The sequence below is a fragment of the Sulfitobacter sp. AS59 genome (assembly GCF_038899995.1).
Classification (GTDB): domain Bacteria; phylum Pseudomonadota; class Alphaproteobacteria; order Rhodobacterales; family Rhodobacteraceae; genus Sulfitobacter.
The window spans coordinates 398,837-456,507 of record NZ_JBBMQK010000003.1; the positions used below are offsets into that span (position 1 = coordinate 398,837).

Genomic DNA, 57,671 nt, shown 5'->3' on the forward strand with positions numbered 1-57,671 from the left:
AACCGGCACCCATCACGGCACCGCAGGCAATTGCGACCACATTCTTTAACGCACCGCCCAGTTCAGCGCCGATTGTATCGGTGGTTCGATACAGGCGCAGGTTTTCTGTTGTCAGCGCGGATTGCAGCGTTTTGCCCACGTCGGCGTTTTCACATGCCAGCGTTAGTGCCGTCGGCAAGCCGCGTGCGATATCCGCGCCAAAGCTGGGACCGGTCAGAATGGCGGGCACCGCATCCGCCAGCGTTTCGCGGATCACGGCGATGGGGCCAAGGCCGGTTTCCAGTTCGATCCCTTTGCAGCAGGCGACGATATTTTTGCCATCCAGAAAACCGGCGTTCTGGGTCAAAAACCCCCGCAGCTTTTGCATGGGCACGGCGACCAAAATAATGTCCGCCTTTGCGGCATCTGCGATGGATTCGGTCACAAACAGCTGGTCGGGAAACGGGCAGCCCGGCAATCGCTTCGTGTTTTCGCGCGTTTGCGCCATGCCGCCGCTGTCACGCGCCCACAGCGAAACAGGCCCTTTATGCGCCAGCGAAATGGCCAGCGCGGTGCCGAATGCGCCAGCGCCAAGAACCGCGATGCTCATGCCTTGGCCCCTTTTTTGCCGCTGCCCAACATTGAGGGTTGATTGATATCCAGCGGCCAACGGGGGCGGGCAGAAAGCGTCAGATCGTCGGGGTCACGCAGGCTGCTTTGCTCTGCCGCGGCATAGGCGATCATGGCAGCGTTATCCGTACACAGCGCAAGGGGCGGCGCGATGAAACGCGCGTTGTTCTTAGCTGAAACAGTCTCTAACCCGTGGCGAATGGCTGTGTTCGCGGCAACACCGCCCGCGACGCACAGAGCGGGGTCAGCGGGGGCGTGTTCCATATAAATCGCCATGGCGCGCCGTGTCTTTTCGGCCAATACATCCACAACGGCGGCTTGAAATCCGGCGGCAAGGTCGGCCTGATCCTGAACGGTCAGGCCTCCCTTTTCAGCAATCACCTTATCACGGGCGCGCAGCACGGCGGTTTTCAAGCCCGAGAACGACATGTCGCAATCGGGCCGATCCAGCAACGGGCGCGGCAGGGCAAAGCGTTTCGGATCGCCGTTCAAAGCGGCCTTTTCAATTGCGGGGCCACCGGGTTGGGGCAGGGAAATCAGGCGCGCGACCTTGTCGAATGCCTCTCCCGGGGCATCGTCGATGGTGCCGCCCAGCCGTTCAAACCTGTCAGCCCCATGCACCAGCAGAAATTGGCAATGCCCGCCCGACACCAAAAGCATGAGATAGGGATAGGGCACATTATCGGTCAGGCGCGGCGTAAGCGCGTGACCTGCCAGATGGTTAACGCCGTACAGCGGTTTGCCCGTCGCGGCCGACAGTCCCTTGGCGCACATGACGCCAGATAGTACTCCGCCGATCAGACCCGGCCCGGAGGTCACTGCGATCACATCGATTTCACCCAGTGTTAGAGCCGCATTCTCCAGCGCTTGTTCAACGCAAAGGTCCAGCTTTTCCGCGTGGGCGCGGGCGGCAATTTCAGGGACGACACCGCCAAAAGCTGCGTGCAGATCGGTTTGCCCGACCACAACGGACGATAAAACAACCCCATCTGCGCCGGGTTGATGGCGCACGATGGCGGCAGCGGTATCGTCGCAGCTGCTTTCTAATCCTAGAACAATCATGGCCGTTTCCGTTGCAAGGGTGACCTTGGCCAAGTAACACCTTGGGACAGACGGAACAATCCTTGGGGTGCTGCTGCCGAATGTCGCTGCCTGTGCTGATCATGACCCGACCTGCCCCGGATTCCGAGCGGTTCATTGACGGGATGAAGCCTGATGTGCGGGCAAAGCTGTCGGTTGTAGTCAGTCCGCTGCTGGAAATCGCGCCGACAGGGGCCGTGGTGGATATGGCGGGCTATCGCGGGGCGATCTTCACCTCGGCCAATGGTGTGGCATATGCCCCGCCGGGGGCGGGGCGCGTTGCCTATTGTGTGGGCGAACGCACGGCCCATGCCGCGCGGAAAAATGGCTGGAACGCCAGTGTTTCGGGACAAAATGCAGAAGAGTTGATTAAAGAGCTGGCGAATACGCCGCCCCAAGGCCCCTTGGTCCATATCAGCGGTGTGCATCAGCGTGGGGATATCGCGACGCGGCTGTCAGAGGCGGGCGTTCAGACTGATGCCATCGCGGTTTACGATCAACAGCTTTTGCCGCTATCCCCCGCCGCGCAACAGGCGATAACCGCGAAAGCGCCTTGCATTGTACCTATTTTCTCGCCCCGGACAGCGGCGCATTTCGCAACCTTTTGCACAAACGTTGAAAACCTCGTTATCATCGCGCTTAGCGATGCCGTTGCGAAACCTCTTGCATCTTGCGGCGCAAGGAAATTGATAGTGGCTGACGCGCCCAACAGCGCATCCATGTATGATGCACTTGAAACTGCTCTGGATTGGGCCACGTTATCTTGAAGACCAACCCAAATGCTGTCTAAGGTTGTGTAATACTGCCTGACAATTAACGAGAATCGGAAAGGTGCCAAGCGTGGCGAAAGCGAACACTCCGAGTACGGGCGGGGAGAAACCTGCGGAAAACCCAACTTCGCGCGCCTCCACCGCCGCAGCCAAGCCAAAAACCGCCGGTAAAACGACGGCGAAAACGGCCAAGCCGACGGTAAAGACCGACGCTGATAAAGCACCTGCACCATCGTCTAGCACGGCATCCACCCCCTCGACGGCAAAGGCTGCTTCGACGGGAGCGGCCAAGACGTCGACCGTGGCAAAACCTGCCGAAAAAGTTGATGCGCCCAAGGCGGACAGCCCGAAACCTGCGGAGCGCGAGCAAACGGTGATCAAGGCCGAAACAGCTACGACCGAGTCAAAGGCCGAGAAAACACCTGCGGCGGCAAAAGCTGCGGCACCTGCCACACCATCCAGCCCCGATGCGGTCAAAGCTGCGCCAGAAAAGCGGGCCAGCGTGTTTTTCCCATTGATGTTGGGCGGACTTGTTGCGGGCGGGATCGGTTTTGCCGCGGCAGAGATGGACCTGTTAGGATTGCGCGGTGAAACAGATACGCAAACCCCGCTGGTGCAGGACCTTGCCGCGCTAGAGGGGCGTATCGCAACGCTTGAGCAATCGACCGCCGAGCCAGCGCCCGATACCAGCGCCATTGATTCCGCGATTGCCGATCTGACTGCCCGTGTCGATGAAATCGCAAACCGCCCCGCACCTGTTGCGGGCGAGGCTTCGCAGCTTGATACCTCAGGGCTTGAGGCGGATTTGGCGGCGTTGAAAACATCCGTTGAAATCCAACGGGCAGAAATCCAGAAAATGCTGGAGGATGCCCTAAGCGTTGAAGAAGCCACGGAGCAAGCGGCGCAATCTGCGGCGGCGCAAACCGCCCTTGCACGGATCGTTGCAGCAGTAAGCACCGGCCAGCCCTTTGCCGCCGAGATTGCCGATTTGCAGGCCAATGGCGTTCAAGACGTCCCCCCAGCATTGACCGATGCCGCTGAAACCGGTGTTGTCACCATGACTAATTTGCAGGACCGGTTTCCAGATGCGGCGCGTGACGCATTAACTGCCGTGCGCGCAGATGCGCCCGCAGGTACCGGCGGTGGGTTGGGGCAATTCCTGAAAAACCAGCTTGGGGCGCGGTCTGTGACCCCACGTGCGGGCGATGACCCCGATGCGATCTTGTCACGGGTCGAAGACGCAATGCGCCGCGGTCAGCTGGCCGAGGCATTGACCGAGGTTGACGCATTACCCGATGGCGCAAAAGCACCCCTTGCCGACTGGATTGCGGATGCGCAAACCCGCCAAGCTGCGCAAGATGCCCTTGATACCCTGTCGCAGCGCCTGACGGCAAACTAAGGAACCTAATATGCTTTGGTCACTGATTAAGATCGTTCTGTTCGTTGTCGCGATTGCTGCGCTGGCATGGGGCGCTGGCTTTCTTATGGAAAGCACGGGCGGGTTGCAGGTCACTGTCATGGGCACCGAATACAGCTTTGGCCCGCTGCAATCTGTCATTGCGGTTATTTTGCTGGTGGTTGCGGTTTGGCTATTGCTCAAGATCATCGCGCTTTTGGTGGCGACCTGGCATTTCCTGAATGGTGATGAAACAGCGATGTCGCGCTATTTTGACCGCAACCGCGAAAGAAAAGGCTACGAGGCGCTGTCCCAAGGGTTGATGGCGTTGGCCAGCGGCGAAGGGCATGTCGCGCTCAGCAAGGCAGCCAAGGCCGAGAAATATCTGGAAAAGCCGGAACTGACCAACCTGTTGATCGCGCAGGCCGCCGAGATGGCTGGCGACCGCCGTCTGGCCGAAGAATCCTATCGCAAGATGGTGGAAAATGACGCGACACGTTTTGTCGGCGTGCGTGGCATCATGAAGCAAAAGCTGGCCGATGGGGATACGGATACGGCGCTTAAATTGGCGCAAAAGGCCTTTGCCCTAAAGCCCAAGCACGAAGAGACGGGCGATGTGTTGCTAAAGCTTCAGGCCGAAAAAGAAGATTGGAAGGGGGCCCGCGACACCCTGAACACCAAGCTGAAAAACGGGCAACTGCCCCGTGATGTGCACAAGCGTCGCGACGCGGTTCTGGCCCTGTCCGAGGCAAAAGACGTGTTCGCCCATGGCAACAGCATCGAAGCGCGCGAAGCCGCGATCGAGGCGAACCGCCTGTCGCCCGATCTGATCCCTGCCGCCGTGATGGCCGCGCATGGGTTTATCGACGAAGGCAAACCAAAATACGCCACGCGGCTGCTGAAAAAAGCATGGGCCGTTCACCCGCATCCCGATCTGGCCGCCGCCTTTGCCGCCATCGCACCGGACGAAAGCCCCAGCGAGCGGTTGAAGCGGTTCACCACCCTGACCAAGTTGCAGCCGGATCATCCGGAAACCAAGATGCTGCTGGCCGAGCTGAACATCGCAAACGAGGATTTCCCGCAAGCGCGGCGGTCCTTGGGCGATCTGGTGGAAACCGACCCCACCGCGCGGTCTGTCACACTGATGGCGGCGATTGAACGGGGCGAAGGCGCATCTGACACCATCGTCAAAGGCTGGCTGGCCCGGGCGCTGACCGTGTCGCGCGGCCCGCAATGGATTTGCGAGAATTGCCAGCATATTCACGCGGCATGGGCCCCGACCTGCGAAAATTGCCACAGCTTTGATACTTTGGCGTGGAAAACTCCGCCCCTATCCGAAGTCGCAATGCCCGGCGGGCTGCAAATGCTGCCGCTGATTGTGGGCGGTATAGAGGATAAGTCCGGCGCAGATGCCAAACCGCCTGTCGCGACCCGGTCTGACATTGAAGACGCCGAATTGATCGATGATCCTGATGACAGCAGGCCTGGCGATACGAAAGAACCTTGATCCGTCTTTGAGAAATATCGGTTCAGATCCAGTGAATAATACCGGCGTGGGCTAATCCGCTGACGCCGGTTTTTTATTGGGGTGTCCTCACGATGTGCGTTACCCACTGTTCAACTTTGTATCCGGCATCTTATATGGGTGTGGTACACCAGATTTAGGATGCACGTTATGGCGCTGGATCAAACACAAACCCTTTCGATCAATGGAATGACCTGCGGCGGCTGTGCCGCACGTGTTGAAAAGGCGTTGCGGTCGGTGCCCGGCGTGACCGAGGTCAGCGTTAATCTGGCGAGTGACACGGCGATGGTGACTTATCCGCAAGGTGCCTTGCAGATCGACGCGCTGACCAAAGCGACCAGCGACATTGGCTATCCCGCCACGGCGGCCACCAAAGACACCACCAAGAACCAAGCCGTAAAGCGGCGTGAAGAGGCAGCCGAAGGCGCGCGCGCCTTCTATTTCGCAGCCGCTTTGGCGCTGCCTGTGGTCGTGTTGGCCATGGGCGCGCATATGTTCCACGCGATGCATATGCTGATTGCCAGCACCATCGGGCAACAGGGCAGCTGGCTGATCCAGTTTGTGCTGACGGCGGTGCTGATCCTTGGGCCGGGACGCAAGTTTTATACGGTTGGCATCCCTGCGCTGTTGCGCGGTGCGCCTGATATGAACAGTCTCGTCGCCTTGGGCACTGGTGCGGCGTTTACCTATTCAACCGTCGCGCTGTTCCTGCCGCAACTTTTGCCCGCCATCGCCCGCGAGGTGTATTTTGAGGCCGCAGCCGCAATCATCGCGTTGATCCTGCTGGGCCGCTGGCTTGAGGCGCGGGCAAAGGGGCGCACGGGGGCGGCGATCCAGAAATTGATGGGGCTGCAACCCAACACCGCGCGGGTCAAACGCGGGGCTGACTGGGTCGACGTTGATATCGTGGATCTTGCCGTTGGGGATGAAATCCTGATCCGTCCGGGCGAACGGCTGCCAACCGACGCCACGATCATCAGCGGTGAATCCGGTATCGACGAAAGCATGATCACCGGCGAACCCATGCCGCTGCGCAAAACGGCGGGCGACCCGGTCACAGGCGGCACGGTTAATGGCACCGGCAGCCTGACCTGTCGGGTGACCTCGGTGGGCGACGATACGACCCTCGCGCAGATCATTCGGATGGTGCAGCAGGCCCAAGGCGCGCGGTTGCCTATCCAAGGGCTGGTGGACCGCGTGACGCTTTGGTTTGTGCCCGCTGTTCTGGTTGTGGCGCTGCTGACCGTGGCGGTTTGGGCAATATTCGGGCCGTCGCCGGTGCTGTCGCATGCGTTGGTCGCGGGCGTGTCCGTGCTGATCATCGCCTGCCCTTGCGCGATGGGTCTGGCGACGCCGACATCGATCATGGTGGGCACAGGCCGCGCCGCTGAACTGGGCGTGTTGTTCCGCAAAGGCGACGCTTTGCAGGGGCTTGGCAGTGTTGATATCGTGGCCTTTGATAAAACCGGCACGCTGACCCAAGGACGCCCGGCGCTGACCGCATTGATCCCCGCATCGGGCCGGTCGCGTGACAGCCTGTTGGCACAGGTCGCTGCCGTGGAAACGCAATCAGAACACCCGATTGCCAGCGCGATTACCGCTGCAGCCAAGAACATGACCCTACCGGAGGCCACGGGGTTTCAGGCCATCAATGGTCAAGGCGTCACCGCATCGGTGAACGGGCAGGAAATTCACATCGGCAATGCCCGGCTGATGGAGGGGTTAAAGGTTGATACATCCGAGTTCGCGAGCGAATTTGATACCCGCGCGGAACAGGGTGAAACGGTATTTTATGTCTCTATCGCGGGGAAAATGGCCGGTTTGATCGCAATATCTGACCCGATCAAACCTGACAGCAAAGCCGCGATAGAGGCATTGCATGATCGTGGGATCAAGGTTGCGATGATCACGGGCGATGATCCCAAAACAGCGCAAAGCGTCGCGGCGCGCTTGGGGATCGACCATGTGGTCGCAGGGGTTTTGCCCGATGGCAAAATCGCCGCGTTGGACCAGTTGCGCGGGCAGGATAGTCACATCGCTTTTGTCGGTGACGGGATCAATGATGCGCCTGCCTTGGCCCATGCTGATGTGGGGATTGCGATTGGCACCGGCACGGATGTGGCCATTGAATCGGCTGATGTGGTGCTGATGTCGGGCAGTTTGACAGGGGTGAACAGCGCCATTGCAGTGTCGCAGGAAACCCTGCGCAACATCCGTCAGAACCTATTCTGGGCCTTTGGATACAACGTGGCGCTGATCCCTGTTGCGGCGGGCGTGCTGTACCCGCTGTTCGGTATCTTATTGTCACCGATCCTTGCTGCGTCGGCGATGGCGTTTTCATCGGTTTTCGTGCTGACCAACGCCTTGCGGCTGCGGCGCATTAAAGTGCAGGTTTAATCCTTAATCAGATGACGCCGGCAAAATTGGGCGCTATCCCTTGGCCTAAACGGCTAAAAAGGATCCGCCCATGACCTCTGAGACTTACGCATTCGCCCCCCCGAAACAGGCAAGCCTGGCGATCAAGGGGTCTGACGCGCGGTTTCCGGTCAGGCGCATCTTTTGCGTCGGGCGCAATTACGAGGCTCACGCGATTGAAATGGGCAAAGACCCGACGCGCGAGGCCCCGTTTTTCTTTACCAAACCGGCCGATGCCGCGCTGGATACGCCCTGCACCGTTCCCTATCCACCGCTGACCGAAAACCTGCATTACGAGATCGAATTGATCATCGCCATTGGCAAGGGCGGCAGCGATATCACCGAAGACGACGTGATGGATCATGTTTGGGGGGCCTCGGTCGGGATCGACCTGACCCGCCGCGATTTGCAAAACGAGGCCAAGAAAATGGGCCGCCCGTGGGATTGGGGCAAAGCCTTTGATCACTCTGCCCCGATTGCACCGATCGTGCCGATTACTGATGTACCCTCGGTGGAAACCGGGCGCATCTGGCTGGCGGTGAACGGTGAGACGAAACAAGATGCCGATCTGGCCGATCTGATCTGGTCCGTACGTGAACATGTGTCGATCCTGTCGCGATCAATGACGCTGGCACCGGGCGATATCATCATGACCGGCACGCCTGCGGGCGTTGGCGCAATCGTCGCAGGCGATGTGGTCACCGGCGGCGTTGACGGCATCGGAACGCTTGAGGTCACAATCGGCCCGCGCGCATGACCGATCTGGCGCTGCATAACTATTTCCGCAGCTCAACCTCGGTTCGGGTGCGGGCGGCGCTGAACCTCAAGGGGTTGGCGTTTGATTATATCCCCCTGTCCCTGCTCAAGGGCGAACAGGCCAGCGCAGCGCATCTGGCGCTGAACCCGTCGGGGTTGGTGCCCACGTTGGTGACGCCGCAAGGCGCATTGCCGCAATCGCTTGCCATTCTCGAATGGCTGGACGAGGTGCACCCCGAACCACCGTTGCTGCCCGCCGATCCGTGGGGCCGTGCGCGGGTCCGCAGCCTTGCGCATATTGTCGCATTAGACATCCATCCGGTGAACAATCTGCGCATCCTAAAACACCTCGAGACCGAGTTCGGCGCGGACGCAAACGGCAAGGCCGCGTGGTTTCGGAAATGGGCCAGCGCGGGCATGGAAGCGCTGGAAAATCGCCTGTCATCCGAGCCTGAAACAGGTGACTTTTGCCATAAAAACAAGGTGGGATTAGCCGATCTGTGCCTTTATGCTCAGGTCATCAATAACGCACGGTTTGATGTGGATATGACCCCCTATCCGACGATCCGGCGCATCCACGAAAACTGTTTGGCGATCCCTGCGCTAAGGGATGCAGCACCTGAATTTCAGCCCGACGCCAGCTAGAACTCGCCGACCTGTCGATGTTGACTAGTGTCACCCCGCGCTATCTAGATCGTATAGGTTTCTAGGGAGATTACTGATGAAATTGATCTATACAGCACTTATCGCAACTGCCTTTGCCGCACCGGTTTTTGCAGATAGTCACAGCGCGGGCGATATCGCCGCCGGTGAAAAAAACTTTCGCAAATGCAAGGCGTGCCATGCGATTGTGGATGATGCGGGCGAAGTCATCCAAAAAGGCGGCAAAACCGGCCCAAACCTTTTCAACGTCGTCGGGCGTCAAGCGGGATCCGCTGAAGGTTTTAAATACGGTAAATCGCTGGTTGAAGCAGGCGAAAATGGCCTGATCTGGGACGAAGCAACCCTGGCCGCCTATATGACCAACCCTGTCGATTTCCTGCGCGAAACACTGGATGACAGCAAAGCCAAATCCAAGATGTCGTTCAAGCTGCGTAAGGGTGGCGAAGACGTCGCGGCCTATCTGGCAAGCGTGTCCCCCGCAGCGGTCGAAGACATGAGCGAAGAAGAAGTGCCTGCAACCGAATAATCGACCCTAACATGTAGAAAAAGCCCGCCCGGTGGAAAACTTGGGCGGGCTTTTTTTATGCGCTTTGGCTTACCGTGATCCCACCGCAGCCCGTGTGTTTTCAGCACGCGCGCGAGCCTTGGCCGCCTGTTCGGGCAGGCCGGATTTTTCATAGATATCCCCCAGCAACAGGTTCAACGGCACGCCGTCGGGGTCATAGGTGCGTCGCATTTCAAGCACTTGCTGGGCGGCAGAGGCGCGGCCATCCTGCACCAACGCATCAAGGTGGATTTGTTCAAACAGATCGCGCTGCGCATGACTGCCACCACATTCCGCCATGCGGGGCAATGCCTGACCAAGCTGCGCAATCGCGGTTGGCCAATCCCCCTTGCTGTGGGCGATGATCCCACGGGCGGCTGGCAAGGCGACCTCGGCCCAGGCGACGTGATTATATTGGGCAGTATCTGCCGCCCGTGCCTTGATCGCGGCCATCAGGGATTGCGTTTCGGGGCGGGCGGTACGGCCAAGCGCATAAAGGTATTGCAGCGTTAGAAAGGCGCTGACCGTGTCCTGACCGCGCAGGGCAATGTGATTTGCCACATCGTCCCAACGGTCACCAACGCTGACGCCTGCAAACTCCATTCGCGCCAGCATTGAAACCGCGCCGACCTGATCCTGAGAATAGTCTTTTTCGAGGCCCCAAATATGCGTGTCATAGGCGCGGCATACGTCCTCGTGACGGCCCTGTGACAGGTAAAACAACGCCAGATGCCACCAATTGTGGCTGCGCATAAAGGAATTGAGCTGTTGCCAAGTATGCGCGACGCTTTCCAGAAACTCTGCCCCTTCGGACACGCGCCCTTGGGTCAGCATGACATGGGCCAAGGCATGGTGTGCCCAAGGCTCGTCATGGCGCAGGGCCATGGCCTGCCGCGCGGCGGCTTCTGCGTCGTCCAGCAGGTGGCATTGCTCGTATCCAAAGGCGATCATGCCATGGACATAGGGAATATCGGCGGCGTCCGGCAGCGCCTTGAGGGCAAAGCGTAACATGCCCGCCGCATCGCCTGTGTTGAACAGATGGTATTGCGCGAGCTTGAGCATCACTACATCGCGGGGGTGTTCGGTTGTGATGGCATCGCACCCGGCCAACATCGCGGGGATATTACCATCGACCCAATGGCCGATGGTGTCGATCACCTGCGCCTCGCGCGCGGTGCCCGGCGTCGCAGCGCGGGCGCGGGCCATATAGGGCGCGGCCTTTGCAGGGGCGGCGGGGGCTTCGAGGAACATCCACAGCATCGCGGCATAGGCATTGGCCAGCCCGCAATCAGGGTCCGCATCAGCGGTCGGGATGATGTTGGGGGCCTTGGTCTCATAGGCGATAAAGCCGTGGATGAAATCATTGATCCCCTGCACCGTTTGCGGGTTCTGCGTGGTGATGGGCAAGCCGTATAGGTCGGTGGTCATAACGTGCCTCTTATCGGATGGGTCTGTGCAAGGGTTTTCACATGGGCTGCAACGGTGTCAGCGGCATCCCAATGGATCGAATGCCCCGCGTTAGGGACGATATGAACCGGCAACCCGTCCAACGCTGATTGCGCCAAGGGCAGCGGAATAAGCATGTCATCTGCGGCCAGCAACGCTTGGGCAGGGACGGGCCATTCGGCTGGCATGACTGCTGGGTGATAGCCCTCTAACGCCTGCAACTGATGCGCCATGCCCTGCACCGTTTGCGCGTGGGCATAGGCAAGCGAAGCGGCAGCAGCGTCATCCACGGCCCCCGGAATATCGTAGACGGCAGGGGCAAAAAGCCACGGAAAGAACGCGCGCAGCCAGGTGTCTGGGGCGGCATCGCTTTGCCGGATCGCAAGCAGTGCTTTGAACAGGTGCAAGTTGCGGGTCAGGCGAATGGGCGCGGTGGCGGCAAGGGTGAGGCTGGCGATTTTTGTCGGCATGTCCTGCATCATCTCAAGCGCGATCATTCCGCCCATTGAGTGACCCAAAACATGGGCCTGCGGTATGTCCAGATGATCCAAAAGCGCGGCGCAGTCTTGTGCGTAAATGCTGACCGAAACGGGCGCATCAACCGGCGTGGTCCGGCCCGTTGTGCGGTTGTCGGGCCGGATCAGGGTAAAATGAGGCTCTAGCAAAGGGACTAGCGGTGCCCAGCTGGCGCTGTCGCTGACCATACCTGCGATCATCAACAGGGGTGGGCCAGTGCCGCTGACCTCGTAATGCAGGGCGACGTCGGGCAGGGAAAGCTTAGGCATTCAGGTCTCTCCAGCAGGGCAGCAGGTCGTTGGGGGCCGGGGTCGCCTCGTAAGCGGCGCGGGCAATTGCGCGGGCAAGGCACAGGGATGCCGCGTGGCCGATAAGCAGGAGCATGCGGTCATCAACCTCATGATCTGCGGTGCTGAGCGCGAAGACCAGATCACCGTCATGGGGCGTGTGCGCGGGGACGGTCGCACGGGCGATACCATCGTGGGCGGCAACTGCCATCCGCTTGCATTGCGCCTTGGTTAGGGTCGCATCTGTGGCGACGATTGCGATGGTTGTGTTTTCACGCGGCGACATGGCGGCGGTTTTGCGGCTGTCCATACTCAGCCCCAAGCCGCTGCTCATATCAGGCCCTAAACCGCCAAATTCGCCGTTCATCTCAAAGGGCGCGGCATAGAAATGGCGATCACCCGGGGTTGTCACGGCACCCACAGGGTTTGCTGCGACCAACGCGCCGACCATAGTGCCGTCGGGCAGCTGCAAAGAAGCGGAACCAAGCCCGCCCTTGACCATCGCGCTAAGCGCGCCGGTGCCTGCGCCGACGGTGCCGAGCGCGAAGCTGTCGCTGGCGTCATCTAGTGCTGCACGGCCAAGGGATCTGTAGGGGTTTTCGGCCCAGTCTTTCTGCCCGCCATTCAGCAGATCAAACAGGATCGCGCCGGGCACCAAGGGGATTGTGGCAGCCCCGACCTGAAACCCGCGACCCGCAGCGCGCAGCCCGTCCACCACACCAGAACAGGCATCCAGCCCATAGGCAGACCCGCCCGACAACACCAATGCATCCACGGCAGCGACCGATTTATCAGGGGCCAAAAGATCGGTTTCGCGGGTGCCCGGCGCGCCGCCCATGACATGAACAGACGCGGTAAAAGGGTGATCGCCCAGCAGAACGGTCGTGCCGGATTTCAGGGCATCATCTTGGGCATTGCCAACATAGAGGCCAGGGACGTCGGTAATCAGGTTTTTGGGCCCTGTTTTCATAAATCTGTGCCTGTTGATGGTGCGGGACGCTCCGCGGGGAGTTTATTTGGCAAAATGAAAGACCCCTAGATACAACGGCCGCCGTCGACTTCCATTGCGACGCCGGTGATCATGCTTGCCTCGTCCGAGCAGAGGAAGAGCGCCGCGTTGCCCATGTCTTCGGGTTGGCTGAAGCGACCCAGCGGGATGGTCGACAGGAATTTGGCGCGTATTTCGGGGGTGTCTTCGCCCATGAACGTTTTCAGCAGGGGGGTTTCGCCGGCCACAGGGTTGATCGCGTTGACGCGGATGCCTTGGGGGGCGAGTTCAACGGCCATCGTTTTGGTGGCGGTGATCATCCAGCCCTTTGAGGCGTTATACCAGTTGAGGTTGGGCCGTGGCGATACGCCAGCGGTGGACGCAACATTGAGGATTACGCCGGATTGACGTTGTTTCATATGCGGCACGATGCTGCGGGCGGTTAGGTAGACCGATTTCATATTTACCAAAGTGACCCGGTCAAAATCTTCCTCGCTGATGGTTTCAAGGGGTGCTGGCATGTGAGACACGCCGGCATTATTGATCAGGATATCGATATGGCCCCAAGTATCTAGCGCGGCTTGGGTCATCGCTTGAACCGATGCGCCATCCCCCACATCGACCTGTTGGGCAAGGGCGTGATCGCCCATTTCGGTCGCGAATTGCTGGGCGGCATTGCCGTTGATATCGGCCACCATAACGCGCGCGCCTTCCTGAAGAAAGCGGCGCACGATGCCCGCCCCAAAGCCGGAGGCACCTCCGGTCACGATTGCGGTTTTTCCTGTCAGTCGCATGTTGGGGCTCCTTTTTTGGTGGGTGTCGGGTGCATGCTACGCAGGTTCTTGGCCCCCGCCAAGTGGCGTAAGAAAGAAGTTGTGGGTGCATATCTTGTGACATTTCGGGTTAAGCTATTGGCGTTCAATCCTAAAATTGAAGTTGCCACATTGATGCGGCGTTTTGGGCGGGCCGGTCGTAATCTCGCAGGCATTTTCGCACTCGGCCAAGCATTGTTCCCAGAACGCCATGCTGCCGGGTGAATTTTCGACGACGCCCAGCGTCCAATCCCCGCCAAGCGCGTTAAACACCAGATACGCGGCCTGCGTGCCGATCCCTTGCCGCCGATGATCGGGGTGGATGGTGAATTCGGCCAGCTCATGGGTGCCATCGGGGTGGTTCCAGACAAGGGCAAAGCCGATGGGCATGCCGTCGAGATTAATCACATAAGGATGCCGGCCCTTTTCAATCCAATAGCGGTTCAGCGCGGAGGGGTAATAGTTCGGCCCTTCTGGAAAAATTTCGGCGAAATATGCCTTGGCGAGGCCATCCAGCACGGCTCGATCTTGTTCGGGCACGGGGGCGATGGACAGTGTCATGGGCCAACACCCCCCAATTCCGGCAGGACTGGCGCGGCCGCAAGAAGCGCCTGCGTATAGGGATGTTGCGGGGTTTCAAATACGGTTTCGGTGTCACCCTGTTCAACGATCTGGCCGGATTTCATGACCAACACGCGGTCGGTGATGGTGCGCACCACGGACAGATCATGCGAGATGAACAGGTAGGTCAGGTCGTAGGCCTTGCACAGATCAGCCAGCAGATCGAGGATTTGTGCGCGAACAGAGACATCAAGCGCGCTTACGGCCTCGTCAAACAGGATCAGATCGGGGCGGATGATCAGGGCGCGCGCGATGGCGATGCGTTGCCGCTGACCGCCCGAGAATTCGTGAATGTATTTATGCGCGTCATCCGGGGTCAGGCCGACGGCGGACAGCGCCTCGGCGATGGCATCGTCGCGGGCGGCCCCTTTGGGTGGGTCGGCCAGCAGGTGAAACGGTTCGGTAATCAGGCGGTCGACACGGTGTCGGGGGTTGAAGCTGCCAAAGGGGTCTTGGAACACGACCTGCATTTTGCGGCGCACGGCGAGGTTGGGTTTGTTTCCGGTGAAAACAGGTTCCCCGTCCAGGGTGATTGCGCCGTCTTGTACCTGCTCTAGCCCCAGTATGGCCCGCGTTAGGGTCGATTTTCCGCAACCGGATTCACCGACAAGGCCCAAACGTTCGCCGCGCTGTAAGGTAAAGGATACATTGTCGACGGCGCGGAATGTGCCGGGGCTGCCAAATACGGTGGTGCGCGGCAGACGGTAATCCCGGCTGACATTCTGCACCTCTAGCAGCGGCGTGGGTGGGGGTGCTGCGGGCAGTGCGACCTTGTGATTGGATGCCGCGAACAGCATTTGCGTATAGGGGTGGCGCATCTCGCGCAGGAGCGCTTGGGTCTCGCCCTGTTCGACGATTTCACCCTTGCGCATGACGATAATCCGGTCGGCCATGTCGGCCACAACGGCCAGATCATGGGTGATCATCAGCAGGCCCATATTGTCGGCTTTGGCCAGCGATTTCAGCAGGTCAAGGATTTGCGCCTGCGTGGTGACATCCAGCGCCGTGGTCGGTTCATCGGCGATCAGCAGCCGGGGCCGCAGGGCAATTGCCATCGCGATGACAACGCGTTGGCGTTGACCGCCTGATAATTCGTGCGGATAGCGGCTGAGCGGGAATTTGGCCTGAGGGAGCCCGACGCGCTCCAAGGTTTCGGCCGCGCGTGCCAAGGCATCCCGGCGCGATACAGACCGGTCATGCACGCGGATCGTTTCGGCGACCTGATCGCCAATGGTTTGCACAGGGTTTAGCGCGGTCATCGGTTCTTGGAACACCATGCCGATGTCGTTGCCACGGATGTTGCACAGATCCTGTTCAGACAGTTTCAGCAAATCCTGATCGCCCAGCATAATGTGGCCGGTGGCTTGGGCACCTTTGGGCAGAAGTTGCATGGCGGCGAGGGCGGTCATGGATTTTCCCGACCCGCTTTCCCCCGTTACGGCAACAATTTCGCCCGGATCGACGCAGATCGTCACATCATGCAATATCGGATAGGCGTGAATGGCGATCGACAGGTTGGTGATACTAAGCAAGGTCATACGCGTGTCACCCGCAGCCGTGGGTCCAGATAATCGCGCAGCCCGTCGCCCATCAGGTTAAGCCCCAATACCGTGAGGATGATCGCAAAGCCGGGGATCAATGCCATATGCGGCGCGATAGACACCAGCGTTTGCGCATCGGCCAGCATCCGGCCCCAGGACGGCGTTGGCGGTTGGGCCCCCAAACCGACGTAGGACAGGCCAGCCTCGGCCAGAATACCCAGACTGAACTGGATGGTGCTTTGAACGATCAGCAGATTGGTGACGTTGGGTAGGATATGTTCGACCGAGATGCGCGTGGCGGATTTTCCGGCGACGCGGGCGGCAAGGATGAACTCGCGTTCCCACAGGCTAAGTGCTGCACCGCGGGTGATGCGTGCAAAGACAGGGATGTTGAAAATACCGATGGCGATAATGGCGTTGATCGCGCTGGCCCCAAAGATCGCCGTGATCAGAATGGCAATAACTAGTGAGGGGAAGGCAAAGATCAGATCGTTGCCGCGCATGATCACCTCGTCCACGAGTGATCCGCGCCGTGCGGCGGCCCACAGGCCCAGCGGGATGCCCAGCCCCATGCCGATCCCCACAGCGACCAGCGCCACAGCGATAGAGGTCCGCGCGCCGACCATGATCATGCTTAGAATGTCGCGGCCAAAATGGTCGGTGCCCAGAATATGTTCGCCGCCGATTCCCTGCAGCTTGTTGGGGATATCCATCGCGGTGTGATCAAAAGGCGTCCAGATGAACGACAGCAGTGCGGCCAGAATGAACACGCCGGTCAGGGCAGCGCCAATAATCAGATTGCGGTTCATGTGCGTGACCTTAGACGCGGATCGACGGCGGCATAGGCCAGATCGACCAAGAAATTAACCACGATCACGGAAAACACCAACAGCATCACGACCGATTCAACGACAATCAGATCGCGCGCGGAAATGGATTGAAAGACCAGCCGCCCTAACCCCGGCAGATAAAATACCTGTTCGATAATAATCGCGCCAGCCAGCAGGAACGAAAATTGCAAACCGATGATGGTCAGCACAGGGATGAGCGCATTGCGCAGCCCGTGCCGCCACAGCGCCTGCCGCGCGGTCAGACCTTTGGCGCGGGCGGTGCGCATGTAATCTTCGCCCAACACATCCAGCAATGCAGACCGCATGACGCGCGCCAGAATGGCGGCTTGCGGTAGGGCCAGGGCGATTGCAGGCAAGGTGAGCGCGTGTAGGCCGGCCCATAACCCCTTGTCCCAGCCGACAAAACCGCCAGCGGCGAACCACCTTAGGTTGATTGCAAAGATCAGCACCAGCATCATGGCAAACCAGAAATTCGGGACCGCAACACCCAGCTGCGTGGCCCCCATAACGCCGAGATCGCCAGCACCACCCCTGCGGGATGCGGCGTAAATACCGGCGGGAAACGCGATCAGCGTGGACAGTGCCAAGGCATACAGCGCCAGCGGCAGCGACACCCATAACCGTGCGGCAATCATATCGGCGACGGGGGTGCGGTAGGTATAGGAGGTGCCAAAATCACCCGTCAGCAACCCGCCAACCCAAGACAAGTACCGTTCGACCTTGGAGGCATCCAAGCCCAGTTCTGTCCGCAGCGCGGCCAAAGTTTCGGGCTGCGCGTTTATGCCCAGCATGAACGATGCCGGGTCACCGGGCGCGATTTCAATGCCAGTGAAAATGACCAAAGACGCCACAGCAAGGCTGATGCAAAGAGAGATCAATCTTTTGATTGTGTAGCGCAACATTTCGCTAGGTTAGGCGCGGATTTTCCATGCGTCCAGATAAGAAAGCGTTGAACAGCGCTGAATTGATGGCTTTTAACCGCCTGAAATAAAAAAGGATATCAGAACAGGCAATAAAAATCGGAACCTTTAAGCAAATGGTCGAGTTGAGACGGCAGAAATGAGTGATAAGGAGCTTAACGATGACTACTACTTTTAAAACAATCGCATTCGCCGCCCTGATGGGTACCATGTCCGCACCAGCATTTGCAGCGGCTCACGCCGATCCAAACATGACATGCGCCCAATTCAACCAACTGTCCTCTGAGGATCAGGCAACTGTTGCCGCACTGGCAATCGCCGAGATCAACGACGGCTATAACGGTGAGTCCATGGAAGACAGCGCCAAGGCGACAGACACATCCACAGACGTAACAGCACGCGCAGCAACTGATGGCGCTTCTGAAGAAGGTTCGCTGATTGATGGCGAAGCCAAAGCCGTTGCAGCAACCGGTGGTAACACCGCTGCATCGAATGCTACAGCAGAAGCCCAAGTTGTAACCGCGACCGAGCAGCTGTACCGCACTTGCGAGATCAACCTTGACGCGACTCTTGGTGAAGCCGCAGCTGGCCTTACCGGCACCAAGTAAGCGTATTTGAAGTAAGCGTATTTGAGTAACGAGTATCAACGGGCGCAGAGTTGCGCCCGTTTTTTCATTCAAGGGCCGCGTTTTGTTTTACACCTATCGAGATCTGGCAGATTGCGGCCCGTCTAGATGTCGCGGTTGTTGTCCATCTTCTGACGCAGCCGCTGAAGTATCGGTAAAATCTCCTCCAGCCCCTCTATGCCATCGGCAAGTTGCGAGATGGGTTCTTGCATTTCTGCAATGACCTCAAGGTATAAGGTCCGGCCAGCATCGGTCAGGAATATCTGTTTTTTGCGCATATCATCGGGGTGGATATGCATCGTGATCAGCCCACGTTTTTCAAGCTGCATCAGCGTGTTTGTCATCGACGGTTTGGGCACCTGAAATGCGCGCGCCAGATCGGCGGGGGTTTTTCCATCGCCAAGCCGGGCAAGATTTCCCAGCAGATTGAACTGGGACGGATGCAGCCCGTCGGGCAACCGCCGTGCAAGCACAGCGGTCCCCAATTGTGTGATAATTCCGATCTCGTTGAAAATGCGGAACAGTGTTGTACGTGGATCGTTCAAAGGCGGCCTCAGATCAATTTTGCCTCTAGGGGCCAACGCGGGCTTGGGGCAATAGAGGCTGCATAGCCTATTCTGGCAAGCATTTGAACCGTTCCGCCATCGGGCGCGAATTGCGTCTGAACGTCCTCATAGATGTCTTTCATTTCAGGATATTCCTGAAGCGCCTGACTAAGCGGTTGAATTGCCAATCCCTGAGAGGTCGCGGCAAGGTTGATACGCAGCCAATCGCGCCCTGCGGTAATCTGATCATGCCGCGTATTCGCGGGGGTCACTTGCCACAGATGGCCCATTGCGGTGTCCGTATTGGCAAAGATCGCTTTCATCCCTTCTTTGTAAGAGGCCGACGATGTATCCAACAGCGCCTCGCGTTCCATCATTCCGGCAGCGCCCAAAAGTTCAAACACAGGTCCGGTGAAATCAATGCCATCGGGGTTTGCGTCCACAGCTTTCGCGCCAATGCGGAACAGATCGACGCTTTCAACATAGGTTCGTGGGGTTTCGACCTCGATCCGCAATGCCTCGTGGGTCAATGTGCGCAACGCTTGGACATGCCGGGGCAGGACGCTGCCATTGACTTGGGTTTGAACGGCAGCGTCTAGCACGGTATGCAGGGTATCCGGTGCCACGGCTTTTGACGTATCAAACGGCACCTTGTGAGAACGCCGGTTCAAGGCATATGCGAAAAGCGGGTCTTTCGGTGTGGTGCCGCCAAATTTCAGGATGGCGACGGGCCTGCCATCAAGCGCTGCGGCGTCTGATCCGTTGGGAAACAGCTGAGCCGTAATGCGGATACCATCCTGAGAGGCAGCCAAGCGTGCCATTTCGATAAAGCACCCAAGCCCGATGGTAATCTGCCGGTTAAACGGGTCCGTGTGCGGCAACATCCGGCTGGTATCGACATAGAGGGTCGCCTGATCCGGCTCAGAAAGATCAACCATCCAAGGCTGACGGTTGTGCGGGTTCGGGGCCAAGATGGCCCAAGACAGCGCACGTTTGCGCGGGTCAGAATACTGGGTGCCAGCAGCGTTCCAAGGAAGAAGCGCGGTTTGTGTTTTACGGGTTGCGATCACGCCGGTTGCGGCCGAAACGGCGACAATTGTGCCGCCTCCGATAAGGCTAAGAAAATGTCTGCGTTTCATTGAGAATCTCCATTCATTCGATATCGAACATTAATAGTTCGAGATCAAACTAAGTCAACAATGAACTTCGCAGCCGTTGAAAATGGGCGCTGAAATGAAAAACGCCCCCGCAAAGCGGAGGCGTTTAAAGCATTATATTCAGTGTTTTGGTGCTTTAGTCAGCCCAGCTGACGCCAGTCAAATCTACCGCTTGGGTCGGCGCATTTGTCCACAGACCTTGAACGCCAGCCTTCGCAACCCCCAACGCAGCAAGCTGGAACAGGTAACCGTTCACATAATCCTGCGAGATGATTTGCTGTGCTTCGCCCATCATCTGGGTGCGCATATCTTCGTCTGTGGTTGCGTTCAGTTTGGTCATTAGCGCCTGGAAATCAGGATTATCATATTGGAAGTAATAATCCGGGTTGGCGTAAATGCCGATGTCCATGGGTTCGGTGTGGCTAACGATGGTCAGGCCAAAGTTCTTGCCCTTGAACACCGTCTCAAGCCATTGCGCCCATTCGACGTTGTTGATCTTGGCCTTGATCCCCACATCGGCCAGCTGTGCGGCGATAATCTCGCCTCCACGGCGCGCATAGGATGGGGGCGGCAGGTCAAGCGTTGTTTCGAACCCGTCGGGGAAACCTGCCTCGGCCAGCAGGGCCTTGGATTTTTCAGGGTCAAACGCGCTGATTCCGGTTTCATCGACATATGCCGGGTTGTGCGGTGCGAAATGGGTGCCGATGGGCGTGCCATATCCGAACATCGCGCCGTCAATGATGGCTTGGCGGTTGATCGCGTGGGCGACCGCTTCGCGGACTTTGACGTTGTCGAACGGCGCTTGCTTGTTGTTCATCGCCAGAATGGTCTCGCCTTCGGTCGATCCGACCAACACCTGAAAGCGTGGGTCAGCCTCAAACTGGGGCAGGTTTTCGGGCGCGGGGAAACCGGTGAACACGTCGACATCTTCGGCCATCACCGACGCAAAAGCGGCAGTCGGGTCCGAGATGAACTTGAACGTCGCCACGTCCAGCGCAGCAGGCGCACCCCAATAGTTGGGGTTCTTTTCGATCTTGATATTATCGCCTTGGGTCCAGCTGGTGAACTTGAAAGCGCCCGTGCCGATGGGCAGCTGTTTGATGTTATCAATACTTTCAGGCGCCACGATTACGGCATCACCCCAAGCAAGGTTAAACAGCATGTTGCCGTTTGGCGCGCTTAGCTTGATTTCGACAGTCGACGGATCAATCACGTTCACTTCGGAGATGGCGCTGAACAGGGCCTTTTGGGCGTTGGCGCTGTCTTCGGCATTGATCCGGTCAAGGCTGAACTTCACATCATTGGCGTCCATTGTGGTGCCATCGTGAAAGGTCACGTTCTCTTGCAAACGGAACGTATAGGTTAGACCATCATCAGAGATTTCCCAAGATTTGGCGAGGCCGGGCACGACCGAACCGTCACCCATAAAGCGTGTCAGCCCTTCGAATACATTCGAATACAGAACTGAATCGATTGCGCCCGCAGCGGCGCTGGTTGGGTCAAGATGCGGCGGCTCTAGCTGCATCGCGACGGTGATATCGCTTTTTGCAACGGCACCGCCGGCCATCAGCGCGGCAGTACAAGTGCCAAGAATAAGTGAGCGAAGATGGAACATCGGTGTCTCCTGTTAACTTTATGGGCCGAAGACTACTCAGTTAGATACAGTTTGGCCAGCGCTGCATTGCCCGTTACAGATTTGTATTGTGCCGCCCGTTCTGCCGGTTTATGCGCCAGCTTCGCTTTATCTGTCAGGGGTGCATTATGGCCGCGGTATCTTCCACTTTGGGCATTGATTTCGGCACGTCAAATTCGGCGGCGGGTTATGCCATCGATGGCGTGCCCCACCTTATTGATGTCGAATCGGGCGAAAACACCCTGCCCACTGCGCTGTTTTTCGACGCCGAAGAAAAACGGATCATCTATGGCTGCGGTGCCCAAAAGGCGCTGATCGGGGGGGATGAGGGGCGGTATATGCGCGCGCTCAAAAGTTTGCTTGGGACATCATTGATGCGCGAAAGCCGGATGTTGCTGGGCAAACGGATGGATTTCATCGCCATCGTTGCCAGTTTTCTGGCGGAACTGAAGAACCGTGCCGAGACCGCCACTGGGCAAACATTCGACCGCGCTTTGTCGGGCCGTCCGGTGATGTTTCACAGCGCCGATGCCGCGCGAAATGCCCAAGCGCTGACCGATCTGACCGAATGCTACCATCTGGCCGGGTTCAAAGACGTGCGTTTTATGCCCGAACCCGAAGCCGCAGCGCTGGCCAACCGTGCAGTGCTAGAACCCGGTGATCTGGGGCTGATCGTGGATATCGGTGGCGGTACCTCGGACTTTACGCTTTTCCGCCAGCAAGGTGACGCGGGCATTGATATTCTGGCCAGCAAGGGCCTCCGCTTGGGCGGCACAGATTTCGACCGCGAGCTAAGCTTGCATCACGTCATGCCGCATCTTGGCATGGGTAGTCAGATCAAACATGTGTTCGGCAGTGAAACCCATGCCGCCCCCCATGCGGTTTTCACCGATCTGGCGACGTGGCAAAAGATCCCGTTCCTGTATACGCGTGAACAACGCCGCGCGGTGGATGATCTGGCGAAATATGCCGTTGAACCTGATTTGCTGAACCGTCTGGTCAAGGTGCTGGAGGACGAGCTGGGCCACGACATCGCCTTTGCGGTCGAGGCGGGCAAAATCGCGGCGAATGATACGGCTGCGACTGCCCCGCCCGAGATCAAGCTGGATATTCTTGAGCGGGGTCTGCGCGTGCCGCTGCCCCCCGCGATGATGGCCGCGACCTTGAATGAGATGGCGAACAGCATTGCGCAGGTCGCGACCGATCTTGTGGCGCAGACCGACCTTGAACCCAAAGACGTGAACAAGCTGATTTTCGTTGGCGGGTCGAGCTTGATGGGTGTGATCGACATGGCGATGCGCCGCGCCTTTCCGCAGGCCGAACTGCATCGGGGGGCCGCAATGACCGCCATCGTTGACGGGTTGGCCATCGCAGCATCAGATGCGTTTTCTGCGGATTAGAGCCTAATCTTTCGGTAAAAGTAGCGTTTCCAAGGCCGCACCCATCACGCAGGCGCTGTCGATCATGTCGTCGATGCCGATATATTCATCCGGCTTATGCGCAAGCTCCAACAGGCCGGGGCCATAGGCGATACAGTTCTTGAGCTTGCCAATTCGGTCGATGTGTTTCTGGTCATATGACCCGGGCGAGGCGATGTATTCAGGGGCCTTGCCCATGATATCCTGGATCGCGTTGGCCACCGTTTGAACGACCGGCGCATCGCGGTCTGTCATTGACGGTAGGACCGAGTTTAGCTCGGTCAGTTCATAATCGAAATCTACCCGCGTTTCCCGCAAACCTTCGAGCAATGCGCGCACTTCGCCGCGCACTTGGTCAAGCGGCTCTTCGAGGAGGAACCGTCGGTCGATGGTGATCCGGCAACTGTCAGGCACGCAATGGGCGGGCAGGCCGTCGAAATCAGCATCGTTTTCCTTTTGCCCGCCATGGATTGAATTGATGTTCATGGTCGAACTGCGCGCCCCTTCGGGCACGACGGGCATATCTGTGTGACGGGCGGCCATGGCGGGGAACAGCTTGTTTTCGAACTCTGACAGGACGGCCCCCATGTGCCGCACCGCGCAATCGCCAAGAAATGGCATGGACCCGTGCGCAATCTCGCCTTTAGTCTCAATCTCGGCCCACCAACCGCCGCGGTGACCCAGACAAATACGGTCTTTTTGCAAGGGTTCGGGAATGATCACATGCTGGACACGGTCAGGGTTAAAGAACCCCTGTTCCGCCAGATAGGCCACACCGCCATAGCCGCCTGATTCCTCATCCGCAGTGCCGGAAATTTCGATCGCGCCAGCAAAGTCGAGATGCGTTTCGATAAACGCCTCGGCCGCGATGATCGATGCGGCCAGCCCGCCTTTCATATCGCAGGTACCGCGCCCGTAAATCTTGCCATCCGAGATTTCGGCCCCGAAGGGATCGAATGTCCAGCCGGCACCCACTTCGACCACGTCGGTGTGGCTGTTGAAATGCACGGTTTCGCCAGCGCGCGTTCCTTCGCGGCGGGCGATGATGTTCCAACGCGGGTATTTCGTGCTGTCACCGGGGGTGCCATGGGCGCGGATCAGCTGTGTCTCGAACCCGTGCTTTTTCAGCCGCTGGTCAAGGTATTCGCAAATCAATCGGTAGTCGCGGCCCGGCGGGTTAAGCGTCGGAATGCGGATCAAATCTTGGGTGAGGGCGATGAGGTCATCGCGCTTGGCAGTGATTGCTGCGGAAAGTGTGCTTGTCATGGGCGCATGTTTGAACGGACGCGCCGATATGGCAAGCGGTGTCTGGGGTTGTACCGTCGGATTTGAGTTTATTTTGCAAAATGAAACATACCCGGCGTGATTATTCAGCGATGTCCTTGATTGCAGTGAGAAATGCGCGGACTTCGTCCAGTGTATTGTAGTGGCACAGCGACACGCGCACGGCGGCGTCAAGGCCAAGCGGCGTCAGGATGTTGCCCGAGTAATGATCGGCCTTGCGCAGGTGGGTGCGGATGCCTTGGGTGTTGAGCTGTTCCACGATATTGGCGGCGGGGACGGATTTGAGGGCAAAGCAAACCAACCCTTCGCGGTTGGGGTTTTCGGTGCCGCCCAGAATCGTGACATCCGGCAGATCGGCCAGACCGGCAAGGTTACCCGCGCCAAACAGCATGGCATCGGTCAGCTGTTTTTCGTGGTCATGGATGGCGGCACCGGCGGCTTCGATCTGGGCGCGGGGGTCGGTTTCGTCCGACACTTGCTGGCCCAGCCATTCGAAATAGCGCACCACATCGCTGAACGTGGCATAGGACCCGGTATCGCGGGTGCCCATTTCCCAGTTGCCTGCCGGACCTCCCTGAAGTGTCTCGATCGGTAGCGCGCTCAGGCGATCAGAGGCCCAAGCGATGCCATAGCCGTGGCGCGAGAACAGTTTGTAGGGCGAGATCACATAGCCGTCGATGTCATAGCTGGCGATGTCGATGCGCCCGTGGCTGGCGTGTTGAATGCCATCGACAAAGACGAACGCATCGGGGGCCACCGCGCGGATCGCCGCAGTGATACCGGCCACATCATTGGCGATGCCCGTTACGGGCGAGGTATGCAGGATCGTCGCGACCCGGACATCCGGTGTCATCAGCGCGGCATAGGCGGCGGGCGTGACCTGCCCCGTGGCATCATCATGGGGGACGTTGATATAGGGTTTGCCCGCCATGCCCGCCCAATGCTGCGCGGCACTGCGCGAGGCGGGGTGTTCAACGCTAGAGCCGATAACCGCGCCATCGGGGGTGCCCATGGCCGCGGTGCGGATCAGGCGGAATGTCAGTTCTGTCCCGCTTTCGCCCACGAAAAACTGGCCGCCGGGGGCGTTAAAGAAGACCGCCATATCGGCCTTGGCCTGTTTGATTTTCGCCACAAGCGCATGAGAGGCGGGATTGTCACGGCCCTGATTGTCGGGGATCGCAGCAAAAAGCGCCGAGGTTTCAACGACCGCGTTCAAGGTTAACGCACCACCTGCGTTTTCAAAGAAAATGCGTGGCCCTTGGAAGGGGCAGTTGTCGACATGAGCGAATTTGGCGCGGATGGCCTGTGTGAGTTCGGAATTTTCGGTGAACATTTTTGGCCCTGCCTGCGTTAGCTTATGTGATTGTGTGATTTCTGCGCTAGATTACCCCCAAATCACAACCACAATTAATTGCTTTGGTCATATGCATCTGCGCGCGACCGGGCGCGGAACGTCACCTATTTGCGGGAGCAGCCAAATGGCCCCATTGATTCAACGCAGCGTGTCCCGGAAAAAACGCCAAGAGGCGGAGGATGACGAGCGTTCAGTTTCGCAGGCGACATCCCTATCGCCCAAGCTGATCTATGAGGTGATCCGCCGCGAGGGCGAGGAAGAGCTGTCGCGCACGAAACGTTCACTGATCTGGTCGGGCATCGCGGCGGGCATCATGATCAGCCTGTCGGTTTTGGGCGAGGCGATCCTGCGGACCTATCTGCCGGACACGCCATACCGGTTTTTGGTTGAAAACCTGGGCTATTCGTTGGGCTTTCTGGCCGTGATTATGGGTCGGATGCAATTGTTTACCGAAAACACGATCACCACCGTTTTGCCGGTGATGCGCGCCAAAACATGGCATTCGATTATGTGTATGCTGCGGCTGTGGGGCATTGTTCTAAGCGCGAATGTGGTTGGGGCGTTTGCCGCCGCGATGTTGTTCATCTGGACGCCTGCATTGTCGCCTGACATCGTTCCAGCGATCTTGGAATTGTCCCACCACGCGACGCATATGGGCGCGTTTGAGGGGTTCTGGCGTGCTATTCCCGCTGGTGTGATTGTGGCGTTGATTGTGTGGATGTTGCCCCAAGCGGATGAATCATCGTTCTTTTTGATCCTCGTCTTTACCTGGCTGATCGCCGCGGGGGATTTCGCGCATATCGTCGCCGGATCGGTCGAGATGGCCGTGATGATCCTCGATGGTCAGTTGGGCCTTGGCGGAGCGCTGTTTGGGTTCTTTATTCCGGTGCTTGCAGGTAATATCGTCGGGGGTACGATCATCTTTACCCTCGTGGCTTGGGGTCAGGTGCGCGACGAGGTAGAAGAAGAGGAATAGAACCTATGGCGGCGGTTGCCGTTCGGTAGGTGGCAGGCGGCCAGCAAGAAAAGGCGCAGTTTTGGGGATATACTTTGGTGCATAGGGTCAAGCTTTATTGGGCGGCTTTCAAGGCAACAATCGCTGATATCAGCGAGCTGAATATCGCAATGGTCGCGGCCGGGGTCGCCTTCTATGGGATGTTGTCGCTGTTTCCGGCGCTGGCGGCTTTGGTGACGCTTCTTAGCCTGATCTCTGACCCTGTCGTCGTGATCGCCCAGTTGGAAGAGATGCGCGGGCTGCTGCCGGACGACGTTTACAAAATCATGAACAAGCAGATTGTATCGCTGGTGACCACCAGTTCAGAGACCTTGGGCTGGGCCGGGACCGTGTCGGTTCTTGCCGCGCTTTGGTCGGCGCGGGCGGGGGTTGGCGCGATGATGATCGGCCTGAACAGTGTCTATCACGAGCGGAACCGCAATTTCGCACGGCATTATCTGCAGGCTTTGGTGCTGACCTTTGGGTTGGTAATGGTCGGGATCATCGCGTTGCTGACCGTGGTGATTGCGCCCATCGTTTTGTCGTTTATTCCGCTTGGCAGATCCGGTGTGATCGTTGCGGATTTGATCCGGTGGAGCATTGCGATCACGGTGTTGCTGGCGGGCATCGGCGTTTTGTACCGCTTTGGGCCGAACCGGCGTGGCGCGCGGGCGCGTTGGCTGACGGTGGGGGCAGTGTTTGCCGTCGCGTCTTGGGCCATCGTGTCATATTTATTCAGCTATTACGTCGCCAATTTCGGGAATTATAATCAGGTTTACGGATCCATCGGGGCGGTTGTTGCGATGTTGGTTTGGTTGTGGATCAGCAGCTTTTTGGTGCTGATGGGCGCGTCATGGAATGCGCAGGTTGAATTGCGCATGCGTCCGGACACCACCATAGGCCCCGCGCGCCCGGCAGGGGAACGTGGGGCTGTCGTCGCGGATGGTTTCGTCACACCAGACGAAAGCGAACCCTTATAAGGGTCTAAGTTTTTGGGGGAATGCGTCGATGGCGTGAAAGCCCCGTCCGGCAACGGGCGGGGCGTTGATGTAAGAGATCAAAGTCTCGTTTTTTTGCCAGCGTTGAAACCGTTGATCAGCGCGACGACGATGCCCACGATACCTTCGATTCCGGTTGGGCCCATTGCCCTGCGTTCGGCTTCTAGGCGCAGTAGTTCTGCTGCTCTTTTGCGTTGCAGGTGGCGTGACCGGATGTTCATTGCGGCGATCATCACCAGACCGACACCAAAGAACAGGCCGCCCATGATCAGGCAGGCCGTCAGCGCCGTGGTGATCGTGAGCAAAAAGAGCCACGCCGCAACGGCAAGAAATACCGATCCGACCATCAGGCAAATGCCAGCGCCCAGACCGATTGCTGCGGTCTGGGCTGTTTCGGTTGCCCGTAAGGCAACTCTATCCAATAAAACGTTCAGCATTACCGACGTGCCGCGATTAGCCCGACCAGAAAACCGACGCCCGCTGCGATACCCATTGCGGTCGCTGGCTGCGTGCGAATGAAATCTTCGGCGTTTTGCTGTGCTTCGGCGGCTTTTGCTTTGCCAAGGTCGGCATAGTCATGTGCTGCTGTCTTGGCTTGGTTCGCGGCATCACGGGTGGCGGTTTTGCCATATGTGCTGACAGAGCTTGTGAGCGCTGCGATATCCTCTTTGAGGATCGAGATTTGCAGGGAAAGATCCTCTACGGTGACATCCTTGGCCGCTTTTACGTCTTTTGCAGCGGCGTCTTTTGTCATTTCCTTAACCATTTCTAGTCTCCTTAATTAACTGAATATCTTGCATTACAAACGCGTGGGGAGTGATTCAGTTCCAGCCTATCATAGTCAGCCTGCCGCCCGAACATAATGTGACGGACCGACGCGCAGCGAGTGGGCGGCGTTGACCGCTCAGCAGGCTTTGGTTGCGCGTTCTTGATCTGCACCGAAATATGTCTTGAACCAGCTGGGCAGCGTGACGCGATGTTTGAACACCTTTGACGCGCTTCTAAGCACATTTTCTTTTGCGTCACGGAGGGGGTCGGAAACGATGGCGTCATATGCCTCGTCTCGGGCGCTGGCCCAGTCCTTGTCGTCATAGCGGACAAGATGCAGGTAAAACCGCGCGGCGACTTTGTCGGCCTCTTTCCATGCGGCACCGGGCAGGCCTTTGCCTGCGGTGTTTCCGATGCCGATGCGATGTTCATTGGCAATCTCAAGCGCCCTTAGGTTGGCGTATTTGAGATGGGTCAAATACACGCCCTTGGGCAGATTAAACGGTGCAGTGGCCAGCTTGTCCGGCGCGACCTTGATCCCGTGCCGCCATAGCGCAGTGCCGCGTTTGGATGCCCAAGCTTTGCTGTAATGTCCGGTAAAAACTGCCGTAGACCGATGACCCAAGGCCATCTGGCGCTCAGTCAAAACCCGATCATTGATCGTTTCGGCAACATCCAGACCCAACGCAAAAACCGCATCCGAGGACGTTTCAAAGATATCCTCGAAAGAAGTGTAAATCGCCGGATCAAAGCATACCAATTCGTCAACATCGGTCTGGATGGCCCAATCATAGGTCTGACCCAAGTCATCCGCGAATTCATTCAGAAACTTGCCGCGCTTGCGGTCGAACCCTTCTAGGGTATCGCGGGGGATTGTGGTGATATTGGCCAGCGGACAAAGGTCGGCGATCATCGGGTCATGCCCGTGCGCGACGATGTATAGGTGCTCGTACCCCAGCAAACGACCGTAATGCGTATACCACTGCGACAGCGCCCAGTAATCTTTGTAAACCATTGTGATCGCACAGGTGCTCATGGCGTCCTTTATGCCGTCTGCGAAACCTGTGACAAGGTTTTTTGCAAGGTACGGCTGGCTAGGCGAACCCGGTCTACGCGCCAAACGCAAAAAGGCCGCGCAGTGGTGCGCGGCCTTTTAATTCCGGTCCTTGCAAAAGGATCAGGAGTTGAGCGTTTCCGTCGATGAAAAGAACATCGCTTGTGAAACAGCCGAAACTACCTGATCAACGCTATAGGGCTTGGAGATCAGGAACGCGGGCTCAGGCTTGTCACCGGTCAGCAGACGTTCGGGGAATGCGGTGATAAAGATCACTGGGCGGTGGCCCAGATCCGCCAGCAGGTCGTTAACCGCATCGATCCCGGAAGAATTATCCGCAAGCTGGATATCGGCAAGGATCAGGTCCGGTACATCGGCCTTGCCCAATTTAACCGCTTCGTCGCGGGTGCGGGCGATGCCGGTGACACGGTGGCCCATGTCGGCGACAATGGACTCGATGTCCATCGCAATGATTGCCTCGTCTTCGATGATCATGACCGAACCTGTGACGCTATCAGCCATTTCACGGCGGGCGATTTGTACCAGCTGGCTGGCCTCTTCCTCGTCCACATTGATGATCTGACCGACTTCGGCAAAGGAGAAACCTTCGATGGTGTGCAACAGCAATGCTTCGCGGCTGTGGTTGGTCAGTTTGGCAAGGTGTTTCTGGGCACGTGCACGTGGGCCAGTCTCGCCTTCTTCGATCGGGGCACCGGCGCTTGACCAGATGCCATACAGAACTTTGAAGATCCCTGTCCGAACGTCTACTCCGTCCAACATCGACCGATCTACCAGAATGGCCTCGAGCGCTGCTGCTGCAAATGCATCGCCGCTGGTTTGACTGCCCGTGAGTGCGCGTGCATAACGACGCAAGTATGGAAGGCATTGACCCAACGCGTCGCTGACACTCGTGTTTTCTGTGACGTCCGTCATTTATCGTTGTCCTTTTAAAATAATTATGGAACCAAACCCCGCAGATGCGTGTTTAGTTCCACACGGTGTGCAGAATATATGTCAAAGTCAGGAAAAATGTCGATGCAGTTGGGCAATAACGAAGAAAAAGAACGTTTCATCGACGAAAACCTTCGGCGCGTCTACGACGAGACGATGGAAGAAGGTATTCCTGACAAATTCAAAGACTTGTTGAACAAACTAAAAGAGCAAGAGAAAAGCGGCGGAAAATCCGAATGAACGGTTCAGACCCGCGTGATGAACTGGTCGAGCATTTGCCGGCCATGCGCGCCTTTGCCATCAGTTTGACCCGAAACGGGGCCATCGCGGATGACATGGTACAAGATACCGTGGTCAAAGCGTGGACCAATATCGATAAGTTCGAGACCGGCACCAACATGCGGGCCTGGCTGTTCACCATTCTGCGCAACACTTATTATTCGTCGCGTCGCAAGTCGAACCGGGAAGTCGCTGATGTGGACGGTGTATTCACCGAAAGCTTGGCCGAAAAACCTGCACATGACGGCCATATGCAAATGACAGATTTCCGCAAGGCGCTGGGCGAATTGAAAGACGAGCAACGCGAGGCGCTGCTTTTGGTCGGTGCGTCTGGTTTCTCGTATGAAGAGGCCGCAGAAATGTGTGGCGTCGCCGTGGGGACTATCAAAAGCCGTACCAACCGCGCGCGGGCCCGCATCGCCGAGCTTATGGGCCTGCGGGATGACGAAAGCCTTGAGATGACAGATGATGCGACAATGTCAGTTATTTCGTCGTCAAAAGTTTCGTCCTTTTAACGATGACTTCGGGCTTTCCTGGCACTGATGTCTTTCGGGGGCTGACCTTTCGGGTTTTGCTATTTCTATCGCTTGCGCTGTTGCCGATCGGGTTAATCTCGGTCGTGCAAACCCGCGAGATCGCAGAGCAAAGCATGATAAACGCCGAGCTTTCATTGCTGGCGATTACGGAACAGGCATCGTCGAACGAAAGCAGTATTATTCAAGAAGCGTTCGGCGGGGCCGATGCGCTGGCGTCTGTTGTGAACCTGATCAAAGCCGACAGTTTCTCGTGCAGTGCGTTTTTGCGTGAATATCAAAAGACCTCCAACCTTTATACGCTTGTGAGCTTTGTCAGGGTCGACGGGCAGATGGAGTGTGTGTCGAACGGTATCGCCACCGACATGAGCGAAAACACGAATTTCAAAAAGCTAATGATCAGCAAAAAGCGCACAGCGAATTTTTCGCTGCGACCCGCGGTCAGCCCGGAAGCTGTGCTGATCGTCAGCGCGCCGCTAAGGGTAGAAGGCGAATTGCTGGGCTTTGTGAACATGTCGATCCCCGAGCGTGTTTTTCGCGAGGGTGTGGAACCTGACCTAGAGATCAGGCCCACCGCCATGGTGACCTTCAACGCTGAAGGTGAAATTCTGACAACCGAAAACGACCGCGAAATGGCCCGTCAGGAAATGCCGTCTGTGCAAGAGCTTAAGTGGTATGCCGGGCAATCGGGCCGCGTGATCCGTGCCACCAGCCTGCGCGGCGATGACCGCGTTTATGCGATCCTGCCAATCGTGCCGGGTGTTGTCTACGCGATGAGCGTCTGGCCAGAGGATTCCCCCCTGCTTACGGCGGGTGCATCGACGCGGCTGAACCTCGTGCTGCCGGTCGTTATGTGGATCGCAAGCCTGATCGTGGCGTTTTGGGCGCTGAACCGGTTGGCAATCAAACACATCCGCAAACTGGGCCGTCAGATGCGCCATTTCGCGTTGAACAGAACCTTGCCGCGCACCGCGCTTGGCGGGGTGGTTCCGACCGAAATCGTGAACATGGAAGAAGCGTTTGTGGGGATGGCTGAATCAATCCTGCGGGACGAGGCCCGGTTGGAAGACAACCTGCGTCAAAAGAACATCCTTTTGAAGGAAGTGCACCACCGCGTTAAAAATAACCTTCAGCTGATTTCGTCCATTATGAACATGCAGATCCGGCAGGCCAGCACGCCTGACGCAAAGCGTGTTTTGCAGCGCCTTCAAGACCGTATTCTAAGCCTCGCGACGGTGCATAAAAGCCTGTATCAAAACGATAATCTGACCCGCGTTGATGGCGGCGTCTTGATGCACGAGATCGTTAACCAACTGCTAAGTGTCGGCCTGCCAAGCGGGTCCGGGATCACTGTCACCCAGAAATACGAGGCGATCCAACTGGACCCCGACGATGCGGCACCGCTGACATTGCTGGTGTCCGAAGCGGTCACCAACGCGCTGAAATATGTCGCGGTTGGACAGACGGACAAAGGTTGGATCGAGGTTAATCTAAAGTACACGGCCCCAGAAATGGCCTTGCTGACGGTCAGAAACTCCACCGGTCACGGTGAAGTTGAAAAAGGCACCGGTTTGGGGTCGCGGCTGATCAATGCATTCTCGCGGCAACTGAATGGCCAGTTCGAGATCATAGAAGAGCCTGACAGCTATACCCTGTCGGTCGAATTCCCCGTACCGCTGAAATCAAAGATCGTCTACGATTATTAACGGTCCATTGGGCGGCAGCTTGGCTGTCCACCCTCGGCAACCGGTTCAGAAATCTTTAACCCTGCGCGCGTTAGACTGACCGAAATCTAGCGAAAAAACCGTCGATCACAGCACCCCTGATGCCAATGCCGTGCGTTGCCTTTTGGGCGACTTCACGAAAACAGCCGTGAAACGTGATCGCTGCGTTGGAACATTACGCAGTTCGGGCCGTTGACCCCCTGAATCGCGAAACACATTTTTGAAAGGAGGTAGCTGTGACGATAGATCTATTCATAGGATCGCTGATGATCCTGACGCTGGCTGCCCTCGCCATAGTATCTTTGACGACACGCAAACGGGATGATGAGAAGCGAAACAAGTGGTCGTCTTTTCGATCCGACGACGACGATCAAAACAATCTGCCGGGCATGTGACCTAATGCGCGATCCGGTTGTCAGAAGCTCGGCGGTGTACAGGCGCTAAACACCACGCAGACTGTGTCGCTGATGTTTCTGAACCGATGCGGCAGACGGCTGTCGAACAGATACCCGTCCCCCGCGGCAAGCACCTCAACCGTGCCATCGACTGTCACTTCGACCTCACCTGAAATGACGATCCCCGCCTCTTCACCCTCGTGAACGATCCACTCTGGCCCGGTGTCCGCACCGGGTTGATATGTCTCGTATAACACTTGCAGGGTGTGCTTTTCAGCGTTGCCTAGCTGGCGCAGGGAAACCTGCTCTTCGCTTGACGGGGATACTTCGGTAAATTCATGCTTTCGGTAAAAGACCTTGGGGGTTTCTTGATCTTCCAACGTGGCAAAAAATTCGGCCATGCTAATGGGGATCGCGTCCAGCAAGCTTTTGAGCGAGGCAACCGACGGGCTGGTCTTATTCTTCTCGATCAGTGAAATCGTGCCGTTGGTGAGCCCGGCCAAACTGGCAAGCTCTCGTTGGGAAAGCCCGCGTTCTTCCCGAATCTTTCTTAGCCGTTGACCTATGTTCACGTCTGGCCCCTGAATTTTTCTTTTTCGATCTCTAGCCTGTATCTGTGCGCGATCACAGGCAAATTTTGGCGCAGCATTGATATGGGCCATTGTTTGAATTGAAACATGATTGACAATTAAATTAAACGCAATAATAGGATTTTAAACGCACTCTGCTTCGTTCAAAAGGAATTTCATATGTCCAGCACAGTCAAAAAACAGCATCGCAAAGGCGCGGCCAAGAAATCGACTAAAAGCACAGTAGTTCCAGACATGCTGGAAGCGAATGTTGCAATCGCCACGAACGAGCAACTGATTGCCCGCCGCGAGCAGGCCGTGCCGCGCGGTGTTGCCTCTGCTGCCCCGATCTACGCGAAATACGCTGAAAACGCAGAGCTGTGGGATGTAGACGGCAACCGCTACATCGATTTTGTTGGTGGTATTGGCGTGCTGAACACCGGCCACCGTCACCCAAAAGTGGTCGCAGCTGCAAAGGCCCAAGAAGATCAGTACACGCACACCAGCTTTCAGGTTGTGCCCTACGGCCCCTATATTGAGCTGGCCGAGAAACTGAACGCGCTGGCCCCCGGTGATCAGCCGAAAAAGACGTTGCTGGTGACCACAGGTGCCGAGGCCGTTGAAAACGCGGTAAAAATCGCGCGCGCCGCGACGGGCCGCCCCGGTGTGATCGCCTTTACCGGCGGGTATCACGGCCGCACATTGCTGACGCTGGGCATGACCGGCAAGGTGTCCCCCTACAAAAAAGACGTGGGCCCGTTCCCGTCCGACATCTTCCGCGCGCCTTTCCCATCGCAGCGTGATGGTATTACGGTTCAAGACGCCATTACCGGCCTGAAAAATCTGTTCCTGACGGATGCGCAGCCCGAACGCGTTGCGGCCATCATTATTGAGCCTGTCTTGGGCGAGGGCGGGTATACCCCCGTGCCGTTCGACATGATGCAGCAGCTGCGCGACATCTGCGACGAACATGGCATTCTGCTGATCGCTGACGAAGTGCAAGCCGGCTTTGGCCGCACAGGGACATGGTTCGCGATTGAACATTCCGGCGTTGTGCCAGACCTGATCACGGTCGCGAAATCCATGGCGGGCGGATATCCGTTGGCCGGTGTGATTGGCCGCGCCGACGTGATGGATGCCATGGCCCCCGGTGGTTTGGGTGGCACATATGGCGGCAACCCTGTTGCCTGCGCGGCATCCCTGGCAGCCATCGCCGCAATCGAGGAAGAAGGCCTGCTGGCGCGTTCAACATCGATGGGCGAACATATCAAGGCACGCTTTGCCGAGATTGGCGCACGTTCGGCACCGTTCCGGATGTGGGATATTCGCGGATTGGGCGCGATGATCGCGGTTGAATTCGTAACAGACTTTGACACAGCCACACCTGATGGTGATTTCACCAAACGTGTCATCGCCCATGCGCTCAAGCGTGGCCTGCTGCTGCTAAGCTGCGGCATGCATGGCAACGCGATCCGCGTGATGGTGCCACTGACCGCATCGGACGAGATTGTGGAAGAAGGCCTGAACATTTTCGAAGCGGCTGTTCAGGCTGCGATGGCTGAATAAGCCCCAGCCCTATCACATTGAAAAAGGCGCGCCGGGAAACCTGCGCGCCTTTTGCGTTTGGGCGTCGTTATCTTTCAAAGAAAACGGGCCGGAATTTTGAAAATTCCGGCACCTGCATCAATCGAAGGGCACAAAACTGGAGGCCTGCGCACGGTCCCAACGGGTCTTGTTGCCCTTATAATCCAAGGCCTTGTCATCCAGCAGGTATCCTTCGGGCAGATAGCCATAGACCTCGTCGCCTTGCACCATGCTTTTGTCGCCCTGACGCAGCATTAAATGGCGCGGCAGGAATTCGCTGGGGTTCTCCAGCCCGGCAGCACCGGTCATTTCGCCCAAGGCTTTCAGGGTATTACGGTGAAACCGTGCGACGCGTTCGCTTTTGTGGCCGACATCCAGCGCGCGTTGGCGTATTGGGTCTTGGGTCGCGACGCCAACGGGACAGTGGTTCGTGTGGCACGCCTGCGCCTGAATACAGCCGATCGCAAACATGAACCCGCGCGCCGAATTGCACCAATCCGCGCCCAGTGCCAGACATCGTGCGATGTCGAATGCCGATACGACCTTGCCCGCCGCGCCCAGTTTGACCTGATCGCGTATGCCCGCACCGCGCAGGGTGTTGTGCACAAAGGTAAGGCCTTCGACCATTGGCATGCCGACATGGTTCGCAAACTCAAGCGGTGCGGCACCTGTGCCGCCTTCGGTGCCGTCCACGACGATGAAATCCGGTACGATCCCGGTTTCCAGCATCGCTTTGACCATGCACATGAACTCACGTTGGTGTCCGATGCACAGCTTGAACCCCACAGGCTTTCCGCCCGACAGGTCGCGCAGCTGGCCCAAGAACTCCATCATCTCGATAGGGGTGGTAAAGGCAGAATGCGCGGCGGGTGACACGCAATCCTGACCCATGGGAATATCACGCGCCTCGGCAATTTCGGCGCTGATCTTTGAGGCAGGAAGCATACCGCCATGTCCGGGCTTTGCGCCCTGGCTTAGCTTAAGTTCGACCATCTTGATCTGGTCGCTGCTGGCTTGGGCTTTGAATTTTTGCGGATCGAATTGACCATCGGCAGTGCGGCACCCGAAATACCCCGAACCGACTTCGTAGATCAGATCACCGCCGCCATCGCGGTGATAGCGGCTTACGCCACCTTCGCCGGTGTCATGGGCAAAACCGCCCATCTTGGCCCCCTTATTCAACGCGCTGATTGCATTGGCAGAAAGGGAGCCAAAGCTCATCGCGGAAATGTTGTAGATCGACGCATCATAGGGTTGCTTGCAGTCGTCATTGCCGATGCGCACGCGGAAATCGGTGTCTGTGATATGCACGGGCTGCACGGAATGGGTGACCCAGGAATATCCCGCATCGTAAACCCGCATCCGCGTGCCAAAGGGCCGCGCGTCTTCTTGGCCTTTGGCGCGCTGATAGACCAAAGACCGGTCATCGCGGCTAAAGGGTTCTTCGTCCTGATCGGATTCAATGAGGTACTGCCGGATTTCCGGGCGTATCCCTTCAAAGAAGAACCGCATGTGGCCCATTACGGGATAGTTGCGCAGGATCGAGTGCTTTTCCTGAAAAACATCATAGACGCCCATCAGCGACAGCACCCCGAAAAGCGCGAGCGGTATGATGAACCAGATCGACCAAGTTACCAGAAAGACGAGGGAAAGCAGGGCTAAAAACAGCACCCCCGCAAACGTTCCAAAACGGGCGAGGGACGGGATTCTTTTCATGCATTCTCCTGCGGGTGCGCCCATTTTAGGCAGTTTTTCGAGGCTGACATAGCCTATAGCATAAATACTTGGGATTTCACGAGGGTGCCACAATTTATCCGATACAATTAAAAATGCCGTCGTTTGATTTTCTCAACACTGCATGTGTGTTTGTAACTATCGTCACCGACCGTCTTGCCAAAAGCATTTTAAATCAAATGGTTGTATTGGTTCCATACCGGCACAAGTGACTGGCGAGCATTAAATCCAACGCCGATACACCAATAGGATGCAGGGGTGCGGCCAAGGTCGCCGACGCCGAAACCGGTGTTTGTGGCGTGTATTCAACCTCTAGACTGCAATAAATTGGCTTGTTTTACTCGAAAATATCTGCGCTCATTTCAGGTATCTATGAAACCCCGCGCTGAATGACGGGGGGTCTGGGAAAAAGTTGGGAGACTATCAAAATGACACTTTTCAAGTCCATCGCTATTGCTTCTGCGCTTGTCGCGGGCACTGCAGCGACAGCACAAGAAAAATTCATCACCATTGGTACCGGCGGTCAAACCGGCGTTTACTTTGTTGTGGGTCAGTCGATCTGCCGTCTGGTGAACCGTGACAGCGCCAAAACCGGTCTGAAGTGCACGGCACCTTCGACAGGTGGTTCCATCGCCAACATCAACGCGATCAAAGCGGGTGATATGGATATGGGCGTTGCCCAATCCGACTGGCAGTACCATGCCTATAACGGCACTTCAAAATTTGAAGGCGAAAAGTTCGACAAAGAGCGGGCGGTGTTCTCTGTACACTCTGAACCGTTCACTGTGATTGCACGCGCTGACGCAGGCATCGACAGCTTTGACGACCTTAAAGGCAAGCGCGTTAACGTGGGTAACCCCGGTTCCGGTCAGCTGGCCACAATGGAAGTCGTTCTGGACGCCAAAGGCTGGTCCATGGATGATTTCGCGCTCGCGTCCGAGCTGAAACCAGCCGAGCAAGCTGCCGCATTGGGCGATAACAAGGTTGATGCGATCATCTATACCGTGGGCCACCCAAACGGGTCGATCCAAGAAGCGGTTTCCACAGTCGACGCCAAGCTGGTTCCGGTTGAAGGCGAAGCCATCGACAAGCTGGTCGCTGAAAACCCGTTCTATGCATATGCGACCATCCCCGGTGGCATGTACAAAGGCACAGACAGCGATGTGAAAACATTCGGTGTGAAGGCGACGTTTGTGACATCGTCCGATGTTGACGACGACGTGGTGTACGAAGTTGTAAAAGCTGTGTTCGACAACTTTGACCGCTTCAAAAAGCTGCATCCTGCGTTTGCGAACCTTCAAGAGGAAGAGATGATCTCTGGCGGTTTGTCCGCACCTCTGCATGACGGTGCTGCAAAGTACTACAAAGAGCGCGGTTGGATCGAATAATCTAACCCAAGCTAACCTAGAAAGCGGGTGTGCCCCGCTTTCTATGGGCTGCAAGGCCCGCCAGATACCAAAAAAGCGGCACTCGTCCTAAGATGGGGCCATCAGGGGGACTACACATGTCAAACAAAGATCAACAGCAAGCCGCTGCCGTCGAGGCCGGAGCCGCAGGGCGCGCGGGCCTAAGTCAGGCGGAACTGGATGAACTTGTTGCGTCTTCTGACACGGGCGGCCGTTCCGCGACGGGGAGCGTCGGCTTTTTCCTCGCGATGATTGCCCTTGCGTGGTCGCTGTTCCAGCTTTGGATCGCGTCACCCATTCCGTTTGTTGTGGGCTGGGGCGTGTTTAACGACACCGAAACCCGGTCTATCCACCTGGCGTTTGCCTTGTTCCTTGGCATCACCGCCTTTCCCGCGGCCCGCACCAAAGTACAATTGGGCCTTGGTCTGATTGTGCCGATTGTGTTGGCCTATCTGTTTATGGTTGCTGCCAAAGACGGAACACCAACATGGTGGATTCTGCTGGTCGCGCTTGGTGTTGTTGCCACCGTTTTGCTGGGCTCCCCCAAAGACCGCGTTCCGGTTTGGGAATGGGCCTTGGCCATCGTCGGTGCCGCAGCCGCACTGTATTTGTTCGTTTACTACCGCGATATTTCCAGCCGCGTTGGCGCGCCCAACATGCAAGATACCGTGGTTTTCGTGATCGGTATCATGATCCTGCTTGAGGCGACGCGCCGCGCGCTTGGCCCGGCACTGATGATCGTGGCCTCGGTCTTTTTGATCTACAACGTGCTTGGTCCGGTGATGCCCGACATCATCGCGCATAAGGGCAACAGCCTGTCCGAGATCGTGAACCACCAGTGGATCACCACCGAAGGTGTGTTCGGCATCGCGCTTGGTGTTTCGACGTCGTTTGTTTTCCTGTTCGTTCTGTTCGGCGCGCTGCTGGATAAGGCCGGGGCGGGCAACTACTTTATCCAGGTCGCGTTCAGCATGATGGGCCACATGAAGGGCGGGCCTGCGAAGGCTGCCGTTGTGTCCTCTGCGATGACGGGCCTGATCTCGGGTTCTTCCATCGCGAATGTTGTGACCACAGGTACATTCACCATTCCGTTGATGAAAAAGGTCGGGTTCAGCTCTGAAAAGGCGGGCGCGGTCGAGGTTGCCTCCTCCGTGAACGGTCAGATCATGCCGCCTGTTATGGGCGCTGCGGCGTTCTTGATGGTTGAATATGTGGGCATTCCCTATTTCGACGTGGTCACGCATGCGTTCCTGCCTGCGGTGATTTCCTACATTGCGTTGGTTTATATCGTGCATCTTGAGGCCTTGAAGGCCGGCATGGTCGGGCTTGAACGTCCCTATACGCCCAAGCCGATTGTGCAGCGCCTGCTGGTGACCGCGTTTGTCGTTGCGGCGATCTGCGCGCTGAGCTTTGCCGTGTACTATGGCATGGGCTGGTTGCGCCCTGCGTTCCCGAACAGCGCGGGCTACATCATCTTTGGTGTGCTGACGGCGGTTTACGCGGCCCTGCTGTATATCGGTTCCAAAGAAGAGCCGCTGAAGCTGGACGATCCGAACGAGCCTGTGACACGCCTGCCGATGCCCGGGCCAACGGTGCGTTCCGGTTTGCACTTTATCCTGCCAATCGTCGTGCTGGTTTGGGCGCTTATGGTTGATCGCCTGTCCCCCGGCCTGTCGGCGTTCTGGGCAACCACCTATATGGTGTTCATCTTGGTCACCCAACGTCCGCTGATGGCGATTTTCCGCGGCGAAAGCCAGTTTGCCAATGACGTGGTTGAAGGTGTCAAAGACCTGATCGACGGCTTGGTCGTTGGTGCGCGCAACATGATCGGTATCGGTATCGCCACTGCGACGGCGGGTATCATCGTGGGCGTTGTCAGCCAAACCGGTGTGGGGTCTGCTTTGGCCGATGTGGTCGAGGTTCTGTCGGGCGGCAATATCCTTGCCATTCTGTTCCTGACCGCGATCTTGTCGCTGATTCTTGGCATGGGTCTGCCGACCACGGCGAACTATATCGTTGTGTCTGCGCTGCTTGCCCCTGTCATTGTGACCTTGGGCCAGCAAAATGGTCTGATCGTGCCGCTGATCGCTGTGCACCTGTTCGTGTTCTACTTTGGCATTATGGCCGATGTGACGCCGCCGGTGGGTTTGGCGAGCTTTGCCGCTGCTGCTGTCTCTGGCGGTGATCCGATCAAAACCGGTGTGGTCGCGTTTTTCTACAGCTTGCGCACCGCAGCACTGCCGTTCCTGTTCATCTTCAACACCGAATTGTTGTTGATCAATGTGACGATGGTTCAGGGTATATTCGTCTTCATTGTCGCGACCTTTGCGATGCTGCTGTTCGCGGCGGCGACCCAAGGGTGGTTCCTGGCTAGAAACCGTTTTTACGAAACCATTGCCCTGCTGCTGATCGCATTCACGCTGTTCCGGCCCGGTTTCTGGATGGATATGGTGTTCCCACCGTATCTTGAGGAAGCACCAGCCGAGATCGTGCAAGCCGCAGCCGATACACCCGTTGGCGAGAATTTGCGCCTGCGTGTGTCCGGTGTTGGTGATCTGGGTGATCCGATTGAATTTGTGGCGCTGCTGCCGATTGGCGAAGGCACCACAGGCGAGGAAAAACTGGAAGCAGCAGGTATCGTGACACGCATGGATGGCGACAAGATGATCATCGATGATGTGCTGTACGATTCATCTGCAGCGGCTGCCGGTCTGGACTGGGATCAAGAGGTTCTGCGCGTTCTCAAACCTGTGTCCGTGCCCAGCAAATACTGGATGTTTATCCCTGCGCTTTTGCTGCTTGCCTTGGTTGTAGTGCTGCAAAGAGGCCGTAATTCACGTGGCATTCGCCAGACGACAACGGGGTAAGCAATAGAGCAATGTGCGTGTCACGCATACAAGCCATGCACAGGGCGCTTAAGGGGCCAGCACGTCACCTGTTTAGTATTCTGAACAGACGGGGTATGGACTGTCCAACTTGGGCCTCTGGCGGGAATATGTCCCGCCAGAAACGCCCCCTTGGACGGAGTAACTTCTTATGACACCTTTTGCGATTGCAGGCGTGCAAATGTACGTCAATGCTTTGGAATCCAACGTCGATGGAATGATCCAGCGGCTGGATATTCTGATGGCGCGTTTCCCGTGGACACAGATGGTTCTGTTTTCGGAACTGGCCCCCTTTGGCCCGTTGGATCGCTTTGCCCTGCCGCCGGAAAACGAAACACTAGAGAAGTTTCAAGCCGCCGCGCGCAAGCACCGCGTTTGGCTGATCCCCGGATCGATGTTTTTGAAAAACCCCGAGGATGGCCGCGTTTATAACACCGCCGTGGTGATCAACCCCGAGGGCGAGATCATTCGCCGCTATGCCAAGATGTTCCCGTTCCGGCCTTACGAATCCGGTATCGCGGCGGGCACTGAATTCTGCGTCTTTGACGTGCCAGAAGTCGGCCGTTTCGGCCTGTCGATCTGCTATGACATGTGGTTCCCGGAAACCACGCGCCAGCTGACCAGCCAGGGCGTCGAAGTTCTTTTGACGCCTGTTCTGACGGGCACCACCGACCGTGACGCCGAACTGGCCATCGCGCGCGCAACGGCGGCGCAATTCCAGTGCTATGTCTTTGCGGTGAACGGCCTTGGGGCGGGCGGCGTTGGCAAATCCTTGGTCGTTGATCCGACATCGATGGTGCTACACCAATCCGCTGGCCAAGAAGACATGTTCCCGATCGAAGTTGACTTGTCGATGGTTCGCCGTCAGCGTGAAACCGGTATGAAGGGTTTGGGCCAGGTTCTGAAATCCTTCCGCGACCGGTCTACCGATTTCTCGGTCTATGATCGCACCAGCGGAACAGACGCCTATTTGAACACGCTTGGCCCGCTTGAAATACCTCATCAAGGTACGCGTGCGGGTCTGCATGTTGATGTGCCCGCGCAACTTATCCCCGATGCGCCAACCTTTAAGGGGCAAGATGCGACACCCAGCTTCGCACACGAACCTTTACCAAACCCAACTGCTGGAACAGCGACAGTTCCGGCTGAACCTCATGTCGCTGCGGTCCCTGCCGCTGCACCACCGAACCCACCCGTAAAACCCGGCGCACCCGCCGGAAGCGGTCCAACATCCAGCGGCTAAGCTTTTGTATCTTGTCCCGGCCAGTCTTTGGCCGGGGCGCAGGATGCAAAAGCGGACGCCCTAACCGGAGTACGATTGATGCATTCTATGAACAACTATTCGTCGGCAATTCAGTTGCGGTCGGACAGGTGGAGCGCACTGCGCGGGGCGGCAACAGCCCTGACCCGCAAAGCAAGCCCCGCAGAGATCGAAAAACTGCGGGGAACATGCCAAGAGCTTTTTGCATCACTTGCCTTGATTGAACCCTATTGGGCATTTCCGGGCATGCCTGCGTTCGAACATCTGCAGCGGATGCTGAATCACAACAACTTTGAAGACATGGCATTCGCCATCAACCGCATCGCCCGTGGGCTGACCACAGGGGCCTATCGCCGCCGGTCCATCCCGCTTGAGCGTGACAGCATCGACAACGAAGAACATGACGACGAGGCAATGCTGTCCCCCGAAGCGCGGGCGCTGACGAAACCCTATTTCGAGGTTTTGATCGTTGACGATGTAAGCGAACAGCAGGAACGCTGGCTGAAATCCAACGTCAGCCGCATGCGCCGCCCTGAAGACCCGTTTCATTACGAGGCGGTGGTCGTCAAATCCATCGAAGACGCGCTGATTGCCGTGCTGTTTAACTACAACATCCAAGCCATCGTTGTGCGCCCCGGTCTGACGCTGAAATCCAAAATGGATAAACAGATTTTGACCCGCTATCTGGCGCGTGCAGGTGGTCAGGAAGAGATCGAAAAACTGCAGCCCGAAAACTATGGCCCCGAACTGTGCCGGATGATCGCCAAGGTGCGGCCTGAACTGGACGCCTATCTGGTCACCGAACGGTCGGTCGAAGACATCGCAGGCCTTGATCTGGGTATCTGTCGGCGGGTTTTCTATAACCAAGAAGACTTTATGGAGCTGCACCTGAATATTCTGCGCGGTGTGCAGGCGCGGAACAAATCGCCGTTTTTCACCGCACTTGTCGAATACTCCAAACAGCCCACGGGCGTGTTCCACGCGATGCCGATCAGCCGCGGCAAATCGATCACCCGTTCCCACTGGATTCAAGATATGGGCGCGTTTTACGGGCCCAATATCTTCCTTGCCGAAACCTCTGCCACGTCTGGCGGGTTGGATAGTTTGCTGGAACCGCACGGCCCGATCAAAGAGGCGCAAGAACTGGCGTCGCGGGCGTTCGGATCAAAGCAGACGTTCTTTGCCACCAACGGTACATCGACCTGTAACAAGATCGTCGTTCAGGCGTTGGTGCGGCCCGGTGACATCGTGCTGGTCGACCGCGATTGCCATAAATCGCACCATTACGGCATGGTGCTGGCGGGCGCGCAGGTCTGTTACCTTGATAGCTATCCGTTGAATGAATATTCGATGTACGGTGCCGTGCCCCTGCGCGAGATCAAGCAGCAATTGCTGACGCTCAAGGCGGCGGGCAAGCTGGATCAGGTGCGTATGTTGTTGCTGACCAACTGTACCTTTGATGGGCTGGTTTATAACGTCGAACGCGTCATGGAAGAATGTCTGGCGATCAAGCCCGACCTCGTTTTCCTGTGGGACGAGGCATGGTTTGCCTTTGCCCGTTTCAACCCGACATATCGCCAGCGCACAGGTATGAATGCCGCCAATACCCTGCGCGAAAAGTTCAAGACGGCCAAACACGCCGAAGCCTATGAGGCGCAGCAGGCCACGCTGAAAGATGCAGATGACGAAACCCTGCTGAACACACGGTTGATCCCGCCGCCAACGTCGCGGGTGCGGGTCTATACCACGCAATCGACCCATAAAACGCTGACGTCTTTGCGTCAGGGGTCGATGCTGCATGTCAACGACCAGGACTTTAAAGGCGAGGTGGAACAGTCGTTCCACGAAGCTTACATGACCCATACATCCACATCGCCCAACTATCAGATCATTGCGTCATTGGATGTAGGTCGCAGGCAGGTTGAGCTGGAAGGGTTCGAATTCGTCCAACGCCAGATCGAAGCGGCCCTGTCGATGCGCCGCGCCATCGCCGACCATCCGCTGCTTAGCAAATATTTCAAGGTACTGACCGCAGGCGATATGATCCCCGAGGAATATCGCGAAAGCGGGGTCACCAGCTATTACGATCAGGAACAGGGCTGGACCGACATGTGGGACTGCTGGGAGAAAGACCAGTTCGTTCTGGATGCCAGCCGCGTGACCCTTTTGGTGGGCGGCACGGGCTGGGACGGTGACACGTTCAAGACCGATATCCTGATGGATAAATACGGCATCCAGATCAACAAAACATCGCGCAACACTGTGTTGTTCATGACCAACATCGGCACGACCCGGTCCAGCGTCGCCTATCTGATCGAAGTGCTGGTCGAGATCGCCAAATCGCTGGATGATCTGCTGGATGATGCCAGCAAGATGGAACGCCGCTCGTTCGACAATCGGGTGTCGAACCTGATGGAAAATTATCCGCCGCTGCCAGACTTCAGCCGTTTTCACGATGCATTCCGCGCCGATAACGTGACCTCGGAAGGGGATATTCGCACCGCGTTCTTCCTCGCTTATGATGAAAAGAACACCGATTATCTGGACCTTAACGGCACCCTACGCGAGGCGATGGATGCGGGTGAAACGGTGGTATCGGCCAGCTTTATCATCCCCTATCCGCCCGGCTTTCCGATCCTTGTGCCGGGGCAGGTCGTCAGCCAGGAAATTTTGTCCTTCATGCGCGCCTTGGATGTCAGCGAAATTCACGGCTACCGGCCCGATCTGGGGCTGCGTGTCTTTACCGATGCTGCGCTCAAACGTGTGCGCAAGAAAAACCTCTCGTCTTCACCTGAATAACAAAAGGAACCCATCCTATGTCCACGACTGTTCTCAAGAATATCTCGGAAATCCGCCGGTTCTTTCACCGTAACGAAGACCCGATCTATTTCATCTCGGCCACCAACTTTAACCTGTTGGGTCTCGATGAATGGGTGAAGAACTTTAAATATATCTGCTACATCGACTGCTACGGCGGCAAGCACCCCAATGTGTTCTGCCCGTCCGAACAGCCGCACGCCGAATTCCAAAGCATCGAAGACATCAACAACTATCTGTTGCAGCACAAAGAGGTGATTGATTTCATCAAGCGCCGCGGCGGCAAGCCCAAGTTTGTGTTCCTGATGTTCGACGAGGAAACCGAGCGTCTGTCTAAAGAACTGGGTGCCGATGTCTGGTTCCCCAAGGCCAAGCTGCGCACCAAGATGGACAACAAGATTGAAACCGTCCGGATCGGCAACAAAGCGGGTGTGCCATCGGTACCGAACGTGCTGGCCGAGGTCAAAAGCTATGAAGATCTGAAAAAGACCTGCGAAAAGGCGGGGATCGGCCACGATCTGGTGCTGCAATCGGCCTTTGGTGACAGCGGGCACACCACGTTCTTTATCAAATCCGAGGCTGATTTCCGTCGTCACGAATCCGAGATTGTCGGCGAGGGCGAGATCAAGATCATGAAACGCATCGATTGCCGTGGTTCCGCGATCGAGGCTTGTGCCACAAAAGAAGGTACAATCGTTGGCCCGCTGATGACCGAGCTGGTCGGTTTCAAAGACCTGACACCCTATCGCGGCGGCTGGTGTGGCAACGAAATTCTATCCACGGCCTTCCCGCCCAAGGTGCGGCAGCGCGCGCGCGAGCTGACGTTCAAATTCGGTGAGCAGCTCCGTAAGGAAGGGTATCGCGGGTATTTCGAGCTCGACTTCCTGATCGACAAAAAGACCGGCGATCTGTGGCTGGGCGAATTGAACCCGCGCATTACCGGCGCGTCATCCATGACCAACCACGCGGCGTTTGCCCATGCCGATGCGCCGCTGTTCCTGTTCCACTTGCTTGAGTTCTCGAAAAAGAAATTCAATCTGGACACGGCCGAGCTGAACGATCGTTGGGCCGACCCCGCGATGATCGATGGCTGGTCGCAAATGGTGATCAAACATACCGAGGACAGCGTTGATATCTGTAGCGACGCGCCGGAAACCGGTATCTATAAGATGCTCGAAGACGGGCGTGTGGTGTTTGACCGTTTCGATTATCACCGCCGCGCGGTCGAATCCGAAAACGAAGCGTTCTTTTTGCGCATCCTACAACCCGGTGATTACCGCTATGAAGGGGCCGATATTGGCATCCTTGTGACCCGTGGCCGGTCGATGACCAAATCATTCCAGTTGAATGAGCGCGCGAAAAAGTGGATTCACGGCATCAAGCAGTCGGTGCACGGTCGGCCTTTGCCTGTGGCAGAGGCAGGTCCGGCGTTTTCAGACCCGGCTTTTAAAATTCTCTAAGCCCCGAGAGGCCAGCACATGCTTTGGCGTGCGATATCAGAAGAAACGCCCGGTCCTAAATGGGCCGGGCTTTTCGCAGAATACTGGCCTCACTACCGTAAATGGTGGCTGAAGGAGGGCGAATCCGTGCGCCCGACCTATGCGGAATGCCTGCGCGCGCTGAAAACCCACATGCCCGAGATGGTCCCCCTTTACGAGGAACTGTGCGAGCAGGCCGGCGGCGGTGATCTGGCCGCGCGGTTCCTAAGCTTTTATTGTCCGCCGCCCTATCTGTCGGGGTGCAGTCAGGCCGTGTGGGGTGGCAGAGAACCGGTTTTGGTCCGTAATTACGACTACAACATCAACGCTTTTGACAGCCTGGTTTTGCACACGGGATGGCAGGGCCGCAAAGTTATGGGCACCTCGGACGGGTTGTTCGGGTTGGTGGACGGGGTGAATGACGCGGGCCTGTCGATCTCGCTGACCTTTGGGGGCAGGCGCGTTGTGGGTGTGGGGTTTGGCGTGCCGTTGATCCTGCGCTATGTTTTGCAAACCTGCGAAACCACCGAACAGGCAGGCGAGGTGCTGGCGCGCGTTCCAACCCACATGAGCTATAACGTCACCGTGCTGGACCGCAAACGCAAGTATCTGACGGCGTTCATGGCCCCTGACCGGGAGGCATTGATCACCAATGCCGCTGTGGCAACCAACCACCAAGAAACCGTTGAATGGATCAGCCACGCACGGTTTACAGCCACGGTCGAACGCGAACGGTATCTGCTGCAACGCCTGCGTTTCCACCGCGACCCCGAAGAGAAATTCATTGGGACGTTCCTAAAGCCGCCCTTGTATTCTCATGCCTTTAATGCCGGTTTTGGTACGCTATACACCGCCGTGTACCGCCCCCGAAAACGCGAGATGGAACTGCGTTGGCCCGGAACGGTCTGGCCCCAGACGATTGATAACTTTGAGGAAGGGGCGCGCAACGTGTTGCTGCCCGGTGCTGCCTAACCCTTAACCAAGGATAACCCGATGTCGCATGTCTTTCCCCGTCACACCCGCAACCTGCCCCCAGTCGCCGTCAGTGGCGAGGGGTGCTATCTGACCGACGCCAGCGGCAAGCAGTATTTGGACGCATCAGGTGGCGCGGCGGTGTCGTGCCTTGGCCATGGCGACCACGAGGTGATTGACGCGATCAAGGCGCAGTTGGACAGTCTTGCCTATGCGCATACGGGGTTCTTTACCTCTGAACCGGCTGAGGCCCTTGCCGATCTGTTGATCGAACATGCGCCGGGCGATCTGGATCGTGTCTATCTGGTGTCCGGCGGGTCAGAGGCGGTCGAGGCCGCGCTGAAACTTGCCCGCCAGTACTATGTCGAACGCGGACAGCCCGACCGAGGCCGCATCATCGCCCGCAAGCAAAGCTATCACGGTAATACCATCGGCGCATTGTCTGTAGGCGGGAACGAATGGCGGCGTGCGCAATTTGCGCCGTTGTTGCTGGATATCAGCCATATCGATCCCTGCTATGAATACCGACTGATGCACGACGGCGAAACGCCCGAAGAATATGGCCTCCGCGCCGCCAACCTGCTTGAGGCGGAATTGCTGCGTGTCGGCCCTGAAACCGTGATGGCGTTTATTGCCGAACCTGTGGTGGGGGCGACGTCGGGCGCGCTGACCGCCGCACCGGGGTATTTCAAACGCATCCGCGAGATTTGCGATCAATACGGCGTGTTGCTGATCTTGGACGAGGTCATGTGCGGCATGGGGCGCACCGGTGCGTTATTTGCTTGCATGCAGGAAGGCGTGAATCCGGATATCTTGTGTATCGCCAAGGGGTTGGGCGGTGGATACCAACCCATCGGGGCAATGCTGTGCACGGCAGAGATTTATCAGGCCATTCAAGACGGCACAGGCTTTTTCCAACATGGGCATACCTACGTGGGCCACCCCACGGCCGCCGCCGCCGGTGTCGCCGTGGTTTCTGCGGTGCTGGGGCGCGATCTGCTGTCCAATGTGCAACGTCAGGGTGACACGCTGCGCAGCGCGTTAAATGCCGCCTTTGGCCAGCATCCGAACGTGGGTGATATTCGGGGGCGGGGCTTGTTCATGGGCGTTGAAATGGTGGCTGATCGCAGCACCAAAGCGCCGTTTGATCCGTCCATGGGGATCGCCGCAAAGATCAAGAAACACGCGTTTGAAAATGGGCTGATCTGCTATCCGATGGCGGGCACGATTGACGGGAAAACCGGGGATCACGTGCTGCTGGCACCACCGTTTATCATCACCGATGCCCAAATTGATGAACTTGTCGAAAAGCTGGCCAAAAGCATCACGCAGGCGTTGGGCTGAAAACCAAAAAGGCAGGGCGCGAACCCTGCCTTTTCGATACGATACGCAAGCCGGATTTAGGCAGCTTCGCGGTCGTGTTTGCCTTCTTCGACCTCTTCAACGATCTTTGCGATGAACGCATCCAGATCTTCGGGCGAACGGCTGGTGATGATCGCCTGATCAACCACAACTTCGCTGTCCTCAAAATGCGCGCCGGCATTTTTCAGATCGGTGGCGATGGACCCGTATGAGGTTGCTTTGCGACCCTCGATAATACCGGCCTCGATCAGCAACCAAGGTGCGTGGCAGATGGCGGCAATCGGCTTGCCGGAATCGCCAAACGCTTTGATCAGTGCAACGGCGTCTTTGTTCGCGCGCAGAATGTCTGGGTTCATTTGACCGCCGGGCAGGACAAGAGCGTTGTAATCGTCAACACTTACGTCGGCCAATGCCTTGTCAGCGGGGACGGTGTTACCCCAATCCTTTTGATCCCAACCTTTGATGTCTTCGCCATCAGGGGTCACAACATGCACTGTCGCACCTTTGGCGCGCAGGTCATTCAGGGGGCGCTCAAGCTCGGATTGCTCAAAACCATTCGTTGAAAGGATCATGATTTTTGCATTTGAAATCTGTGTCATCGTTACTCTCCTTCATGCTCGTTATTTGCTTCTCCCTCCCAACACCTGTGTGGCGAATTCGTTCCAGTCAGTAGCCAATCATTACTGGGTGACATGCGGGTTTTCATGACTAAATCGTGTGCGGATTTGGATATCAAATGCCGAAAGACACTGTATAAAAGCGCCATGAAGGACACCGCAGATCTAGACACGCAAATTCCGCTGACAGACCTGATTGTCTGTCCCAAATGCGATGCCGTGTATCATCTGAAAATCCCCAAGATGGGTGAAAAGGCGGTTTGCCAACGCTGTCACACCTTGCTGATCGCACCCCGGCACAAAGCGGGCCTGATTATCATCGCGATCTCAATCGCGACGTTCATTTTGATCATTGGCGCGGCGTTCTTTCCGTTCCTCAACATCGACGCGGCAGGCAACAAAAACTCGGTCTCGGTGATCGATGCTGCATTGGCGTTTTCCAGCGGGCCGCTTTTGCTGCTGGCCTTGGCAACGGCAGGTTTGATCCTGATCGTGCCGTTGATCCGGGTGGTGATCACGCTTTATGTGCTGGTCCCAGTTGTGCTGGATTTACCACCCGCCCGATATGCGATGCAGGCCTTTCGTGCGTCCGAGGCATTGCGCCCGTGGTCGATGGCCGAGATTTTTGCACTAGGTTGCGCTGTGGCGCTGGTCAAAATCGCCGATCTGGCAACGGTAGGGTTTGGGCCTGCATTCTGGATGTTTGGCGGTTTGGTGGTTCTGGTGGTCGCCCAAGAGAACTTTATTTGTAGATGGTCTGTATGGAATTCTCTGGAACACCCAAAAAAATCCTAAGCGCGCGGCAGATGGGCCTTGTGGCCTGTACCCGTTGCACCCAAGCGTGGCCGATGGGCACGCAGATTTGCGGGCGGTGCGGGCACAAGATGGTGTCGCGTGACTATGGCAGTTTGCAACGTGTCTGGGCATTCTGGGTGGTCGGGTTGATGTGCTATATCCCGGCAAACGTGTACCCGATGCTGCGCACCAAGACGTTGTTTCAGAACGACGAAAGCACGATCATCAGCGGTGCGGTAGAATTGGCCCATCACGGTGCCTTTGGGGTGGCGGCGATCATTCTGGTGGCGTCGGTCGTCATTCCGTTGGCCAAATTCTGGGCCATTGCGTATCTGGCGATCAGCGTCAAAAGCCGCCGCATGGCCTCGAACAATGCGCGGCATTTCATGTATGAAATCGTCGAATACATTGGCCGCTGGTCGATGATCGATATCTTTGTGGTTGCGATTTTATCATCTCTGGTGCAACTCAAGACACTAGCCACTATCAATCCCGGTCCGGCGAGTATGTTCTTCGCACTTTCCGTGATTTTCACTATGCTTTCCGCACAGGCTTTCGATTCTCGTATGATTTGGGATGACCAAGCAGGGGATGGGGATTCCACGCAAAATGACTGATACACCACCTGACGTGCCGATCAAATCTGCGCGCAAGATATTCCTAAGCGGCGCATCGATCGTTTGGATCATCCCGTTTCTGGCGCTTTTGGTTGCATTGGGCGTGGCCTGGCAAAGCTATAACGCGCGCGGACCGCAAATATATATCGAGTTTGAAAACGGTGCGGGCATCAAAGCAGGTGAGACCGAATTGCGGTTTCGCGATGTGACCGTTGGCCGGGTCGAGGCCGTTGGGTTTTCCCAAGGTTTGGACAAGGTGGTCGCCACAGTCCGCGTCGACAAGGACGTTGCCCCCTATATCGATAACAGCGCTGCCTTCTGGATCGTTCAGCCCGAAGTGTCGGCCCAAGGGATCACCGGTCTAAGCACCGTTTTGAGTGGTGTTTACATCGAAGGGTCGTGGAATGATGAAATCGGTTCATTCGCCAATCGTTTTAGCGGCGCGGAATCTGCGCCCCTGATCCGGACCGGCCAAACCGGCTTGCAGATCGCGTTTCGCACCGTAGGGAATGGTCAGCTGACTGACGATGCGCCGATCCTGTATCGCGGGATCGAAGTGGGCCGTCTGGGCAAGGCCGAGATCGCACCCCGCGGTAATTTCGCAATCGTCGAGGCGCTGATCTATGAGGAGCACCGCAATCTGGTGAACAGCTCTACCCGGTTTTGGGATAGTTCGGGGTTCAGCGTTTCGATTGGCCCCGGTGGGGCCGAGATTGACTTTGCATCCATCGCCACGCTGATCGGCGGGGGCATCACCTTTGATACTTTTGTTTCAGGGGGCGGTCGCGTTCAAGACGGGACGGTTTTCGAGATTTTCCCAAGCAAAGAAGAGGCGCGCAACGCGGTCTTTAATTCGTCTGCGGTTGAACCGGTCGAGCTGAGTGTGATCTTTGACGAGAATATCTCGGGCCTTGCTGTGGGTGCGGTGGTCGAGCTGAGCGGGTTGAACATCGGTCAAGTCGAAGCGCTGTCCGGGATCGTGGATTATAACCAGTTTGGCGACAGCGGGGTTCGGTTGAACGCGACCCTGTCTATCCAGCCCGCGCGTCTTGGCCTGCCCGGCGAAGTGTCTGCTGAAAGCGCCTTGGCGTTTTTGCAAGATCGCGTGGCGAACGGGTTGCGCGCCCGTCTGGCCAGCGCCAGTCTGCTGACCGGTGGCCTGAAGGTGGAAATGATCGTGGTCGAGGATGCCCCCTTTGCGCGGCTTGAGGCGACGGCGGATAGTTTGCCCGTCATGCCGACCACCAAAAACGAGACATCCGACGCTGCCGCGACTGTCGAAGGTGTGTTTACCCGCATCAACAACCTACCCATCGAGGAACTTCTGAACAGCGCCATCGGCCTGATGAACTCCGCTCAGGCGTTTATTGGCAGCGACGAGTTGCAGCAGACCCCAAAAGACGTACGGACGCTTATCAACGAGGTCACTGGACTGGTCTCATCCGACTCCGTTCAGAACATCCCTGTCAGTCTGAATGCAACATTGTCGCGGGTGGAAACCTTGGTCGCGACGCTCGAGCAAGAGCAGATGGCAAAGCGTCTGTTGGATGCGCTGGACGCGGTATCAGGTGCGGCTGATGGGTTTTCGACCTCCATTGAGGGGGTGCCTGAACTCATTACAGAAGTGCAAGCTGTTGCCGCCAAAGCCAGCGAGCTTGAGCTTCAGGAATTGGTGGACGAGTTGACGGCACTAACCCGTTCGGCCAAAGCCGTGATTGATACGCCAGAGGCAGTTGCCCTGCCGGGATCGTTGAAAAACGCCTTGGACGAGCTGAACTATACCTTGCAAGAATTGCGCGAGGGTGGTGCGATCGAAAACGTCAATCAAACCTTGGCGTCTGCCCGCAATGCAGCCGACAATATCGCTGTATCAGCAAAAGATCTGCCTCAGATCGTTGATCGGCTATCGGCCCTGTTCGATCAGGCCAGCCGTACCATCGAAGGCTATGACGAAGGCGAAAAGATCAGCCGATCCGCACAGGAAACCATGCGGGATATCCAAAAAGCGGCTGATGCGCTTGCATCTTTGGCCAAGACCATTGAACGTAATCCAAATTCGCTATTGCTGGGACGGTAAAACATGCATGTCGTAAAAAATATTGCAGCTCTTGGGTTGTGTTTGGCGTTGACCGCCTGCGGGTCCGCGGACCGCTATGCCGTAACGCTCCCTCCCGTAACAGAAACGGTGCGCATCGCATTCCGGTCGGTCGAAGTGCGTGATGTCTCCCTGCCCAGCTATGCGGCGGCTGATGAAATCCACATCCGGAAGAATGATGGTACCTTGGTCAGTTCGACCGACACGCTCTGGGCGGACGCGCCAGAACGGGCCGTGGCGCTGGAAATCAGCGAAAGCCTGTCCCGGTTGACCGGCCGGCCCATCGCGTCAGAACCATGGCCCTTTGAGGCATACCCCGACGCCCGGCTTGAGCTGCGCTTTACCGAGCTGCTGGCAACCGAAACAGGGCAGTTTCGCGCGACTGGCCAGTACTTTGTTGCGGTTTCAGGCGGCGGTAGGGAGCGTTCCGGCTTGTTCGACCAAAGCGTTTCATTTGACCCTAAAAGCGGCCCGGCGGGCATTGCCAGCGCGCGCGGTCAGCTGATCTTTCAGCTCGCAGAATTTATTGCTAAAGAAGGTTTGAAGTAACAGAATGAATAATACGCGGCGAGCACGTGGGTAAAAGTCAACTTTATGTTGAAATTCTTGCCTAACCCATTAGTAGTCCACCCAATATTCAGGGGTCTCGCAATTGTAGATGCTGGGCAGTACCGCACAGGTTGGGCAGGCGAAATTCAATCGATCAAGCTTTAGTTGAAAGTGCTTTGGTAGAGGGACGGCCTCCAACACGTTGGCTGCCCCTTTTAAGAACGACAGGAACAAGATGAACGACACTTTGCAAAAAAAACAAGGCGGTCTTGAAGCCGAAGATGACACGATCGATGTTGGCGCTTTGATTACGACCCTGTGGCGTGGCAAGTGGCTTATTGCCTTTGTAACCATCTGCACCGTGGGTCTGGCGATATACTACGCCTATTTCAAAGCTGTTCCTATGTATCAATCTACTGCGGTTGTGATTCTTGAGACCAAGCAGGACAATTTTGCAGGTTTGCCCTCAATCTCGGGTGGCCTGTCCGGCGATAGCACAGGGGTTAATACCGAAGTTGAAGTTTTGAAATCGCGCGGTCTTGCCCAGAAAGTAGTCGAGCGTCTGAAGCTTATACAGGATCCGGAGTTTAACTCGGAACTCAGAGAACCTTCAGTCGTCGGGCGTGGGATTAAGGCAGTCAAATTGGTTTTTGGTTCGGGTATGTCCGAGGAAATGGCTCAAAGCGAGGCACTACAAGAAAACAGAATTCGGGATAACGTCACAGAGCAATTGCTGCGTCAGATATCGGTTAGTAATATTCGCCAAAGCTTGGTTTTTAATATCTCGGCAGAAACCCAGTCACCTGTGAAATCTGCCAAGATCGCAGATACATTTGCCGAAACCTATATTCGGAACCAGCTTGAAGTAAAATTCACAGCGACTGATCAAGCCACAGAGTGGTTGAGCAAGCGCGTGTCTGAGTTGCAAATTGAACTTGAGATTGCTGAAAAGAAAGTAAAAAGCTTCACCGCGCAGACGCAGCTTGTGTCGATCGAAGGTCTAGAAGCACTTGAGCGGCAAATTAAGGATATGCGGGACCGGATTTCCAACGCCGAGGTATCGAAGATTGAGCTTGAAACGATGCTGAGCGCATTAAACCAAGCACAAACCACCGAGGAAAAGCTGGCTGCTGCAAAAGACGCCACACTGGCCCGTATTGCACGCGATGGGCTCGCATCAGAAGTAAGCCAAAACGCATTTAATTCACGATATCAAACAATCCTGGACCGTGTTCGAGTCGACACTGCAAGAGCTGAACAGCAATTAACCACGTTGCGTTTGTCGGAAGTTGAGTTGGGGAGACAGGTTGCAAGCCAAGGCGAAGACCTGATTGTGCTCCAACAGTTGACCCGCGAGTCGGAGGCAACCCGCCTGTTGTACGAGTATTTTCTAACGCGTTTAAAAGAGACATCTGCCCAAGAGGGTATCCAAAAAGCAGATAGTCGTATTTTGTCGCATGCTGTTGTACCGGCAATGCCAAGCGCACCCAAGAAAACGCAGATCGTCGCACTTGCGATGATCCTTGGTGTCATGATTGGTGCGGGCATTGTGCTGCTACGTGAATTCAGAATGAGCACATTCCGCACGGCGGATGATCTCGAGAGTTACACAGGCGTTAACGTCTTGGGGCAGGTGCCGCTTATCCCGACCCGCGCGCGTCAGGATACCTTGCAGTACCTCTCGGACAAACCAACATCAGCTGCGGCAGAGGCAATTCGCAATCTGCGGACGTCCTTGATGCTTTCGAATATGGACAAGAAGCCGCAGGTCATCGTGTCGACTTCATCGATCCCGGGCGAGGGTAAGACCACTGTGTCACTGTCCTTGGCGAAATTTCTGTCAGGTCTCGGAAAATCGGTTCTGCTGATCGAGGGCGATATCAGGCGCCGCACGTTGAACGAATACTTCCCAACGCTGCCAACGACAGGCATTGCATCCGTTTTGAACCAAGATGTTGATTTTGCTGACGCGGTTCATCGTCCAAAGGGCTTTGACGTAGACGTTCTTGCCGGCGAGAAAACTAATGTGAACGCGGCGGATATTTTCTCGTCTGATACGTTCAAGGCGTTCATCGCTGAGATGCGTAAACGATATGATTTTATTATTATCGATACGCCGCCGATACTTGTTGTTCCTGACGCACGTATCATTTCGGAAAGTGCCGACGCGATCCTGTTCTCTGTAAAATGGGACAGCACAAGCAGGGCTCTTTTGGATGAATCCATGCGTATGTTCCAAAATTCAAACCAGCGTATCACCGGGTTTGTATTGAGCCAGATTGATGAAAAACGGATGAGAAAATACGGCTACGGCGACAAGGGCGGCGCCTTTTCTCAGTACGGAAAAGGTTATTACGACATCTAATAGGGCAGGATAGGGCTGCCCAGAAAAAGCCATATTCATACCCCCACCCTGCCTTAGCTTAGACGCGGTTATGTACGACATTTAACTGGGAATCATTCCCAGTGAGGTCTTGGACATGTCACGTACGAAAGAAATCCTTACCGTCGCAGGCACTTTGGGCTGTGCTTTGAGCATTGGTTTCATAATGCAAAACTCTGACGCGGCCGCGAAACGGTATGGTGCGGCGTCAGAGGCAGTGGCGCGGGAACGTCATCTTCAGTCTCTCGATGCTGAAACATCAATTCTTGAAGTTCAAGACATCGAGCTGACATCGGCGGCATTCACCTTTGAACCCGGTGAAATTTACAGCGCCAGCCCGACCCCGGACAGCAATGTAACCTTGGCCGCTACGTCCGAGGGTGAGAGTTCTGCGCTTGAGCCAACACCGCAACCCCCCCTTGATTCCTGCGAGATTACTGCCGAGGCGCGCCCGATGGCAGTTGCGATGGTAAACCTGACACTTAAGGCGACATGCCTCCCGAATGAGCGGGTTAATATTCACCATAAAGGTATGATTTTCACGCAAACCACGTCGGCGACGGGTGATCTGAATGTCACTGTTCCAGCGCTCAGCGAAACGGCGGTTTTCGTGCTTGCTTTCGGGAACGGCGAAGGTGCCGTGGCGCAGACTGAGGTTGAAGATCTGGTTGATTTTGACCGGGTGGTTTTGCAATGGAAAGACGTGTCCGGTTTTCAGATGCACGCGTTTGAGTTCGGTGCCAGCTATGACGATGCCGGCCACATCTGGTCGGGTAACCCGCGCGATACGGCCTCGGCAATCACGGGCGAGGGTGGCTTTGTCACACTGAACGGCGACACGGGCGCTGCGTCCCCCATGATGGCCGAAGTCTATACGTTTCCTGTCGCCCATGGCCGTGGCAACGGTAGTGTCGCGCTAAGCGTCGAGGCCGAGGTAACAACAGCCAATTGCGGTCAAGAAATCGAAGCGCAAACGCTGGAATTGATGCCGGATGATGGTATCCGCACGCGCGATCTGACACTGGCTGTCCCCGATTGTGATGCCGTGGGCAGCTTTCTGGTGTTGAATAATCTGTTCGAAGACCTGAAACTTG

The 57,671-nt window shown here is 56.9% G+C and carries 51 protein-coding genes (2 of these 51 running past the window's edge); 29 read left to right on the top strand and 22 right to left on the bottom strand.

All coding sequences use genetic code 11. The features are described from left to right. Both WNY39_RS09390 and tsaD read right to left on the bottom strand, forming a co-directional pair. Nucleotides 1-589: the 5' portion of an NAD(P)H-dependent glycerol-3-phosphate dehydrogenase gene (locus tag WNY39_RS09390; RefSeq protein ID WP_342845283.1), read on the bottom strand. 365 nt of this gene lie to the left of the window's left edge; 589 of the gene's 954 nt are visible here — the first part of the coding sequence; its start codon is at nucleotides 587-589; its stop codon lies beyond the left edge, outside the window. Continuing rightward, nucleotides 586-1,671: a tRNA (adenosine(37)-N6)-threonylcarbamoyltransferase complex transferase subunit TsaD gene (gene tsaD, locus WNY39_RS09395; RefSeq protein ID WP_342845284.1), complete on the bottom strand. Its 1,086-nt coding sequence runs from the start codon at nucleotides 1,669-1,671 to the stop codon at nucleotides 586-588. The genes WNY39_RS09390 and tsaD overlap by 4 nt, the downstream gene beginning before the upstream one ends. Before the next feature lie 80 nt (nucleotides 1,672-1,751). On the opposite strand from tsaD, the gene WNY39_RS09400 reads away from it, so the two are divergent. The 7 genes from WNY39_RS09400 (at nucleotide 1,752) to WNY39_RS09430 (ending at nucleotide 9,740) form a co-directional block, all read left to right on the top strand. Beyond that, on the top strand, nucleotides 1,752-2,456 hold the full coding sequence (locus WNY39_RS09400) for a uroporphyrinogen-III synthase (RefSeq protein WP_342845285.1): 705 nt from the start codon (nucleotides 1,752-1,754) through the stop codon (nucleotides 2,454-2,456). Nucleotides 2,457-2,529: 73 nt separating this feature from the next. Further along, nucleotides 2,530-3,858, top strand: a complete 1,329-nt coding sequence (locus WNY39_RS09405; protein WP_342845286.1) for a hypothetical protein — start codon at nucleotides 2,530-2,532, stop codon at nucleotides 3,856-3,858. A 10-nt stretch (nucleotides 3,859-3,868) separates the two neighbouring features. Beyond that, the gene (locus WNY39_RS09410) at nucleotides 3,869-5,362 is read left to right on the top strand and encodes a heme biosynthesis HemY N-terminal domain-containing protein (RefSeq protein ID WP_342845287.1); all 1,494 of its coding nucleotides are present in this window, start codon (nucleotides 3,869-3,871) and stop codon (nucleotides 5,360-5,362) included. Between the two features lie 168 nt (nucleotides 5,363-5,530). Next, the gene (locus WNY39_RS09415; protein ID WP_342845288.1) at nucleotides 5,531-7,777 is read left to right on the top strand and encodes a heavy metal translocating P-type ATPase; all 2,247 of its coding nucleotides are present in this window, start codon (nucleotides 5,531-5,533) and stop codon (nucleotides 7,775-7,777) included. Nucleotides 7,778-7,847: 70 nt separating this feature from the next. Then, complete coding sequence (locus WNY39_RS09420) at nucleotides 7,848-8,552, top strand: fumarylacetoacetate hydrolase family protein (protein WP_342845289.1); 705 nt, start codon at nucleotides 7,848-7,850, stop codon at nucleotides 8,550-8,552. After that, a complete protein-coding gene (gene maiA, locus WNY39_RS09425) occupies nucleotides 8,549-9,196 on the top strand; it encodes a maleylacetoacetate isomerase (protein WP_342845290.1) in 648 nt (215 codons plus the stop codon). The genes WNY39_RS09420 and maiA overlap by 4 nt, the downstream gene beginning before the upstream one ends. A gap of 76 nt (nucleotides 9,197-9,272) precedes the next feature. Beyond that, a complete protein-coding gene (locus WNY39_RS09430) occupies nucleotides 9,273-9,740 on the top strand; it encodes a cytochrome C (RefSeq protein WP_342845291.1) in 468 nt (155 codons plus the stop codon). Between the two features lie 69 nt (nucleotides 9,741-9,809). Here WNY39_RS09430 and WNY39_RS09435 read toward each other — a convergent pair whose 3' ends face one another. From WNY39_RS09435 to WNY39_RS09470, 8 genes are all read right to left on the bottom strand, one after another. After that, nucleotides 9,810-11,186: a tetratricopeptide repeat protein gene (locus tag WNY39_RS09435; protein WP_342845292.1), complete on the bottom strand. Its 1,377-nt coding sequence runs from the start codon at nucleotides 11,184-11,186 to the stop codon at nucleotides 9,810-9,812. Further along, nucleotides 11,183-11,989, bottom strand: coding sequence for an alpha/beta fold hydrolase (locus WNY39_RS09440; RefSeq protein ID WP_342845293.1), 807 nt, complete (start codon nucleotides 11,987-11,989; stop codon nucleotides 11,183-11,185). The genes WNY39_RS09435 and WNY39_RS09440 overlap by 4 nt, the downstream gene beginning before the upstream one ends. After that, nucleotides 11,982-12,977, bottom strand: coding sequence for a P1 family peptidase (locus tag WNY39_RS09445; protein ID WP_342845295.1), 996 nt, complete (start codon nucleotides 12,975-12,977; stop codon nucleotides 11,982-11,984). Before WNY39_RS09445 ends, WNY39_RS09440 begins: the two co-directional genes overlap by 8 nt. A 65-nt stretch (nucleotides 12,978-13,042) precedes the next feature. After that, the gene (locus WNY39_RS09450) at nucleotides 13,043-13,789 is read right to left on the bottom strand and encodes an SDR family oxidoreductase (protein WP_342845296.1); all 747 of its coding nucleotides are present in this window, start codon (nucleotides 13,787-13,789) and stop codon (nucleotides 13,043-13,045) included. 114 nt (nucleotides 13,790-13,903) lie between these two features. Beyond that, nucleotides 13,904-14,368, bottom strand: a complete 465-nt coding sequence (locus tag WNY39_RS09455) for a GNAT family N-acetyltransferase (protein ID WP_342845297.1) — start codon at nucleotides 14,366-14,368, stop codon at nucleotides 13,904-13,906. Further along, nucleotides 14,365-15,966, bottom strand: coding sequence for a dipeptide ABC transporter ATP-binding protein (locus WNY39_RS09460; protein ID WP_342845298.1), 1,602 nt, complete (start codon nucleotides 15,964-15,966; stop codon nucleotides 14,365-14,367). Before WNY39_RS09460 ends, WNY39_RS09455 begins: the two co-directional genes overlap by 4 nt. Continuing rightward, on the bottom strand, nucleotides 15,963-16,778 hold the full coding sequence (locus WNY39_RS09465; RefSeq protein ID WP_342845299.1) for an ABC transporter permease: 816 nt from the start codon (nucleotides 16,776-16,778) through the stop codon (nucleotides 15,963-15,965). The genes WNY39_RS09460 and WNY39_RS09465 overlap by 4 nt, the downstream gene beginning before the upstream one ends. Next, a complete protein-coding gene (locus WNY39_RS09470; protein WP_342845300.1) occupies nucleotides 16,775-17,722 on the bottom strand; it encodes an ABC transporter permease in 948 nt (315 codons plus the stop codon). Before WNY39_RS09470 ends, WNY39_RS09465 begins: the two co-directional genes overlap by 4 nt. 179 nt (nucleotides 17,723-17,901) lie before the next feature. On the opposite strand from WNY39_RS09470, the gene WNY39_RS09475 reads away from it, so the two are divergent. After that, nucleotides 17,902-18,348, top strand: coding sequence for an HdeA/HdeB family chaperone (locus WNY39_RS09475; protein WP_342845301.1), 447 nt, complete (start codon nucleotides 17,902-17,904; stop codon nucleotides 18,346-18,348). A 122-nt stretch (nucleotides 18,349-18,470) separates the two neighbouring features. Here the strand turns inward: WNY39_RS09475 and WNY39_RS09480 are convergent, their stop codons facing one another. The 3 genes from WNY39_RS09480 to WNY39_RS09490 all read right to left on the bottom strand — a co-directional run bounded on the left by WNY39_RS09480 (nucleotide 18,471) and on the right by WNY39_RS09490 (nucleotide 21,683). Next, nucleotides 18,471-18,911 carry a MarR family transcriptional regulator gene (locus WNY39_RS09480; RefSeq protein ID WP_342845302.1) on the bottom strand — a complete coding sequence of 147 codons (441 nt, stop codon included), beginning with the start codon at nucleotides 18,909-18,911 and terminating at the stop codon, nucleotides 18,471-18,473. An 8-nt stretch (nucleotides 18,912-18,919) separates the two neighbouring features. After that, nucleotides 18,920-20,050, bottom strand: a complete 1,131-nt coding sequence (locus WNY39_RS09485) for a twin-arginine translocation pathway signal protein (protein WP_342845303.1) — start codon at nucleotides 20,048-20,050, stop codon at nucleotides 18,920-18,922. 154 nt (nucleotides 20,051-20,204) lie between these two features. Further along, complete coding sequence (locus WNY39_RS09490) at nucleotides 20,205-21,683, bottom strand: ABC transporter substrate-binding protein (protein ID WP_342845305.1); 1,479 nt, start codon at nucleotides 21,681-21,683, stop codon at nucleotides 20,205-20,207. Nucleotides 21,684-21,829: 146 nt separating this feature from the next. On the opposite strand from WNY39_RS09490, the gene WNY39_RS09495 reads away from it, so the two are divergent. Beyond that, nucleotides 21,830-23,101, top strand: coding sequence for an Hsp70 family protein (locus WNY39_RS09495; protein ID WP_342845306.1), 1,272 nt, complete (start codon nucleotides 21,830-21,832; stop codon nucleotides 23,099-23,101). 3 nt (nucleotides 23,102-23,104) lie between these two features. Here the strand turns inward: WNY39_RS09495 and WNY39_RS09500 are convergent, their stop codons facing one another. Together WNY39_RS09500 and WNY39_RS09505 are read right to left on the bottom strand one after the other, a co-directional pair. Beyond that, the gene (locus WNY39_RS09500) at nucleotides 23,105-24,385 is read right to left on the bottom strand and encodes an acetylornithine deacetylase/succinyl-diaminopimelate desuccinylase family protein (RefSeq protein WP_342845307.1); all 1,281 of its coding nucleotides are present in this window, start codon (nucleotides 24,383-24,385) and stop codon (nucleotides 23,105-23,107) included. Nucleotides 24,386-24,485: 100 nt separating this feature from the next. Continuing rightward, nucleotides 24,486-25,736: an aminotransferase class V-fold PLP-dependent enzyme gene (locus WNY39_RS09505; RefSeq protein WP_342845308.1), complete on the bottom strand. Its 1,251-nt coding sequence runs from the start codon at nucleotides 25,734-25,736 to the stop codon at nucleotides 24,486-24,488. A gap of 145 nt (nucleotides 25,737-25,881) precedes the next feature. Here WNY39_RS09505 and WNY39_RS09510 point away from each other — a divergent pair, with 145 nt between their 5' ends. After that, nucleotides 25,882-26,733 (top strand): formate/nitrite transporter family protein, encoded by an 852-nt coding sequence (locus WNY39_RS09510; protein ID WP_342845309.1) that lies wholly within the window; start codon nucleotides 25,882-25,884, stop codon nucleotides 26,731-26,733. A gap of 77 nt (nucleotides 26,734-26,810) precedes the next feature. Continuing rightward, nucleotides 26,811-27,731: a YihY/virulence factor BrkB family protein gene (locus WNY39_RS09515; RefSeq protein WP_342845310.1), complete on the top strand. Its 921-nt coding sequence runs from the start codon at nucleotides 26,811-26,813 to the stop codon at nucleotides 27,729-27,731. A 77-nt stretch (nucleotides 27,732-27,808) separates the two neighbouring features. On the opposite strand, the gene WNY39_RS09520 is transcribed toward WNY39_RS09515, so the two are convergent. The 4 genes from WNY39_RS09520 to WNY39_RS09535 all read right to left on the bottom strand — a co-directional run bounded on the left by WNY39_RS09520 (nucleotide 27,809) and on the right by WNY39_RS09535 (nucleotide 30,504). Beyond that, the gene (locus tag WNY39_RS09520) at nucleotides 27,809-28,186 is read right to left on the bottom strand and encodes a hypothetical protein (RefSeq protein ID WP_341232872.1); all 378 of its coding nucleotides are present in this window, start codon (nucleotides 28,184-28,186) and stop codon (nucleotides 27,809-27,811) included. Further along, nucleotides 28,186-28,515, bottom strand: coding sequence for a DUF883 C-terminal domain-containing protein (locus tag WNY39_RS09525; protein ID WP_342845311.1), 330 nt, complete (start codon nucleotides 28,513-28,515; stop codon nucleotides 28,186-28,188). Before WNY39_RS09525 ends, WNY39_RS09520 begins: the two co-directional genes overlap by 1 nt. A 138-nt stretch (nucleotides 28,516-28,653) precedes the next feature. Then, nucleotides 28,654-29,553, bottom strand: a complete 900-nt coding sequence (locus WNY39_RS09530; RefSeq protein WP_342845312.1) for a glycosyltransferase family 2 protein — start codon at nucleotides 29,551-29,553, stop codon at nucleotides 28,654-28,656. Between the two features lie 141 nt (nucleotides 29,554-29,694). Beyond that, complete coding sequence (locus tag WNY39_RS09535) at nucleotides 29,695-30,504, bottom strand: response regulator (protein WP_342845313.1); 810 nt, start codon at nucleotides 30,502-30,504, stop codon at nucleotides 29,695-29,697. Nucleotides 30,505-30,606: 102 nt separating this feature from the next. Here WNY39_RS09535 and WNY39_RS09540 point away from each other — a divergent pair, with 102 nt between their 5' ends. The 4 genes from WNY39_RS09540 to WNY39_RS09555 all read left to right on the top strand — a co-directional run bounded on the left by WNY39_RS09540 (nucleotide 30,607) and on the right by WNY39_RS09555 (nucleotide 33,453). Continuing rightward, nucleotides 30,607-30,762, top strand: a complete 156-nt coding sequence (locus tag WNY39_RS09540; RefSeq protein WP_341233645.1) for a NepR family anti-sigma factor — start codon at nucleotides 30,607-30,609, stop codon at nucleotides 30,760-30,762. Next, a complete protein-coding gene (locus WNY39_RS09545; protein WP_341232876.1) occupies nucleotides 30,759-31,316 on the top strand; it encodes an RNA polymerase sigma factor in 558 nt (185 codons plus the stop codon). Before WNY39_RS09540 ends, WNY39_RS09545 begins: the two co-directional genes overlap by 4 nt. Nucleotides 31,317-31,318: 2 nt before the next feature. Continuing rightward, nucleotides 31,319-33,040 (top strand): sensor histidine kinase, encoded by a 1,722-nt coding sequence (locus tag WNY39_RS09550; protein WP_342845314.1) that lies wholly within the window; start codon nucleotides 31,319-31,321, stop codon nucleotides 33,038-33,040. 254 nt (nucleotides 33,041-33,294) lie between these two features. Next, entirely contained in the window at nucleotides 33,295-33,453 is a 159-nt protein-coding gene (locus tag WNY39_RS09555) for a hypothetical protein (protein ID WP_341232878.1), read from the top strand. A gap of 20 nt (nucleotides 33,454-33,473) precedes the next feature. Here WNY39_RS09555 and WNY39_RS09560 read toward each other — a convergent pair whose 3' ends face one another. Continuing rightward, on the bottom strand, nucleotides 33,474-34,025 hold the full coding sequence (locus WNY39_RS09560) for a cupin domain-containing protein (protein ID WP_341233646.1): 552 nt from the start codon (nucleotides 34,023-34,025) through the stop codon (nucleotides 33,474-33,476). Between the two features lie 177 nt (nucleotides 34,026-34,202). Here WNY39_RS09560 and gabT point away from each other — a divergent pair, with 177 nt between their 5' ends. Next, on the top strand, nucleotides 34,203-35,588 hold the full coding sequence (gene gabT, locus WNY39_RS09565) for a 4-aminobutyrate--2-oxoglutarate transaminase (protein WP_341232879.1): 1,386 nt from the start codon (nucleotides 34,203-34,205) through the stop codon (nucleotides 35,586-35,588). A gap of 117 nt (nucleotides 35,589-35,705) precedes the next feature. On the opposite strand, the gene WNY39_RS09570 is transcribed toward gabT, so the two are convergent. Beyond that, nucleotides 35,706-37,322, bottom strand: a complete 1,617-nt coding sequence (locus WNY39_RS09570) for an FMN-binding glutamate synthase family protein (protein ID WP_342845315.1) — start codon at nucleotides 37,320-37,322, stop codon at nucleotides 35,706-35,708. A gap of 446 nt (nucleotides 37,323-37,768) precedes the next feature. On the opposite strand from WNY39_RS09570, the gene WNY39_RS09575 reads away from it, so the two are divergent. The 7 genes from WNY39_RS09575 to WNY39_RS09605 all read left to right on the top strand — a co-directional run bounded on the left by WNY39_RS09575 (nucleotide 37,769) and on the right by WNY39_RS09605 (nucleotide 49,503). Next, a complete protein-coding gene (locus tag WNY39_RS09575; protein ID WP_342845316.1) occupies nucleotides 37,769-38,728 on the top strand; it encodes a TAXI family TRAP transporter solute-binding subunit in 960 nt (319 codons plus the stop codon). 116 nt (nucleotides 38,729-38,844) lie between these two features. Continuing rightward, on the top strand, nucleotides 38,845-41,613 hold the full coding sequence (locus WNY39_RS09580) for a TRAP transporter permease (RefSeq protein WP_342845317.1): 2,769 nt from the start codon (nucleotides 38,845-38,847) through the stop codon (nucleotides 41,611-41,613). 169 nt (nucleotides 41,614-41,782) lie between these two features. After that, nucleotides 41,783-42,874, top strand: coding sequence for a carbon-nitrogen hydrolase family protein (locus WNY39_RS09585; protein ID WP_342845318.1), 1,092 nt, complete (start codon nucleotides 41,783-41,785; stop codon nucleotides 42,872-42,874). Nucleotides 42,875-42,952: 78 nt separating this feature from the next. After that, on the top strand, nucleotides 42,953-45,691 hold the full coding sequence (locus WNY39_RS09590; RefSeq protein ID WP_342845319.1) for an aminotransferase class I/II-fold pyridoxal phosphate-dependent enzyme: 2,739 nt from the start codon (nucleotides 42,953-42,955) through the stop codon (nucleotides 45,689-45,691). A 17-nt stretch (nucleotides 45,692-45,708) separates the two neighbouring features. After that, complete coding sequence (locus WNY39_RS09595; protein WP_341232885.1) at nucleotides 45,709-47,169, top strand: biotin carboxylase; 1,461 nt, start codon at nucleotides 45,709-45,711, stop codon at nucleotides 47,167-47,169. An 18-nt stretch (nucleotides 47,170-47,187) separates the two neighbouring features. Then, nucleotides 47,188-48,159: a C45 family peptidase gene (locus tag WNY39_RS09600; RefSeq protein ID WP_341232886.1), complete on the top strand. Its 972-nt coding sequence runs from the start codon at nucleotides 47,188-47,190 to the stop codon at nucleotides 48,157-48,159. A 21-nt stretch (nucleotides 48,160-48,180) separates the two neighbouring features. Continuing rightward, nucleotides 48,181-49,503, top strand: coding sequence for an aspartate aminotransferase family protein (locus tag WNY39_RS09605; RefSeq protein ID WP_342845321.1), 1,323 nt, complete (start codon nucleotides 48,181-48,183; stop codon nucleotides 49,501-49,503). 56 nt (nucleotides 49,504-49,559) lie between these two features. On the opposite strand, the gene WNY39_RS09610 is transcribed toward WNY39_RS09605, so the two are convergent. Then, nucleotides 49,560-50,120, bottom strand: coding sequence for a type 1 glutamine amidotransferase domain-containing protein (locus WNY39_RS09610; protein ID WP_341232888.1), 561 nt, complete (start codon nucleotides 50,118-50,120; stop codon nucleotides 49,560-49,562). A 165-nt stretch (nucleotides 50,121-50,285) separates the two neighbouring features. Here WNY39_RS09610 and WNY39_RS09615 point away from each other — a divergent pair, with 165 nt between their 5' ends. The 6 genes from WNY39_RS09615 to WNY39_RS09640 all read left to right on the top strand — a co-directional run. After that, entirely contained in the window at nucleotides 50,286-50,933 is a 648-nt protein-coding gene (locus tag WNY39_RS09615) for a paraquat-inducible protein A (RefSeq protein ID WP_341232889.1), read from the top strand. 11 nt (nucleotides 50,934-50,944) lie between these two features. Continuing rightward, nucleotides 50,945-51,550 (top strand): paraquat-inducible protein A, encoded by a 606-nt coding sequence (locus WNY39_RS09620; protein ID WP_341233647.1) that lies wholly within the window; start codon nucleotides 50,945-50,947, stop codon nucleotides 51,548-51,550. Beyond that, nucleotides 51,543-53,627, top strand: a complete 2,085-nt coding sequence (locus WNY39_RS09625; RefSeq protein WP_342845322.1) for an MlaD family protein — start codon at nucleotides 51,543-51,545, stop codon at nucleotides 53,625-53,627. Before WNY39_RS09620 ends, WNY39_RS09625 begins: the two co-directional genes overlap by 8 nt. A 3-nt stretch (nucleotides 53,628-53,630) precedes the next feature. Beyond that, complete coding sequence (locus tag WNY39_RS09630) at nucleotides 53,631-54,194, top strand: ABC-type transport auxiliary lipoprotein family protein (RefSeq protein ID WP_342845323.1); 564 nt, start codon at nucleotides 53,631-53,633, stop codon at nucleotides 54,192-54,194. A 235-nt stretch (nucleotides 54,195-54,429) separates the two neighbouring features. Continuing rightward, the gene (locus WNY39_RS09635) at nucleotides 54,430-56,559 is read left to right on the top strand and encodes a polysaccharide biosynthesis tyrosine autokinase (protein ID WP_342845325.1); all 2,130 of its coding nucleotides are present in this window, start codon (nucleotides 54,430-54,432) and stop codon (nucleotides 56,557-56,559) included. A 115-nt stretch (nucleotides 56,560-56,674) separates the two neighbouring features. Continuing rightward, on the top strand, nucleotides 56,675-57,671 hold the 5' portion of the coding sequence (locus WNY39_RS09640; protein ID WP_342845326.1) for a hypothetical protein. The gene runs 11 nt beyond the window's last position; only the first 997 of its 1,008 coding nucleotides appear in the window; the start codon lies at nucleotides 56,675-56,677; its stop codon lies beyond the right edge, outside the window.

Coding starts and splice junctions, on each gene's coding strand:
- tsaD (WP_342845284.1), bottom strand. CDS start 1,671: ATGATTGTTCTAGGATTAGAAAGCAGCTGCGACGATACCGCTGCCGCC.
- WNY39_RS09400 (WP_342845285.1), top strand. CDS start 1,752: ATGTCGCTGCCTGTGCTGATCATGACCCGACCTGCCCCGGATTCCGAG.
- WNY39_RS09410 (WP_342845287.1), top strand. CDS start 3,869: ATGCTTTGGTCACTGATTAAGATCGTTCTGTTCGTTGTCGCGATTGCT.
- WNY39_RS09415 (WP_342845288.1), top strand. CDS start 5,531: ATGGCGCTGGATCAAACACAAACCCTTTCGATCAATGGAATGACCTGC.
- WNY39_RS09420 (WP_342845289.1), top strand. CDS start 7,848: ATGACCTCTGAGACTTACGCATTCGCCCCCCCGAAACAGGCAAGCCTG.
- maiA (WP_342845290.1), top strand. CDS start 8,549: ATGACCGATCTGGCGCTGCATAACTATTTCCGCAGCTCAACCTCGGTT.
- WNY39_RS09430 (WP_342845291.1), top strand. CDS start 9,273: ATGAAATTGATCTATACAGCACTTATCGCAACTGCCTTTGCCGCACCG.
- WNY39_RS09435 (WP_342845292.1), bottom strand. CDS start 11,186: ATGACCACCGACCTATACGGCTTGCCCATCACCACGCAGAACCCGCAA.
- WNY39_RS09440 (WP_342845293.1), bottom strand. CDS start 11,989: ATGCCTAAGCTTTCCCTGCCCGACGTCGCCCTGCATTACGAGGTCAGC.
- WNY39_RS09445 (WP_342845295.1), bottom strand. CDS start 12,977: ATGAAAACAGGGCCCAAAAACCTGATTACCGACGTCCCTGGCCTCTAT.
- WNY39_RS09450 (WP_342845296.1), bottom strand. CDS start 13,789: ATGCGACTGACAGGAAAAACCGCAATCGTGACCGGAGGTGCCTCCGGC.
- WNY39_RS09455 (WP_342845297.1), bottom strand. CDS start 14,368: ATGACACTGTCCATCGCCCCCGTGCCCGAACAAGATCGAGCCGTGCTG.
- WNY39_RS09460 (WP_342845298.1), bottom strand. CDS start 15,966: ATGACCTTGCTTAGTATCACCAACCTGTCGATCGCCATTCACGCCTAT.
- WNY39_RS09465 (WP_342845299.1), bottom strand. CDS start 16,778: ATGAACCGCAATCTGATTATTGGCGCTGCCCTGACCGGCGTGTTCATT.
- WNY39_RS09470 (WP_342845300.1), bottom strand. CDS start 17,722: ATGTTGCGCTACACAATCAAAAGATTGATCTCTCTTTGCATCAGCCTT.
- WNY39_RS09475 (WP_342845301.1), top strand. CDS start 17,902: ATGACTACTACTTTTAAAACAATCGCATTCGCCGCCCTGATGGGTACC.
- WNY39_RS09485 (WP_342845303.1), bottom strand. CDS start 20,050: ATGAAACGCAGACATTTTCTTAGCCTTATCGGAGGCGGCACAATTGTC.
- WNY39_RS09490 (WP_342845305.1), bottom strand. CDS start 21,683: ATGTTCCATCTTCGCTCACTTATTCTTGGCACTTGTACTGCCGCGCTG.
- WNY39_RS09495 (WP_342845306.1), top strand. CDS start 21,830: ATGGCCGCGGTATCTTCCACTTTGGGCATTGATTTCGGCACGTCAAAT.
- WNY39_RS09500 (WP_342845307.1), bottom strand. CDS start 24,385: ATGACAAGCACACTTTCCGCAGCAATCACTGCCAAGCGCGATGACCTC.
- WNY39_RS09505 (WP_342845308.1), bottom strand. CDS start 25,736: ATGTTCACCGAAAATTCCGAACTCACACAGGCCATCCGCGCCAAATTC.
- WNY39_RS09510 (WP_342845309.1), top strand. CDS start 25,882: ATGGCCCCATTGATTCAACGCAGCGTGTCCCGGAAAAAACGCCAAGAG.
- WNY39_RS09520 (WP_341232872.1), bottom strand. CDS start 28,186: ATGCTGAACGTTTTATTGGATAGAGTTGCCTTACGGGCAACCGAAACA.
- WNY39_RS09525 (WP_342845311.1), bottom strand. CDS start 28,515: ATGGTTAAGGAAATGACAAAAGACGCCGCTGCAAAAGACGTAAAAGCG.
- WNY39_RS09530 (WP_342845312.1), bottom strand. CDS start 29,553: ATGAGCACCTGTGCGATCACAATGGTTTACAAAGATTACTGGGCGCTG.
- WNY39_RS09535 (WP_342845313.1), bottom strand. CDS start 30,504: ATGACGGACGTCACAGAAAACACGAGTGTCAGCGACGCGTTGGGTCAA.
- WNY39_RS09540 (WP_341233645.1), top strand. CDS start 30,607: ATGCAGTTGGGCAATAACGAAGAAAAAGAACGTTTCATCGACGAAAAC.
- WNY39_RS09545 (WP_341232876.1), top strand. CDS start 30,759: ATGAACGGTTCAGACCCGCGTGATGAACTGGTCGAGCATTTGCCGGCC.
- WNY39_RS09550 (WP_342845314.1), top strand. CDS start 31,319: ATGACTTCGGGCTTTCCTGGCACTGATGTCTTTCGGGGGCTGACCTTT.
- gabT (WP_341232879.1), top strand. CDS start 34,203: ATGTCCAGCACAGTCAAAAAACAGCATCGCAAAGGCGCGGCCAAGAAA.
- WNY39_RS09570 (WP_342845315.1), bottom strand. CDS start 37,322: ATGAAAAGAATCCCGTCCCTCGCCCGTTTTGGAACGTTTGCGGGGGTG.
- WNY39_RS09575 (WP_342845316.1), top strand. CDS start 37,769: ATGACACTTTTCAAGTCCATCGCTATTGCTTCTGCGCTTGTCGCGGGC.
- WNY39_RS09580 (WP_342845317.1), top strand. CDS start 38,845: ATGTCAAACAAAGATCAACAGCAAGCCGCTGCCGTCGAGGCCGGAGCC.
- WNY39_RS09585 (WP_342845318.1), top strand. CDS start 41,783: ATGACACCTTTTGCGATTGCAGGCGTGCAAATGTACGTCAATGCTTTG.
- WNY39_RS09590 (WP_342845319.1), top strand. CDS start 42,953: ATGCATTCTATGAACAACTATTCGTCGGCAATTCAGTTGCGGTCGGAC.
- WNY39_RS09595 (WP_341232885.1), top strand. CDS start 45,709: ATGTCCACGACTGTTCTCAAGAATATCTCGGAAATCCGCCGGTTCTTT.
- WNY39_RS09600 (WP_341232886.1), top strand. CDS start 47,188: ATGCTTTGGCGTGCGATATCAGAAGAAACGCCCGGTCCTAAATGGGCC.
- WNY39_RS09605 (WP_342845321.1), top strand. CDS start 48,181: ATGTCGCATGTCTTTCCCCGTCACACCCGCAACCTGCCCCCAGTCGCC.
- WNY39_RS09610 (WP_341232888.1), bottom strand. CDS start 50,120: ATGACACAGATTTCAAATGCAAAAATCATGATCCTTTCAACGAATGGT.
- WNY39_RS09615 (WP_341232889.1), top strand. CDS start 50,286: ATGAAGGACACCGCAGATCTAGACACGCAAATTCCGCTGACAGACCTG.
- WNY39_RS09620 (WP_341233647.1), top strand. CDS start 50,945: ATGGGCCTTGTGGCCTGTACCCGTTGCACCCAAGCGTGGCCGATGGGC.
- WNY39_RS09625 (WP_342845322.1), top strand. CDS start 51,543: ATGACTGATACACCACCTGACGTGCCGATCAAATCTGCGCGCAAGATA.
- WNY39_RS09630 (WP_342845323.1), top strand. CDS start 53,631: ATGCATGTCGTAAAAAATATTGCAGCTCTTGGGTTGTGTTTGGCGTTG.
- WNY39_RS09635 (WP_342845325.1), top strand. CDS start 54,430: ATGAACGACACTTTGCAAAAAAAACAAGGCGGTCTTGAAGCCGAAGAT.